General features: G+C 42.3%; 62 protein-coding genes and 1 riboswitch (1 of these 63 only partly in view). Of the genes, 48 read left to right on the top strand and 14 right to left on the bottom strand.

From position 1 onward, the window contains the following. The 3 genes in view from K5620_RS13130 to K5620_RS13120 are tightly spaced (at most 58 nt apart) and all read left to right on the top strand, a layout consistent with a single transcriptional unit that may run on beyond the window. Positions 1-543 carry the 3' portion of a FlgO family outer membrane protein gene (locus K5620_RS13130; protein WP_016402487.1) on the top strand. Its footprint begins 42 nt before the window's first position, so 543 of the gene's 585 nt are visible here — the last part of the coding sequence; the start codon falls outside the window, past its left edge; its stop codon occupies positions 541-543. Further along, positions 524-1000, top strand: coding sequence for an LPP20 family lipoprotein (locus tag K5620_RS13125; RefSeq protein ID WP_016402486.1), 477 nt, complete (start codon positions 524-526; stop codon positions 998-1000). Before K5620_RS13130 ends, K5620_RS13125 begins: the two co-directional genes overlap by 20 nt. Before the next feature lie 58 nt (positions 1001-1058). After that, entirely contained in the window at positions 1059-1805 is a 747-nt protein-coding gene (locus K5620_RS13120; RefSeq protein ID WP_016402485.1) for a FlgO family outer membrane protein, read from the top strand. Positions 1806-2005: 200 nt separating this feature from the next. Here K5620_RS13120 and flgN read toward each other — a convergent pair whose 3' ends face one another. The 3 genes from flgN to flgA all read right to left on the bottom strand — a co-directional run bounded on the left by flgN (position 2006) and on the right by flgA (position 3514). Next, entirely contained in the window at positions 2006-2425 is a 420-nt protein-coding gene (gene flgN / locus K5620_RS13115; protein ID WP_016402484.1) for a flagellar export chaperone FlgN, read from the bottom strand. Positions 2426-2432: 7 nt separating this feature from the next. Continuing rightward, positions 2433-2756 carry a flagellar biosynthesis anti-sigma factor FlgM gene (gene flgM / locus K5620_RS13110; RefSeq protein ID WP_016402483.1) on the bottom strand — a complete coding sequence of 108 codons (324 nt, stop codon included), beginning with the start codon at positions 2754-2756 and terminating at the stop codon, positions 2433-2435. A gap of 77 nt (positions 2757-2833) precedes the next feature. Then, positions 2834-3514: a flagellar basal body P-ring formation chaperone FlgA gene (gene flgA / locus K5620_RS13105; protein WP_016402482.1), complete on the bottom strand. Its 681-nt coding sequence runs from the start codon at positions 3512-3514 to the stop codon at positions 2834-2836. A gap of 168 nt (positions 3515-3682) precedes the next feature. On the opposite strand from flgA, the gene K5620_RS13100 reads away from it, so the two are divergent. The 21 genes from K5620_RS13100 to K5620_RS13000 all read left to right on the top strand — a co-directional run bounded on the left by K5620_RS13100 (position 3683) and on the right by K5620_RS13000 (position 24199). Continuing rightward, positions 3683-4594 (top strand): chemotaxis protein CheV, encoded by a 912-nt coding sequence (locus tag K5620_RS13100; protein WP_016402481.1) that lies wholly within the window; start codon positions 3683-3685, stop codon positions 4592-4594. Positions 4595-4606: 12 nt separating this feature from the next. Further along, the gene (locus K5620_RS13095; protein ID WP_016402480.1) at positions 4607-5431 is read left to right on the top strand and encodes a CheR family methyltransferase; all 825 of its coding nucleotides are present in this window, start codon (positions 4607-4609) and stop codon (positions 5429-5431) included. 183 nt (positions 5432-5614) lie between these two features. Then, positions 5615-6013: a flagellar basal body rod protein FlgB gene (gene flgB / locus K5620_RS13090; RefSeq protein ID WP_016402478.1), complete on the top strand. Its 399-nt coding sequence runs from the start codon at positions 5615-5617 to the stop codon at positions 6011-6013. After that, positions 6013-6432: a flagellar basal body rod protein FlgC gene (flgC, locus tag K5620_RS13085; RefSeq protein ID WP_016402477.1), complete on the top strand. Its 420-nt coding sequence runs from the start codon at positions 6013-6015 to the stop codon at positions 6430-6432. Before flgB ends, flgC begins: the two co-directional genes overlap by 1 nt. A 10-nt stretch (positions 6433-6442) precedes the next feature. After that, complete coding sequence (locus tag K5620_RS13080) at positions 6443-7114, top strand: flagellar hook assembly protein FlgD (RefSeq protein WP_016402476.1); 672 nt, start codon at positions 6443-6445, stop codon at positions 7112-7114. A 32-nt stretch (positions 7115-7146) separates the two neighbouring features. Continuing rightward, positions 7147-8484, top strand: coding sequence for a flagellar hook protein FlgE (gene flgE / locus K5620_RS13075; protein WP_016402475.1), 1338 nt, complete (start codon positions 7147-7149; stop codon positions 8482-8484). A gap of 154 nt (positions 8485-8638) precedes the next feature. Then, positions 8639-9385 carry a flagellar basal-body rod protein FlgF gene (gene flgF / locus K5620_RS13070; RefSeq protein WP_016402474.1) on the top strand — a complete coding sequence of 249 codons (747 nt, stop codon included), beginning with the start codon at positions 8639-8641 and terminating at the stop codon, positions 9383-9385. 16 nt (positions 9386-9401) lie between these two features. Then, entirely contained in the window at positions 9402-10190 is a 789-nt protein-coding gene (flgG, locus tag K5620_RS13065) for a flagellar basal-body rod protein FlgG (protein WP_016402473.1), read from the top strand. Between the two features lie 26 nt (positions 10191-10216). After that, a complete protein-coding gene (gene flgH / locus K5620_RS13060) occupies positions 10217-10891 on the top strand; it encodes a flagellar basal body L-ring protein FlgH (RefSeq protein ID WP_016402472.1) in 675 nt (224 codons plus the stop codon). Between the two features lie 24 nt (positions 10892-10915). Further along, positions 10916-12016, top strand: a complete 1101-nt coding sequence (locus K5620_RS13055; protein ID WP_016402471.1) for a flagellar basal body P-ring protein FlgI — start codon at positions 10916-10918, stop codon at positions 12014-12016. Position 12017: 1 nt separating this feature from the next. Continuing rightward, positions 12018-13028 carry a flagellar assembly peptidoglycan hydrolase FlgJ gene (gene flgJ / locus K5620_RS13050; protein WP_016402470.1) on the top strand — a complete coding sequence of 337 codons (1011 nt, stop codon included), beginning with the start codon at positions 12018-12020 and terminating at the stop codon, positions 13026-13028. A 7-nt stretch (positions 13029-13035) separates the two neighbouring features. Beyond that, positions 13036-15009: a flagellar hook-associated protein FlgK gene (gene flgK, locus K5620_RS13045; protein WP_016402469.1), complete on the top strand. Its 1974-nt coding sequence runs from the start codon at positions 13036-13038 to the stop codon at positions 15007-15009. Between the two features lie 6 nt (positions 15010-15015). Then, the gene (flgL, locus tag K5620_RS13040; RefSeq protein WP_016402468.1) at positions 15016-16227 is read left to right on the top strand and encodes a flagellar hook-associated protein FlgL; all 1212 of its coding nucleotides are present in this window, start codon (positions 15016-15018) and stop codon (positions 16225-16227) included. Between the two features lie 211 nt (positions 16228-16438). After that, complete coding sequence (locus K5620_RS13035; RefSeq protein ID WP_016402467.1) at positions 16439-17263, top strand: flagellin N-terminal helical domain-containing protein; 825 nt, start codon at positions 16439-16441, stop codon at positions 17261-17263. Positions 17264-17480: 217 nt separating this feature from the next. Next, positions 17481-17795, top strand: a complete 315-nt coding sequence (locus tag K5620_RS13030) for a hypothetical protein (protein ID WP_040307341.1) — start codon at positions 17481-17483, stop codon at positions 17793-17795. A gap of 24 nt (positions 17796-17819) precedes the next feature. Beyond that, on the top strand, positions 17820-18641 hold the full coding sequence (locus K5620_RS13025) for a flagellin N-terminal helical domain-containing protein (RefSeq protein WP_016402466.1): 822 nt from the start codon (positions 17820-17822) through the stop codon (positions 18639-18641). A 79-nt stretch (positions 18642-18720) separates the two neighbouring features. Beyond that, positions 18721-19143, top strand: a complete 423-nt coding sequence (locus K5620_RS13020) for a flagellar protein FlaG (protein ID WP_016402465.1) — start codon at positions 18721-18723, stop codon at positions 19141-19143. Positions 19144-19164: 21 nt separating this feature from the next. Next, entirely contained in the window at positions 19165-20562 is a 1398-nt protein-coding gene (gene fliD, locus K5620_RS13015) for a flagellar filament capping protein FliD (RefSeq protein WP_016402464.1), read from the top strand. A gap of 10 nt (positions 20563-20572) precedes the next feature. Beyond that, positions 20573-20986 (top strand): flagellar export chaperone FliS, encoded by a 414-nt coding sequence (fliS, locus tag K5620_RS13010; protein ID WP_016402463.1) that lies wholly within the window; start codon positions 20573-20575, stop codon positions 20984-20986. After that, positions 20987-21301 (top strand): hypothetical protein, encoded by a 315-nt coding sequence (locus K5620_RS13005; protein WP_016402462.1) that lies wholly within the window; start codon positions 20987-20989, stop codon positions 21299-21301. A 27-nt stretch (positions 21302-21328) separates the two neighbouring features. Then, positions 21329-24199: a motility associated factor glycosyltransferase family protein gene (locus K5620_RS13000; RefSeq protein WP_016402461.1), complete on the top strand. Its 2871-nt coding sequence runs from the start codon at positions 21329-21331 to the stop codon at positions 24197-24199. 43 nt (positions 24200-24242) lie between these two features. Here the strand turns inward: K5620_RS13000 and K5620_RS12995 are convergent, their stop codons facing one another. Next, entirely contained in the window at positions 24243-24644 is a 402-nt protein-coding gene (locus K5620_RS12995; protein WP_016402460.1) for a hypothetical protein, read from the bottom strand. A 158-nt stretch (positions 24645-24802) separates the two neighbouring features. Here K5620_RS12995 and pseI point away from each other — a divergent pair, with 158 nt between their 5' ends. The 6 genes from pseI to K5620_RS12965 all read left to right on the top strand — a co-directional run bounded on the left by pseI (position 24803) and on the right by K5620_RS12965 (position 29727). Further along, a complete protein-coding gene (gene pseI / locus K5620_RS12990) occupies positions 24803-25855 on the top strand; it encodes a pseudaminic acid synthase (protein ID WP_016402459.1) in 1053 nt (350 codons plus the stop codon). Then, the gene (locus tag K5620_RS12985) at positions 25856-26851 is read left to right on the top strand and encodes an N-acetylneuraminate cytidylyltransferase (protein ID WP_016402458.1); all 996 of its coding nucleotides are present in this window, start codon (positions 25856-25858) and stop codon (positions 26849-26851) included. A gap of 92 nt (positions 26852-26943) precedes the next feature. After that, on the top strand, positions 26944-27534 hold the full coding sequence (gene pseH, locus K5620_RS12980) for a UDP-4-amino-4,6-dideoxy-N-acetyl-beta-L-altrosamine N-acetyltransferase (RefSeq protein WP_040307350.1): 591 nt from the start codon (positions 26944-26946) through the stop codon (positions 27532-27534). A gap of 9 nt (positions 27535-27543) precedes the next feature. Then, the gene (locus K5620_RS12975; protein ID WP_016402456.1) at positions 27544-27795 is read left to right on the top strand and encodes an acyl carrier protein; all 252 of its coding nucleotides are present in this window, start codon (positions 27544-27546) and stop codon (positions 27793-27795) included. Next, positions 27795-29003 carry an AMP-binding protein gene (locus K5620_RS12970; protein ID WP_016402455.1) on the top strand — a complete coding sequence of 403 codons (1209 nt, stop codon included), beginning with the start codon at positions 27795-27797 and terminating at the stop codon, positions 29001-29003. The genes K5620_RS12975 and K5620_RS12970 overlap by 1 nt, the downstream gene beginning before the upstream one ends. Beyond that, positions 28996-29727: an SDR family NAD(P)-dependent oxidoreductase gene (locus K5620_RS12965; RefSeq protein WP_016402454.1), complete on the top strand. Its 732-nt coding sequence runs from the start codon at positions 28996-28998 to the stop codon at positions 29725-29727. Before K5620_RS12970 ends, K5620_RS12965 begins: the two co-directional genes overlap by 8 nt. A 50-nt stretch (positions 29728-29777) precedes the next feature. Here the strand turns inward: K5620_RS12965 and K5620_RS12960 are convergent, their stop codons facing one another. Beyond that, the gene (locus K5620_RS12960) at positions 29778-30965 is read right to left on the bottom strand and encodes a glycosyltransferase family protein (RefSeq protein WP_016402453.1); all 1188 of its coding nucleotides are present in this window, start codon (positions 30963-30965) and stop codon (positions 29778-29780) included. A gap of 130 nt (positions 30966-31095) precedes the next feature. Here K5620_RS12960 and K5620_RS12955 point away from each other — a divergent pair, with 130 nt between their 5' ends. Genes K5620_RS12955 through K5620_RS12935 form a run of 5 tightly spaced genes read left to right on the top strand, consistent with a single transcriptional unit; the run spans position 31096 to position 35245 of the window. Further along, on the top strand, positions 31096-31836 hold the full coding sequence (locus tag K5620_RS12955; RefSeq protein ID WP_016402452.1) for a WbqC family protein: 741 nt from the start codon (positions 31096-31098) through the stop codon (positions 31834-31836). After that, positions 31833-32774 (top strand): DegT/DnrJ/EryC1/StrS family aminotransferase, encoded by a 942-nt coding sequence (locus K5620_RS12950; RefSeq protein WP_016402451.1) that lies wholly within the window; start codon positions 31833-31835, stop codon positions 32772-32774. Before K5620_RS12955 ends, K5620_RS12950 begins: the two co-directional genes overlap by 4 nt. Further along, positions 32771-33736, top strand: coding sequence for a hypothetical protein (locus K5620_RS12945; protein WP_016402450.1), 966 nt, complete (start codon positions 32771-32773; stop codon positions 33734-33736). Before K5620_RS12950 ends, K5620_RS12945 begins: the two co-directional genes overlap by 4 nt. Position 33737: 1 nt before the next feature. Continuing rightward, positions 33738-34433, top strand: coding sequence for a class I SAM-dependent methyltransferase (locus K5620_RS12940; protein WP_016402449.1), 696 nt, complete (start codon positions 33738-33740; stop codon positions 34431-34433). Then, positions 34430-35245: a sulfotransferase gene (locus K5620_RS12935; RefSeq protein ID WP_016402448.1), complete on the top strand. Its 816-nt coding sequence runs from the start codon at positions 34430-34432 to the stop codon at positions 35243-35245. Before K5620_RS12940 ends, K5620_RS12935 begins: the two co-directional genes overlap by 4 nt. A gap of 85 nt (positions 35246-35330) precedes the next feature. Here K5620_RS12935 and K5620_RS12930 read toward each other — a convergent pair whose 3' ends face one another. From K5620_RS12930 to pseB, 4 genes are all read right to left on the bottom strand, one after another. Next, positions 35331-36446, bottom strand: a complete 1116-nt coding sequence (locus tag K5620_RS12930) for a DegT/DnrJ/EryC1/StrS family aminotransferase (protein ID WP_016402447.1) — start codon at positions 36444-36446, stop codon at positions 35331-35333. A 77-nt stretch (positions 36447-36523) separates the two neighbouring features. Continuing rightward, the gene (gene pseF, locus K5620_RS12925) at positions 36524-37216 is read right to left on the bottom strand and encodes a pseudaminic acid cytidylyltransferase (RefSeq protein ID WP_016402446.1); all 693 of its coding nucleotides are present in this window, start codon (positions 37214-37216) and stop codon (positions 36524-36526) included. Next, a complete protein-coding gene (pseC, locus tag K5620_RS12920; protein ID WP_016402445.1) occupies positions 37209-38366 on the bottom strand; it encodes a UDP-4-amino-4,6-dideoxy-N-acetyl-beta-L-altrosamine transaminase in 1158 nt (385 codons plus the stop codon). Before pseC ends, pseF begins: the two co-directional genes overlap by 8 nt. 2 nt (positions 38367-38368) lie before the next feature. Next, positions 38369-39355: a UDP-N-acetylglucosamine 4,6-dehydratase (inverting) gene (gene pseB / locus K5620_RS12915; RefSeq protein WP_016402444.1), complete on the bottom strand. Its 987-nt coding sequence runs from the start codon at positions 39353-39355 to the stop codon at positions 38369-38371. A 317-nt stretch (positions 39356-39672) separates the two neighbouring features. Here pseB and K5620_RS12910 point away from each other — a divergent pair, with 317 nt between their 5' ends. The 9 genes from K5620_RS12910 to pyrF all read left to right on the top strand — a co-directional run bounded on the left by K5620_RS12910 (position 39673) and on the right by pyrF (position 48965). Continuing rightward, positions 39673-41154, top strand: coding sequence for a sigma-54 dependent transcriptional regulator (locus tag K5620_RS12910; protein ID WP_016402443.1), 1482 nt, complete (start codon positions 39673-39675; stop codon positions 41152-41154). 105 nt (positions 41155-41259) lie between these two features. Beyond that, a complete protein-coding gene (locus K5620_RS12905) occupies positions 41260-42303 on the top strand; it encodes a sensor histidine kinase (protein ID WP_016402442.1) in 1044 nt (347 codons plus the stop codon). A 2-nt stretch (positions 42304-42305) separates the two neighbouring features. Beyond that, complete coding sequence (locus K5620_RS12900) at positions 42306-43637, top strand: sigma-54-dependent transcriptional regulator (RefSeq protein ID WP_016402441.1); 1332 nt, start codon at positions 42306-42308, stop codon at positions 43635-43637. A gap of 214 nt (positions 43638-43851) precedes the next feature. Further along, positions 43852-44532, top strand: coding sequence for a (d)CMP kinase (cmk, locus tag K5620_RS12895; RefSeq protein ID WP_016403458.1), 681 nt, complete (start codon positions 43852-43854; stop codon positions 44530-44532). Positions 44533-44636: 104 nt separating this feature from the next. Continuing rightward, entirely contained in the window at positions 44637-46310 is a 1674-nt protein-coding gene (rpsA, locus tag K5620_RS12890; protein WP_016403457.1) for a 30S ribosomal protein S1, read from the top strand. Positions 46311-46422: 112 nt separating this feature from the next. Continuing rightward, positions 46423-46707, top strand: coding sequence for an integration host factor subunit beta (locus K5620_RS12885; RefSeq protein WP_016403456.1), 285 nt, complete (start codon positions 46423-46425; stop codon positions 46705-46707). Positions 46708-46801: 94 nt separating this feature from the next. Next, a complete protein-coding gene (locus tag K5620_RS12880) occupies positions 46802-47092 on the top strand; it encodes a LapA family protein (RefSeq protein ID WP_016403455.1) in 291 nt (96 codons plus the stop codon). Then, entirely contained in the window at positions 47092-48261 is a 1170-nt protein-coding gene (gene lapB, locus K5620_RS12875) for a lipopolysaccharide assembly protein LapB (protein WP_016403454.1), read from the top strand. Before K5620_RS12880 ends, lapB begins: the two co-directional genes overlap by 1 nt. A 5-nt stretch (positions 48262-48266) precedes the next feature. Further along, positions 48267-48965 (top strand): orotidine-5'-phosphate decarboxylase, encoded by a 699-nt coding sequence (gene pyrF / locus K5620_RS12870; RefSeq protein WP_016403453.1) that lies wholly within the window; start codon positions 48267-48269, stop codon positions 48963-48965. Here pyrF and rrtA read toward each other — a convergent pair. Together rrtA and queC are read right to left on the bottom strand one after the other, a co-directional pair. Further along, on the bottom strand, positions 48954-49448 hold the full coding sequence (gene rrtA / locus K5620_RS12865; protein WP_016403452.1) for a rhombosortase: 495 nt from the start codon (positions 49446-49448) through the stop codon (positions 48954-48956). The two genes, pyrF and rrtA, sit on opposite strands and share 12 nt — an antisense overlap. 86 nt (positions 49449-49534) lie before the next feature. Then, a complete protein-coding gene (gene queC / locus K5620_RS12860; RefSeq protein WP_016403451.1) occupies positions 49535-50191 on the bottom strand; it encodes a 7-cyano-7-deazaguanine synthase QueC in 657 nt (218 codons plus the stop codon). 66 nt (positions 50192-50257) lie between these two features. On the opposite strand from queC, the gene queE reads away from it, so the two are divergent. Both queE and galE read left to right on the top strand, forming a co-directional pair. Further along, positions 50258-50935 carry a 7-carboxy-7-deazaguanine synthase QueE gene (gene queE, locus K5620_RS12855; RefSeq protein ID WP_016403450.1) on the top strand — a complete coding sequence of 226 codons (678 nt, stop codon included), beginning with the start codon at positions 50258-50260 and terminating at the stop codon, positions 50933-50935. A 47-nt stretch (positions 50936-50982) separates the two neighbouring features. Continuing rightward, a complete protein-coding gene (gene galE / locus K5620_RS12850) occupies positions 50983-51996 on the top strand; it encodes a UDP-glucose 4-epimerase GalE (RefSeq protein ID WP_016403449.1) in 1014 nt (337 codons plus the stop codon). A 53-nt stretch (positions 51997-52049) separates the two neighbouring features. On the opposite strand, the gene K5620_RS12845 is transcribed toward galE, so the two are convergent. Further along, positions 52050-52457, bottom strand: coding sequence for an H-NS family histone-like protein (locus K5620_RS12845; RefSeq protein WP_016403448.1), 408 nt, complete (start codon positions 52455-52457; stop codon positions 52050-52052). A gap of 176 nt (positions 52458-52633) precedes the next feature. Then, positions 52634-52804: riboswitch (Lysine riboswitch) on the top strand. Positions 52805-52861: 57 nt separating this feature from the next. Here K5620_RS12845 and K5620_RS12840 point away from each other — a divergent pair. Both K5620_RS12840 and K5620_RS12835 read left to right on the top strand, forming a co-directional pair. After that, entirely contained in the window at positions 52862-54442 is a 1581-nt protein-coding gene (locus tag K5620_RS12840) for a Na+/H+ antiporter NhaC family protein (protein ID WP_016403447.1), read from the top strand. A 19-nt stretch (positions 54443-54461) separates the two neighbouring features. Next, positions 54462-55046 carry a thymidine kinase gene (locus K5620_RS12835; RefSeq protein WP_016403446.1) on the top strand — a complete coding sequence of 195 codons (585 nt, stop codon included), beginning with the start codon at positions 54462-54464 and terminating at the stop codon, positions 55044-55046. Here the strand turns inward: K5620_RS12835 and K5620_RS12830 are convergent. Together K5620_RS12830 and K5620_RS12825 are read right to left on the bottom strand one after the other, a co-directional pair. After that, positions 55043-55435 carry a MerR family transcriptional regulator gene (locus K5620_RS12830; RefSeq protein WP_016403445.1) on the bottom strand — a complete coding sequence of 131 codons (393 nt, stop codon included), beginning with the start codon at positions 55433-55435 and terminating at the stop codon, positions 55043-55045. The two genes, K5620_RS12835 and K5620_RS12830, sit on opposite strands and share 4 nt — an antisense overlap. Before the next feature lie 95 nt (positions 55436-55530). Continuing rightward, positions 55531-56784 (bottom strand): outer membrane protein transport protein, encoded by a 1254-nt coding sequence (locus K5620_RS12825; protein WP_016403444.1) that lies wholly within the window; start codon positions 56782-56784, stop codon positions 55531-55533. Positions 56785-57065: the final 281 nt, after the last annotated feature.

The following is a 57065-nucleotide window of genomic DNA, read 5'->3' as shown; positions in this document are numbered from 1 at the left end:
GGATGCAATACCAGTTTACATCATGTTTCTAATTATCCTTATGTGGAGCCACGAGAGCAGCAAGATGCCGCTTTGTATGTGCATGTCGACAACCTGTCTCAACAGTTAACTGATGACGTGGATTTAACTGAGACTGACTCTGTGGCCATAAGCACGGTGGTGGATCTAGACAACTTGCAATCGAGCGATGGGTTTGGGCGGCAAGTGGCAGAGGCAATGTTTGCCGCTTTATCGCGTGAAGGCGTAAATATGGTAGAGCCGCGCCTTACTGGACGTTTGCAAATGGACCCAGGTTTCGGCGAATTTTCGTTATCGAGAGATGCAGATTTACTGAGTACTGAAATGGAAATTACCTACGTGGTGGTTGGCAGTTTTCAGCGAACCACTTCTGGTAGGCATGTGAATCTTCGTTTAGTTGAGCTATCTAGCCAAGCGGTTGTGTCGGCTGCTTATCAATTTATCCCCAATATGGCGGGGGCAACTTCACCGCGTGTGACTAGTGTAAATGGGAGCTTGCAGCGTCATGAACAATCTGTACTTTAGATCGTGGTTTATTAGTTTAGCGGTTTTGTTGTTGCTAGCTTGTACGCCAACAACCCAAGTTAAACAAGTTGAATGGACTTATGAGCCACCGGGTGACTTTACCGTGGTTAATGCTGTTGGCTATGCGCCTATTAGTCAGCAACGTGGCGCAGACATGAGCGCTAAACAATTACGCGCAATGAAAGCCTCTAAGTTAGATGCTTATAGAGAGCTTTCTGAGCAAGTGTATGGCCAACATATCGATAGCACCGCAACAGTCAGCGATATGGTGCTTGGTAACGAGCGTTTAGCCGCCTCGGTTGCCGGGGTAATTCGTGGTGCTAAGGTGATTAATGCCTACGCAGTTGACGATGTATATGTCACTGAGTTGCAACTTGATTTCCGAGAAGTGTACCGCGTTACTATGTCTATGGCGCCAACTCGCCATCTTGAGAGTCAAAAAACCGTTCATTTTTAGTAAAGATTTTACCTTTCTGGCCGATACTTAAAGCGTAATAGACGATTAAGGAAGCGACATGAAAGGTATATCTTTAGTAGCCTTGGCTACTTCAATGCTGGTGGGGTGCTCGAGTTCCCCATCAATGCAAAAAGTGGTGGTGTACGATGGCTCAAAGCATCACGCCGCACATACTCACAACGCTCACTATATGGAAGGTGTTGTAGATGAGAATGGGCAGTTGTTTTTAAGTGGAATGCAAAGCCGTTCGCTTAACCCTGCCAGCCCAGATATGAGTGACCCTGATGTTCAGCACTCACTTACAGATTATGTAAACCTAATGTCGCAACGCCTAGTCTCAAGCTCTCACTATGTGAATGCTGATACACCAATCGGGGTGGCTTCGTTTGTTCCTTTAGATAATCTTCGTACCACTGATTTATTTGGCATGCAGCTAGCCGAAAGCTTTGTTTACGAGATGCAGCAAAGTGGCTTTTCGGTGATTGATTATAAAACCACTGGTTTTATTCGCATTACCCCAGAAGGGGACTTTGTATATAGCCGCAACGTAAAAGAGTTGTCAAAGCGTTTACCCATTGAGTACTTACTTGTAGGCACTTTTAGTAAATCAAATAAAGGTATTTTGGTTAACGCGCGGATCGTTGGCGCCCAATCAAAAGTCGTAGTCGCTTCTGCTCAAGAGCTTATTCCCAATGAAGTGTATCAAAGCAAAGTACCTGCACCAGTTAAGCGAGACGGGGTAATGATTATCGAGTCGCGTAAGCAGGCCAGTAAAACTAAGATGCCGATGGGGGAGCGTGGTTAGTTAATTTCGTCTATTACTGTTATACGCAAAACCCTAGCCTTGGCTGGGGTTTTGTTGTTTTTGAATATGTAACTACCACAAGCAGTACTTTTCCAATTAACAACAGTAGAGCATTCAGACGTTCAAATTCAATTAACTAAGGTGAACAACTTAATGCCCAGTTAATTTGGGTTGTGTAGTTTCTGGAAGCGAGGGGTAACTTAGGCTTTAAAGCCTTTACCCATGCGTTGTGAACTGTGCTTTTTACCTAGTTTGTCATAGGTAGACGCATTTTGGTTTTGCAGTTGGTCAATTACGGCGCTTAGCTGTTTGACTTTTTCGTTGCTGGCTTTAATTATTTCGCCATTTAGCTGATTGCGTTCTTGGCATTGGGCCAGCAAACTTTTGATGGTATCTACTTGTTGAACAAATTGAGGATCTGAATTCAGCTGTTCTTTATTAGAAGACGCTGCTATCTCTTCATCGGCACTCGCTATTAGCGCCAATGCTTGTTCTTTTTGCTCAGCAACAGCATAAAGAGCAATAGTATCGTCTTGTTCAAGAGCAACTTTTTCTTGCTCCAAAAGAGAAAGCAGCAAGGTGAGTTGCTGCTCTTGAGTATTCAGTAGTGGGGCGATCATAGGCTAATTATCCAAGCGCTTTATTAAACTCACTTTCAAAGTCACCCATTTTCTGTGCAACTTTATTGGCATCTACTTGATAAGTACCATCGGCCACCGCTTGCTTGATTGATTCGAGCTTCGAGCTTCTGCTATCTGAATCACTGAGCAAATTCTGCTGAATACGGTTTAGTTGTTGTGCTTCGTTTGTAAGCATAACTGAATCCTGGGCTGCAGCAGAACCAGCGGTTGAACGTTGTTCAGCGCTTTCTTTTGTGCCTTTGTCAGCAACTCGATTTGAGTCTAGTTGACTAGGACGGTTTCCACCTAAGTTGTTAATATTTAAAGCCATAATGGCGCCCCACAGTTAATCAATTTTTCGTATTCAATAAAGCTATCGGCTTGCTTTGGTAAAACTTTAGAAAAAAATTAAAGTTTTACCTCAACTATTCCAATCGCTTTTACTCGGCCGGTGACCAGACGCTGAGACTGATTATTTCTAACCCGAATGGTATCACCGATAGTGCCACTAGACAAAGCGGTACCTTGGGTTGTTACATTCAGCCCACCAGCATTGGCGGAGATGGTAACAGCATCACCTTTGCAAATTATGCAAATATCGCGCCCAGTTATAATTTGGTCTTTACGCATTGCTCGTCTAAGTTTAGCACCAACTAAGAGCTCTAGCTCTGTGAAGTAACTGCCGCGTAAGCGATTCTCGGGTAAAAAATTAGTGGTAAGTTGTGCGTTAGTTAAGGCAGCCCCTTCCTGGATGGGGGAGGCTGCTACCACCACGGCAAGCAATACTTGTTTGCGTACTGGGATATAGAGGCGCCAGTTTGCGTGTTCATCACACGTAACTAATACGCTGGTGTTTCTCCGAACTTCACCATTAGCTAGACTGTAACGATAAGGCGTTGAACAGTCGGGGATCGCGATTCGCTCATCTAATTGATTAGCGGTTAGCTCAATTTTTTGACCATTGTCGTGAGTTATCTGCGAATAAACAAAATCTACTGCTGCTTTTTCAAGCTGCGAGTGCAGCTCACTAGTGTGAGCAGTAAGACTAAAACAAAATAATACGAGTGAAGCAGCAATTTTTATCAACATTTCCGATATGATACCGATAAAGCAAAGTAACAATTGGCTTTTTTGTCTATGCTTAACAAGTCGATGTTAAGCCTCTTGGTGTCAAAAAAACGACAATTAAGTTAGATTAAGCGATAGTATACAGGGGTTAAGCAAGGTTGATGCCCCTTTCTAAGGAGTGATAAGTATATGGCGGGTATTTTAGATTCGGTAAACCAGCGTACGCAGCTAGTAGGACAGAATCGCTTAGAGTTGTTGTTATTCAGGTTAAATGGGTCTCAGCGCTATGGCATTAATGTATTTAAAGTAAAAGAAGTCTTACAGTGTCCGCCACTTACCGCGCTGCCTAAACTAAATCCTGTTATCCGAGGTGTGGCACATATTCGTGGCCAAACTATTTCGGTCATTGATTTAAGTTCAGCCACTGGCGGGCGTCCAATAGAAGATGTGACCAAGTGTTTCATCATCATTTCAGAGTACAACCGTTCTGTGCAGGGCTTTTTAGTAGGCTCGGTCGAGCGTATTGTAAATATGAATTGGGAAGACATTTTGCCGCCGCCCAAAGGGGCAGGTAAGTTCAACTACCTGACAGCGGTAACAGAGGTTGAAAAAGAGTTAGTTTCTATTTTAGACGTTGAAAAGATTCTCGATGAAATTTCTCCGGTTGATACCACAGTAAGTAAAGAGATTGTTGAAGAAGCAGCCGCAAACGTTCAAATAGACAAAAAAGTATTGGTGGTTGACGATTCTTCGGTGGCGCGAAATCAAGTTAAGCGCGCGGTAACCTCCTTAGGGGTAGAAGCCTTACTTTGCCAAGATGGACGAGAAGCCCTCGAGCTGTTAACCACTATGGCTAAAGATGGTCCAATTACCGATCAAATTGCGCTGGTGATTTCAGATATTGAAATGCCAGAAATGGATGGTTACACATTAACGGCGGAAGTACGTTCTCATCCAGATTTAAAAGGTCTGCACATAATTTTACACACTTCCTTAAGTGGTGTATTCAACCAAGCTATGGTAAATAAAGTTGGCGCTAACGCCTTTATTGCTAAATTTAATCCAGATGAATTAGCTGCAGCTGTTCGTCAATCTTTATAGAGTGTGGATGCATTGAGAACCATAACAGATGATGTGTATAAACAGTTTTGTGGCTTTCTAGAGAAGCAGTGCGGAATTGTATTAGGTGACAACAAGCAATACTTGGTAAAGAGCCGTTTATCGCCATTAATGGCTCAGTACTCTGTAGCAAGCCTTACCGAACTAGTTCAAAAAGCCATGAGCCTACGTGAGCGCGATTTACGTGCGGCCGTGGTGGATGCTATGACCACTAATGAGACTCTGTGGTTTAGGGATACTTATCCATTTCAATTGCTCGGTGACAAACTCTTGCCGGAGTTCACAAAGTTATCTCGGCCAGTGAAGATTTGGTCAGCGGCAAGCTCCTCTGGCCAAGAGCCATACTCTATTATGATGACTTCACTGGAGTATCAGGCTAAACGCCCTGGAACCTTACCCATGGGGGTGCAGGTGGTGGGGACTGACATATCACCGTCAATGCTGGAGCATTGTAAGCGTGGTGAGTATGACACTTTAGCCTTGGCGCGCGGTTTATCGCCAGAGCGTAAACGTCAGTTTTTTGAAGCGACTACCGACGGCAGATTTCGAGTTAATGATAAAGTGCGTAAAAATGTTAGTTTTAGGCCGCTTAATCTCTTAGATAGTTACGCGTTAATGGGTAAATTCGATATCATTTTTTGTCGTAATGTTTTGATTTATTTTAACGCTGATGTGAAATCGAAGATCCTTAATCAGTTTGCTCAAGCATTAAACCCTAATGGATATTTAATGTTGGGTGCCTCTGAGTCTATTACCGGCCTGACCGATCGTTTTAATATGTTGCGTTGCCATCCCGGCATTGTTTATCAACTAAAATAAGCTAAACCCGAAGCGGCAGTAAATGGCAATAGTTGCCGCTTTACTTGCCGCTAGCATCACCCTGCCACTGTTATCTAGCATATCAATACAACTAAGTTCCTTAGTTAGCTGAACAAAAAGCGTCAAAAAAACTCTGGCACAGCTCTTGCTAAATATTCTTCGTGGAAGTGTAACGAGGTGTATATGGCAATAACATTTGATAAAGCATTAGGCGTTCATCAGCATACTGTAGGTGTAAGAGCCCGCCGTTCTGAAGTGATTGCAAGTAACATTGCTAATGCTGATACACCTAACTATAAAGCACGAGATATAGATTTTAATAAAGCATTTGCTGCCGCTAAAAGTAAGCAGAGTGGTGGAATGCACATTACTAATGAGCGCCACATCAGCGGCGGTAACAGCCAGTTTGCCGAACTAGGCTTTCAAGTGCCGGATCAACCAGACACCGGTGACGGTAATACCGTTGATGTACAAAAAGAGAAAGCCGCATTTATGCAGAATGGCTTGGAATATCAAGCAGGTATTAACTTTCTTTCAAGCAAATTTAGTGGCTTACGAAATGCAATTAAGGGAGGTCAATAATGAGCTTTTTTAATGTTTTTGATATTTCAGCTTCGGCCATGAAAGCGCAGTCGGTACGTTTAAATACCACTGCCAGTAACCTAGCCAATGCCGACAGTATTAGTTCAAGTATCGATCAAACGTATCGAGCAAGAAAACCAGTGTTTGAGGCTGAGTTAAATAAAGCATCTCAAGCACAAGTTGAATCTGCACAAGTTAAAGTAGCGGGCATAGTTGAATCAGATGCTCCGTTACGTAAAGAGTATTACCCAGAACACCCCATGGCTAATGAAGAAGGGTATATCTTCAAGCCAAACGTCAACGTTATTGAAGAAATGGCCGACATGATGAGTGCTTCTCGCTCCTATCAGGCCAATGTTCAAGTAACTGAAGCCGCTAAGCAAATGCTAAATAGCACGCTCAATCTGGGTAAAAGTTAAGGAGTAGCCAGTGTCTACTATTGATCCGTTACAAAATAATTATTGGCAACCAGAGTCGGTTGTTCCAGAGAGCAATAATAATCAGTCATTGGGGCAAGAAGACTTCTTCTCACTGCTTACTACTCAGTTGCAGTATCAAGACCCCAGTAAACCCGTGGATAACGCCGAGATGATTGCGCAAATGGCGAGCTTTCAGACTTCCGAGGGGATTGCTGAGCTTGGTACTAAGTTTGACACCATGAACTCGATCATGAATTCATCGGCTGCCTTGCAGGCGTCAACTTTAGTGGGCCAGAAAGTGTTAGTCCCGTTAGATTACGGACATAACGGTGGTACTGGTTTTGATGGTGTAGCGGTAACTGGTGCGGCAACAACCAATGTAAAAGTTTCGGTCGAGAACGCGGCGGGTGAAGTCGTCAAAGTTATCGATTTAGGTGAGGGAAGTGGCAACATGCCATTCTCTTGGGACGGCACCGATTCCAATGGGAATCCAATGCCAGAAGGTAAGTACAACATTAAAGTTAATGGTGTTCAAGGCGGTAAAGAGATCAGTTTACCCACCGCAACATATGCAAGCGTAGGTAGCGTGAGCTTAGCAGGTGGCACATCTGGCGTAGTCGTCAATTTAGAAGGCTTAGGCGGCATTGCAATGAGCGATGTTCTTGAAGTAGCCAAGGCCTAACAAAGAATAGTAAAACGATAGGAGATTGAGAGATGTCATTTAATATCGCTCTAAGCGGCATCAATGCCTCGCAAAAGGATCTTGACGTAACGGCGAACAATATTGCTAACGTCAACACCATTGGTTTTAAAGAGTCGCGTGCTGAGTTTGCCGATGTGTATGCAACATCGATTTTCTCAAATGCTCGTACCGCAGTTGGTAATGGTGTTAAAACTGTAGATGTAGCTCAGCAATTCCACCAAGGTAGTCTTAACTTTACCCAGAATGCCTTAGATATGGCGATCAGTGGCGAAGGCTTTTTTGTTACCGCATCAGACTTAACCACTCAAACACGAGAGTTTACTCGTGCGGGTGCGTTTAAGTTAAACGCTGATAACTTTATTGTTAACTCGCAAGGTCAATACCTACAAGGTTATACCGTGAACAACAGCGGCACGCCTTCAGCGGTGAGTATGGCTGCAACCAGCGCAATTCAAATTAGTGCTGAAGTAGGTAACCCTACCATGACAAGCCAAGTTGATATGAGCTTTAACTTGCCGTCGAGCGGTACTACTCACGATATAGGCGATTTCGACCCAACCGACAGCAATACCTACACTTCTGCCACTTCGGTGACGGTGTATGATTCGCAGGGTGGCTCGCATGTCGCTGAGACCTTCTTTATTAAAGATGACACTACGGCTAACACATGGCACAAGTTGATATACATTGACGGTATGCCAGTAGATGTTGCAGGTGGTACAGCTAATACCCCTAACGCGGGTAACCCTAATCCAAATATCCCTGCATCAGCGACTTTAACTTTTGATAATACCGGTGCATTAGCATCTACAGCGCCACTTATTATTGAGACTGTAGCGCTTGGTACTGCTCCACCAAACGGCCCAGGTGGTGTATGGGATCCGGTAACGGGTTCTGTAGATCCAACGCAAACCATTACTTTTAACCTAAATGGCCCAACTCAGTACAACTCAGCCTTTGAAGTATCTAGTTTGTCGCAAGATGGTTCTACCGTTGGTAAATTGACAGGTATTGATATTGGCCCAGATGGTTTGGTTGTTGCCTCTTACAGTAATGGTCAAACAACCAATATTGCTAAAGTATCGGTTGCTAAATTTGCCAATAACCAAGGTTTAGCGCAAATCGGTGATACCTCATGGCAGCAAACCCAGTTAAGTGGTGAAGCGATTGCCGGTGAAGGTAACTCGGGGACTTTCGGTAAAATCAACTCTGCTTCTTTAGAACAAGCTAACGTTAACTTAACCGAGCAGTTGGTTAATTTGATTAGTGCTCAGCGTAACTTCCAGGCTAACTCTCGTGCCTTAGAAGTTAACTCAACGCTACAGCAAACTATTATTCAGATACGTTAATAGCCAATTAGCATTTGAGCAAAAAGGCAGCCTTGGCTGCCTTTTTATTTTATTGATTTAATTGGCTTTTCTATTCTCGCTTATCATTTTTTATCTTCTGGCATTCTAATTGCTTTGTTTCCTTTGAGTCAGCTAATTGACGTAGGAAATAGACATGGACCAACTACTTTATATATCGATGACCGGTGCAAAACAAAACATGCACTCGCTCGCGGTACGTGGTAACAACCTTGCAAATGCAAATACCACAGGCTTTAAAGCCGATTTAGAGAATGCACGCTCTATGCAGGCTTTCGGCCCGGGCATGCCATCTCGGGTATTTGCTATGACCGAGCGCCCAACTCAAAACTTTACCGATGGCCTGTTAAAAACCACTGGTAGGGATCTAGATGTGGCGATTAAAGGTGAAGGTTGGATTTCGGTCCAAGACAAGGATGGTAATGAAGCGTTGTCTCGAAATGGTAACTTTACCATTTCAGCCGCTGGTGTTTTACAAACCATGCAAGGGCAGCCCGTATTAGGTAATCAAGACGCGCCAATTATTATTCCCCTACCTGTTGAAAAGCTAGAAATTAACGAAGATGGCACCATTGAGATTCGGCCAGAAGGCGCACCTGCCGATGCCTTGGAAGAAGTTAACCGTATTAAGCTAAGCAATCCTTTTGCTGGCGAGTTAACTAAAGGCGATGACGGTTTATTTCGTGCCACTAATGGTCAACCTTATCAGCCCGATGCCACCGTTGAGTTGGTTAAGGGAGCGCTGGAGGGAAGTAACGTGAACCCAGTGCAAGAAATGACACATATGATCAGCATGCAACGTCAATTTGAAATGCAAATAAAAATGATGAAAACCGCTGAAGAAAACGAAAAAGCAACCAATAACTTGTTGCGATTAAGCTAGGTATAAGGAGCGTATTATGCATCCCGCATTATGGATTAGTAAAACTGGCTTAGATGCCCAACAAACCAACGTATCGGTTATTTCAAACAATTTAGCCAATGCCAGTACTGTCGGTTATAAAAAAAGTCGCGCAGTATTTGAAGACTTGCTTTACCAAACGATTAACCAACCGGGTGGCCGTTCGTCTCAGAACACGACAATGCCATCGGGCTTAATGATTGGTGCCGGTGCTAAAGTTATCGCCACTCAAAAAAACCATGACCAAGGTAATGTGCAAACTACCGATAACGCTTTTGATTTAATGATTGATGGGCGTGGTTTCTTCGAAATTTTGATGCCCGACGGTACAACAGCTTACACCCGTAATGGCCAATTTGGTCTTAACGATGAAGGCACTATTGTTACACCTGGATCTGGTTATCCCTTACAGCCAGAAATTCAAGTACCTGAAGATGCACAAAGCTTTACAGTAGGTGAAGACGGCGAGGTAAGTGTTCGCTTACCTGGACAAACCGACAGTCAAGTTATTGGCCAAATTACCATTACTGACTTTGTTAATCCTTCTGGATTAGAGCCTCGTGGCCAAAACTTGTATTTAGAAACCGGCGCTAGTGGTGCTCCTCAAAATGGTATTGCATCGGAGAATGGTTTAGGCGCTATCCGCCAAGGTTCTTTAGAAACTTCAAACGTGAATGTGACCGAGGAGCTGGTTAACTTAATTGAGGCGCAACGGGTTTACGAGATGAATTCAAAGGTAATTTCAACCGTAGACCAAATGTTGACCTTCGCAACGCAACAACTGTAATCAAAGTTTAGAGAGAGGGATTGCTCATGAATAAACTAATGGTAGTAGCAACCTGTATGGCAATGGCTGGCTGTGCCAGCGTAAATACCGCCGTAGTGCCCGATGATCCTGAGTTTGCGCCGGTATATCCAGAAGACGTGGCCGTAGAAGCAAGAATTACTGGTTCACTATTCACCGAAAATGGCGCCAATAATCTGTATTCAGATAAAAAAGCCCATCGGATTGGTGACATTATTGTGGTGACCTTAGCTGAGCGTACTCAGGCCAGCAAATCAGCCAGTAACGAGTTAGCTAAAGACAAGAACTTAAATCTAAACCAAATCACAGTACCTGGTGGTGTAGCTACAATTAATGGTAATCCAATAGAACTTGGTTTGAGCCAAAGTAGCGATTTTACAGGTGAAGCCGATGCTGCTCAAAGTAACAGCTTAAATGGCAATATTTCGGTTAATGTTGTTCAAGTATTGGCCAACGGCAATCTAATCATTAGCGGCGAAAAATGGCTAATGTTGAATAACGGTAATGAGTATATTCGCTTAACGGGCATTATACGCCCTGAAGACGTAGCACCAGATAACTCTATTACATCGTTACGCATTGCCAATGCACGCATTCAATATGGTGGTACCGGCGATTTTGCTAATACCACTAATCAGGGATGGTTATCTAAATTCTTTAATGGTCCTGTTTGGCCATTCTAAGCCCTGAGTTTTAGGAGTAATCTTATGTTTAAACGAAGCATTGTAATTTTGAGCTTGGGTTTATGCTTAGTTGCAAATTCGGTAAATGCCGCACGTGTTAAAGACGTAGCAAACATTGCCGGTGTGCGTTCTAACCAATTAACCGGTTATGGCTTAGTGGTAGGCCTGCCTGGCACAGGTGAAAAAAATAGTGATTTTGCCAAGCAGTCTTTTGCAACAATGTTACGTAACTTTGGGATTACGGTTCCTCCAGGAACTAACCTAAAAATTAAGAACGTTGCGCCTGTAGCTGTACATGCCGAATTACCCGCTTTTGTTAAGCCCGGCCAAACTATCGATATTACCGTGTCTGCCATTGGTGAAGCGAAAAGTTTACGTGGCGGAAGTTTAATTCAAACCTTTCTAAAAGGTGCCGACGGTGAAGTATATGCCTTGGCTCAGGGGAGTTTAATTGTAGGTGGTTTCGGCGCAGAGGGAGCTGATGGCTCTAAGGTGATTTCTAATACACCTACTGTTGGCCGCATTCCAAACGGCGCAATTGTAGAGCGCTCGGTTCCTTCGCCGTTTATGAGCGGCGATACGATCACCTTTAACCTTAAGCGTTCCGACTTCACTACTGCAAAACGTTTAGCTGATACCATTAATGGCTTAGTAGGCCCCAATACTGCTACGCCAATGGACGCAGCTTCTGTACAAGTATTCGCTCCACGTGACCCCGGACAGCGCGTTGCCTACTTATCTACTTTAGAAAACTTGACCTTTGAACCTGCCTCAGAGTCAGCCAAAATTATTGTTAACTCGCGCACTGGTACCATTGTAATAGGTAAAGACGTTCGCTTGTTACCTGCTGCGATTACTCACGGTGGTTTAACCGTTAAAATTGCAGAAACCCCGTTAATTTCTCAGCCTAATGCATTCTCCAATGGAGAGACGGTAGAAACTACCGTGAGCACAATTGAAGCAACGGAAGAAGACTCAAGAATGTTCAACTTTGATCCCGGCGCATCGCTTGACGACTTAGTGCGTGCTGTTAATCGTGTAGGGGTTGCTCCTGGTGACTTGGTCTCTATTTTAGAAGCGCTAAAACAAGCTGGTGCTATTCAAGGCGAGTTGTTGGTGATTTAACATGGCAATGGACGCAGTCAAACAATCAGCAAACTACCACGACTTAGCCAGTTTAGATGAGCTAAGAAGTGCTGCTCAAAAAGATCCGAACAAGGCACTAAAGCAAGTTGCCAGTCAGTTTGAGTCATTGTTTATGCAGATGTTGATGAAACAGATGCGTAAGAGTAATGAATTGTTTGAAAGTGATACGCCATTAAATAATCGCCACACGCAAACTTACCGAGACATGCATGATAACCAAATGGCGTTGGAATTATCTTCTTCTGGCGCTTTAGGACTTGCCGATTTAATAGTGGCCCAGCTCGACCCCGCTGCAGCCAATGTTACGCCAGCATCTGTATTGCGTGGTGGCCAAAATATTGATCTTCAACAGCGTTCTTTAAATGCCTCAGATACAACTGGCAAGAATATTGCTCAATCGACTAGTGTAACGGCCGCAAGTAGCAAAACTTTAGAAAAAGATAATGCCAGCGCAGCCGTTAGTGGAAAAGCTGAGGAAGCAGCGGCAATAAGTCGGCAAAGTTTTGCCTCTCCTGGAGAGTTTATTCAAGCAATCTTGCCCGTAGCCAAAAAGTTGGCCGCTGACAAAGGCATTGAACCGATGGCAATTGTTGCACAGGCTGCGCTTGAGTCGGGTTGGGGTAAAAAGGTTATCGCAAATAGTGACGGTTCAAGTAGCCACAACCTATTTGGGATAAAAGCAGATAATCGCTGGCAGGGAGATAAGGCAGTAGTGAACACTTTAGAGTATAGAAATGGTCAAGCCAATCAAGAGCGAGCTGCCTTTCGCTCATATGACTCATTTGAAGACAGTGTTAAAGACTACTTATCGTTTGTAGAAGGGCCGCGTTACCAACAAGCTTTAGCCAACGGAATGGACGCAAAACAGTACGCTAAAGAATTACAAGCTGCTGGTTATGCTACCGATCCTCAATATGCCAATAAGATTGGCCAGATTTTAGACGGCAAACATTTTGCGGAATTTAGTCAACAAGCGGTTGAAGGGGAGTAATTAAGCTATGGCAATGAACGACCTACTTACTATTGGTTCTTCTGGGGTTGCCGCGCATCAACGTTTATTGATGACCACAGGTAACAACATTGCCAATGTTAATACGCCTGGTTACAGCTTACAGCGCACCTTTTACACCGCCGATACCTTAGGCGGCGTTCGCGAAGGTTATACTGAGCGAGTGTTAAACGGATTTGCGCAAGCACAAATGTTTCGTGATACCTCTACCTACGCTAACCGTAATGCCTACCTTGAGTCGGTCAGCCATATTGATGCGATCCTCAGTGATGACTCACTATCCTTAAGTAGCAAGTTTGACGATACTTTTACTCAGCTGCACGCAACAACTGATAATCCCACTGCACTTTCGACTCGAGAGCTAGCATTGTCTCAATTCCATGCTTTGACTGACCGCTACCGCACCCTAAACGAGCAGTACCAAGTCCAAGAGAAAAATATCAGCCAAGATATTGTTGAAAAGGCTGATGAAGCCAATGCACTGATTACCAACATAGCTGAGATTAACAAAGAAATTGTGGCGGCTGGCGGAAGCCCACTGGATGGCAATAATGCAATCTTGTCTGATAAACGAGATCAAGCGATTAAAGAATTAGCTGAATTGATAGATATCAATACCATTGTTCAAGATGATGGTTCAACTCTGGTATTTATGCGCTCAGGCCAAGCCTTAGTATTGCAAGATGACCATACTCAGCTTTCTATTGTTGATGGCGATCCAGATAGCACTCAGAAAGAGATGACGTTGAGCCTGGCAGGCTCTACACGTATCATTGGTCGAGAGGATATTGGCGGTACCATTGGTGGTTTGATGGAATACCGTAAAACCACTTTAGATACTAGTCGTAACCAGTTAGGTCAGTTATCGATAGCAATGACAGATGCGTTTAATACTCAAAATAGACTGGGTATGGACTTAAATGGCGATATTGGTGGAGACATTTTCACTTTGCCAACTTTTAATGGTAAGGAGTTTTCTACCAATACTACAGCTGGCACCATAAGCGGAAGTTTTATTGCTGGCAGTGGTAGCGAAGTTACTCCTTATGATTACCGAGTTACCTTTACTTCAGCGACAACCTTTGAAGTTCAGCGCTATGATGGTGACCAACCCATTGAGGCGGCGATTGCTGGGACTATCCCACCAACCAACTTTCAACTTGATGGCATGGATTGGGATTTTTCTTCAGGCCCCTTTGCCGCAGGTGATCGACACCTTATTCAACCGGTGCGAGATGCTGCTGCTTCAATGACAGTGAGTATGAGCCAACCAGAGAAACTTGCTTTGGCCTCGCCAATACGTGTTGAGCGGGAGCTTAATAACCGTGGAAATGCAACGGTTTCTATTGATTCTATTTATGACACAGACCCTACAACGTCAGATTTTACCTCACCTGGTGGATATGACGTAAATGGCCCCGCCGAAGTGCGCATCAATGCCGTGGGCGATTACGAAATTTATGACGGTTTGGGCGTATTAATGGCCACCGCTCCTGCTGCCAGTGCTGGCCAACAGCTGTTTTCAAACGCAGTGCCTGCATTAACGCCAGGCTACGAAATAAACATAGATGGTGACGTACAAGAAGGTGATGTATTCACCATGGGTTACAATACCGATGGTTTTAATGATAACTACAATGCGTTGCGTCTCGTTGATTTGCAGCAGCAAGACTTGGTACGTAAAAGTTTAGCCACCAGTGGCGACAACAAAATGACGATGAACGATGCTTATGCCAGCGTGGTAAGTTTTGTTGGTGGCAAGACTAGTGAGGCGAGGGTGGCGGCATCGGCAGCTAACTCCTTACTAGAACAAAGTACCCAACGGCACAATTCAATTTCTGGCGTCAATTTGGATGAAGAAGCATCTAATTTGATTCGATTCCAACAGGCTTATGCAGCTTCAGCGCAAGTAATTAGTGCCGCGCAAGAAACCTTTCAAACTCTATTAAGCTCAGTGAGGTAATAAATTATGCGAGTTTCCAGTATTAACTTGTATCAAAACTCACTAAACGGTGTGCTCAACTCTCAGCAACAAGTTGAGAAGATGAACCAACATCTTATCACTAATAAGAAGTTGCTAACCGCTGCTGACGGTCCTTCAGACATGAGTAAAACCATGTTTTTGACCACGGAAATAACCTTAACAGAGCAGCATTTAAAGAATGGCACCTTGTTGGAAAACGCGCTTAACTTCGAAGAGTCAACCTTGGACGGGATGATCAATGCGATGCAGCGAGCAAGAGTATTGGGGGTTCAATCTGGTGATGGTATTAATGGCGACACTGAACGAGCTTCGCTCGCACAGGAGTTACGTCAGATTCAAAACCAAATGCTGGATTTTATGAACAGTCAAAACGCTGATGGTAGTTACGTATTTTCGGGCTTTCAAACTCAGAAAAAGCCTTATGTGTTTGATGGCACAAATTATAACTACCAAGGCGATGCGGGCGTAAATGAATTAAAAGTATCTTCTTCAGTATATATTCAAAGTAATGATACCGGGCAAGAAGTATTTGATAATGTATTTAAACGGTTTGTGACAAACGATTTAACTGCGAATATATCAACAACAATAAATGATCAAAAGGCTTATGATAGTTTCCATAAGCTAAATTATGACCCGATAACGCCAGCTAATAATACTTATCAAGTTCAAACAACGGCGGGTGCACCCGATACTTATGAAGTATTAGATAATACTGGTACCTCTTTAGTTCCTCCTGTTACGGGGAATTACACTCCTGGTGAAGCAATTAACTTTAATGGGATTGATATTACAGTTACTGGTGCTGCGCCATCAAACGAACAGTTTGAGTTAGCCCCTCCAGAAAAAGATAATGTACTTAATATGCTGAGCGATTTTATTATCGCGCTAGAAGATACTTCACTGCCTCAAGGAGACTACGTCGAAGCTCAAAGTGATTTCCTGGTGGGCCTTGATAACGCTTTAGAAAGCGTAAACTTAACCTTGGGCTCTATTGGTGCGAGGGGAAACTCTTTAGAATCTGTAAGGAATGCATCTTCGTCTATGGACATCATCAACCAGCAATCAAGGGCCTCCATTAGCGAAGTTGACTTTGCTGAAGCGGTAAGTAACCTGCAAAAAGCAGAGCTTGCTTTAAACACCTCCTACTCCTCTTATAGCCGCATTAGCCAATTATCTTTATTTAATTACCTATAACACTAAAGTTTATTTCATTGCTGCCGTTATAAAGGTTGCTTCAATATTGAAGCAACCTTTTTCATTTGATGCTTTTGTAGCTGAAAATAAAATTTAAATAATTGCTAAAGAATATTGAAGCGCTGCCGTTATATAGGGTAAGTCAGAAACATAAAATAACTGACAACTAATACAACCTATAAATGGTTAAGATATAGATAGGAGAAATATCATGGCTTTATACGTAAATACTAATGTGTCGTCTATTAACGCTCAACGCCAACTTACGCAGTCTGGCTGGTCATTAGACACTTCATTCCAACGTTTATCATCTGGTTTGCGTATTAATAGTGCAAAGGATGATGCCGCTGGTCTTCAAATTTCAAACCGTATGACTTCGCAAATTCAAGGTCTGGATCGTGCAGTAATGAATGCTCAAGATGGTATTTCATTAGCGCAAACAGCTGAAGGTGCGATGGACGAAATAACTAACTCTTTACAGCGCATCCGTGTATTAGCCATCCAATCACAAGATGGTATTAACAACTCAGATGACCGTATCGCATTGCAGCAAGAGGTTTCTCAACTTAAAGCTGAAATGAGCCGAATTGCTACAACCACTCAATTTGGTGGCGTGAATGTACTTGATGGTACTTTCTCGGCGAGTTTCTTGGTTGGTGCAAATGCCGGTCAAAACATCAGTGTAAATATCTCTCGTACTGGAGGGTGGGGTACATCTGGTTTAGGTTTAGGTGCATTGTCGGTATCTACAGTTGGTGGCGCAAGTGCAGCTATGACAGCTATTGACTCTGCAATTAAGCAAATTGACGGTAAGCGTGCGGAGCTTGGTGCTGTTCAAAACCGATTCCAATCAACCATTCGTAACTTGTCTAACATTTCTGAAAATGTAACTGCGGCACGCTCTCGAATTAAAGATACTGATTTTGCAAAAGAGACTGCTGAACTAACACGTAACCAGATTATTCAGCAAACCTCGACAACTATCTTGGCTCAAGCAAACCAACGTCCTCAGGCTGCACTATCTCTACTTGGATAATAAAAAAAGAAAGGACGGTGGGGGTTCAATCCACCGTCCTCAGACTGCAGTAGCGCTATTAGTACTCTTAGGAGGCTCAATTCCATACCAATAATAAGTAGCGCTTTAGTTTCGCTCTCAATCTCCTATCGTTTCGAGCGATACGGTCAAGTGATGCATACTCACTTGGCCTTTTTTTCGCAGCGGTTCAGGCTGCGAATGTAATAAAGCAATGTGCGTGCCAATAATTGGTGGCAATAATTTGGCGTTTATTTATTACTCAATCAACGTAAATATACCGTTTTTTAACAGAGTTCAGAAGTTTTTTCTGGCGCTTAAGGCCAGTGTTTACAAGGCTTGCCGTAAAAGCGGCAAAAAAATTCCGCTTTTTTCCTCTTTTTTTCTAAAGCTTTTTCCTCCATTGCCGCTAACAAATATGAAGTTATTAAAACTTTGGTCCATTTCAAAGTTGTCTTGGTTTACGGTTCATAGACCAGGGGTTCAACAACTAACAAATGGTTTTGGTCGTCCTGACATAGTTCAATCAGGATGAACAATTTCTTAGGAGGCTCAAAATATGGCATTAGTTGTCAACACCAATGTGTCGTCATTGAACGCACAACGCCAGCTATCAAGCTCAGGCAACGCACTAGATACTGCGTATCAACGCTTAAGTTCTGGTTTCAGAATTAACAGCGCAAAAGATGATGCTGCAGGTCTACAAATCTCAAACCGTATGACATCGCAAATTCAGGGTCTAGACCGTGCTGTGATGAATGCTCAAGATGGTATCTCAGTGGCACAAACTGCTGAAGGTGCAATGGACGAGTTAACTAACATGATGCAGCGTATGCGTGTGTTAGCGGTTCAATCTCAAGATGGTATTAACAACTCTAGTGACCGCGCTGCACTACAAGCTGAGGTTTCACAACTTAAGCTTGAAATGAGCCGTGTTGCTACCACAACTCAGTTTGGTGGAGTTAACCTTCTTGACGGCGGTTATTCAGCTGCGTTCCTAGTAGGTGCAAACGCTGGCCAAAATATTAGCGTTAATATCTCTCGTTCAGGTGGTTGGGGCGCATCAGGCCTAGGCTTGGCTTCACTATCAGTATCTACTGTTGGTGGTGCTAGTGCTGCTATGGCTGCTTTAGATTCGGCCATTAAACTGGTTGACTCTGAACGAGCTTCATTAGGTGCGGTTCAAAACCGTTTCCAATCTACGATTCGTAACTTGTCTAACATTTCAGAGAATATCTCTGGTGCTCGCTCTCGAATTAAAGATACTGACTTTGCTAAAGAAACTGCTGACTTAACTAAAGCTCAGATTCTTCAACAGACTAGTACTTCGATTCTTGCTCAAGCAAACCAACGCCCACAGGCTGCGTTAGCTCTAGTTTAATCGTTAATAATAGTGAAGAAATACGCAGCCACACTTATACTGTATAGGTGTGGCTTGCTTTGTTTAAGGAGTCTGGAATATGGATAGTAATGTTAGTTCAATATCCACCTCAACGGTTACAACTAACCTTCAGAAGAGTCAGGAGCAAAACTTAAGTGCTGCTGACAAGATGGAAGTGGCACAGTTATCGCTTCAAAAAGAGCAAGAAAAGGCCAAAGCTCAACAACAAGCTGAGAAAGAGAAGCGTCAAGACGAAGACAAATCTCAAGTTGAAGATGTTGTAGCCTCGCTTAACCAGTTGCTTGAAGTGCAAGATAGAGATGTAAAGTTTGTTGTAGACGAAAGAGATGGTCAATTTTTTACTTCAGTACTCAATAGAAGTACTGATGAGTTAATTCGCGAAATTCCTACAGAGGAGTATCGCCAATTGGAAGAACGATTAAGAAAATTTCAAGATGCGATTGGTCAAACTACAGGCTTGTTTGTTGATCAGTTGGTCTAAATTATTTGTAGGTAAAGACTCATGACTGGAATAACAGCAGCAGGTATTGGTAGTGGTTTAGATTTAGAAGCATTAATTGAAGTGTCAATTAATGCTGAGCGTGCTGGTAAAGATGCTCGCTTTGAAAAGACTAAAACTACACTAGAGGTCACTTTGTCTGCTGTGGGTAGTATTAAGTCTACTCTTAGTGAATTCCGTAAGATTCTTGAAAAAGCCCAAAACCAGGATACCTTTTTTCCTCGCACAGCCACCACTAATGAAAGTGAAGGTAATGAGTCTTTTTCTGTTGACCTAGCCACTAGCGCCACAAATGGTAATTACGCCATTGAGGTTCAAGAGCTTGCTAAAGGTTCATCTTTAACATCAATTGATGCCACTGCTAATGGTGGAACACCACTATATACCTCTGAAGATGATGTTGTAGCAACTACCGACGGACAATTAACTTTTTCCACTGCTAGTGGAGAGTCGATGGTTCTTGACGTTGCTGCGGGCACAACACTTAAACAGTTACGTGAACAAATTAATGATCACGAAGATAACTTTGGTGTCTCTGCAAACCTAATTGATACCGGTTCGGAAATCCGCTTGTCGATGACCTCAGATGAAACTGGTGATGGAAATACTCTACTGGTTACAAATACTGGAGCGAATGCCGAGTTAGATAATTTTACCAATGCTGGTGGCAAGATGGACGTTACTGATGCGTCTTCGGCTAGGATCACTATCGATGGTATTGAAGCGACTAGTTCGACGAATACCTTTGAAAATGTTATTTCTGGTGTTTCTATAAACGTCAATAAAGTGACATCATCCGCCGTCGCTCTTGATATTCAACCCAGCGAAGAAGAATCAGTTGCAAATGTTAGAGCATTTATCGACGCCTACAATAATGTAATCAAAGAAATTGATAAGCATACTAAAGCAACCGGTGTTTCTGAGGGCGATGATAACAGTAACCGCAAAGAATTGAGCGGTGACCCGATGTTTAGGACCTTACGCTACAGCCTAGGTGGCCTTTCTACTAATGGTTACGATGACGCTGCTCCAGGAATGCGAACTCTTTATGGTATTGGTATAGAAATGGATGAAGATGGCCTGTTAACGCTTGATGAAACAGAGTTTAAGAAAGCTATTAACTCTAATCTAGATGGTGTTGGCGAGCTTTTTGCAATGGATGGTGGTGTGGCTGACAGCTTTTTGTCTACGGTGAAAAGCTATGAGCAGTCTGGTGGTGTATTAGCTACCCGTGAAGATTCAGTTAAAAGTCAAAAGAAAGACTTAGAGCGTCAAATGTTGGATTTTGAAGAGAGGATGGCTTCTTATGAGTCTACGTTACGTTCGAAATATACCGCTTTTGATGTGACAATGGGTAGTCTTAATAGCCAAATGCAATACGTTTTAGGCCAATTAGGTTAACGGAAAAAGTATGTATCAAAAAGGCATTAATCAGTATCGTCAGGTGGGTGTAAAAGACCAAGTTGCGACCGCTGATCCTCATCGAATTACTCAGATTTTGATGCAAACAGCATTAGAAAACCTTGCTGTTGCAAAAGGCTGCATTGAGCGCGCTGATTATCAAAATAAAGGCAAGCCATTAGCAAAAGCAACCTCTATCTTAACCTCGTTAAAAAACACGCTGGATTTTGAGCGTGGCGGTGACATAGCTGGAAACTTAAATGACCTCTATGAGTTCATGCTCACTAGGTTGTCTGAAGCATCTATAGCGAATGACGCTGCAATCGTTGAAGAAGTGATCGAACTTATGCTGCCAATTAAATCTGCATGGGATCAAATCCCCGAGGCTGATAAACAGCAAGCTTATCAGATGCGCGGCGAGTAGATGGCTGAAGCGTTAAACTTTACTAAGAGTTTACTTCAAGCTGAACACTTGTTAACAACCATTCAAGGTGAGCTCTTAAAAGAGGCATCTGCTGTCTCTGTGCTGGAAGCTTTGCTATCTCAGCACGAGACTCTTCTGAAAGACCTTTGCTCTGGTGCCGATTCTTTATCAAACTCTCAAACTGAAGATCTCAAAAAACATTTGCAGATAATGCAAGCTGTTGTAACGGAGTGTGAAAAAGGTAAAGATGATGTCTCGCTTAAGCTTGGTGCCATTAAGCGAAGTGAAAAAATTAAAAAGGCCTATGGTATATAGCTAGCTTATTCTTTTTTAGGGAACAAAATGCTAAGAAATATTGATTTTCAAATTAGTGGCGATGATGAAATTCAACAAAAAATAGAAGCCACTGTAACACCAGTCATCAAACGAAAGTTTCAAATTAATCTTAATGCATTAGCGCAATACTCTCCTGAGTTAGCTGAGAAGTTACACCGTCACCCTCCGGCTCAATATTCACCTTTTATTACTCGAAAGAAGCACCTTAATATTGTAAACGTAACTAAAGGTCGCGCTCTTTATGATATTTCTCCTACGATTCAAGTTAACCAGCAATTAGCTGATTTTCAACATAGAGGTTTGTTGGTCGATACAAAGAATCAGTTTGCTGAAATAGAGAGGCGAGATGTTTTTGGCACTATTGAAAACATATACCCCGGTATAAAGACTCAGTATTGTGGAGTTAATGAACAGTCTGATTGTTTGGTCATATTGGGCTGTGGTTTAGGTTTGCATATCGATCGATTGTTGCAAATGAAGGCTTGGAGGCGAGTACTGTTAATCGAGCCCGAATGGGATCTCTTAGCCGACTCCTTATACAGTGCCAATTGGTTGAGAGTTGTTAATTACTTACAAAATCAAGACTGTAAATTGACCTTAATAACAGGGGAAACCGATCAACAGATGTTGCAATCTTTGCAGCAGTGGCAAGAAGAAACAGACCAGTCTAAGTTTTTCTTATTTAAGCACTACAATTACGCTCCTTTTAATGCACTAGAGTTTGGTTTTGCAACACGCAGTTTAAGCTTCTCGAATATTGATAAAATTCGTTGGCCAAATGAAGATGAAGATAGAGGCTTTGAGTGCTGCTTTGAACTTAATCGCTATCTTGGTTGCGATAAATCTGAGCAAGAAATCGACCAGCTGTCTGAAGAGCTAAACTCTCGCAGAGAACGTAACTTGCTTGCCTTCGCTGAGAGAATGCCTGACATCTACTCGCAGTGCTTAACTTATCAACAACAGCGTTGGATTCCCTTTGTAATGCCTAGCGGTGAAGTAAATCTACTGGATACAGACTATGGGGTTTGTTTGTTTAACAATAGCCCCAAAGATGAAAGCCAGCTTTACTTTGACTACTATAGTTCTAACCCTAAGTTAGAGACCTTAGATGCGCGTAAGAGTCTTCGAAAGCCGAGCCCATATATTCATTACAAACGTTCAGATGAACTTAAAGAGTTAGTATCTGCTTTACCACAGGAGTCTAGAACTCAGTTACCCAAGCGTTTGCCTTCTTTCATTATGTACGGCTGCGGGGCAGGGTACCAAATAGAATCTATCATGCTTGGCCATGACGTCGATTATTTCATTTTGTACGAGCCCAATATTGATTACTTTACAGCTTCTTTAATGTTGACCGATTGGAGCGCGATATTAGAAAAAGTTGAAGACAATGAGCAAAACATCTATCTAAATATTGGTGATGATGGCAGTAACATGTTCAACGATTTACATACCCGGCTTCAGCAGCAAGGTATAAATATACTGTCATATACTTTTTTCTATGTGAGCTACTTCCATCGTGTTATGGACGAAGCAATCCGCAGTACCCGAGAGCAATTTAGGGTATTAATGAACATTGGTGAGTACTTTGATCATGCAATGTTTAATATTTCACATACTAACGAAGCATTTAAAAGAAACTGCTATCACTTGAAAAAGCATAAAGGCACTAAGGTGGCAACTGCTCTATCAAATACGCCAGTTTTTATCGTAGGTAATGGACCATCGCTGGATGACAATATTGAGCACTTAAAACAACATCAAGATCATGCAATTATTATTTCTTGTGGTACTTGTTTAAAGACTCTTTACAAGTTGGGTATCAAACCTGATTTTCACGCAGAAGTTGAACAAACAAGAGCAACGGTTGAGTGGATTGAGCAGGTAAATGATCCCGAGTGGGTTAAAGGTATTGACTTGCTTAGTGTTAACGGCGTTCACCCCGACGTTGTTTCAATGTTTAATCAAGCATTTATATGTTTTAAGCGTGGTGAAGCTGCCACCCTGATGTATCAAGATACGATTCAAGGGACTAATGATTTAGAGGATATTCTTTATTCTTATCCTACAGTGTCAAATAGTGCCCTAGCTTACGCCTTAAAGCTTGGCTTTAAGCAAATTTTCATGTTTGGAATTGACTTAGGCTTCAAGGATCCTAGCCAGCATCATAGTAAGCACTCCGCTTACTTTCATGAAAAATCAGGGAAAGAGTTGTACAATTACGCAAAGCATGGAACCGGAATAAGGGCTAAAGGCAACTTTCAAGAATGGGTTAGCACTAAATACGAGTTTCGCTTTGCGCGCGAGGTGATGGAAGAAACCATTGCTGAGTACGCTGATGTGGATGTATTTAATTGTAGTGATGGTGCACATATAGGTGGTACACAAGCGTTATTAAGTGAAAACATTATTCTGAGCGAAAGCATTGATAAAATTGCGTTGAAAACCTTGCTAAAGCAACACGCATACACTTCTGAAACCAATACTTGGTATCAACTATTCTCTGAACAATACCAACAGCAAGAGTTTGTCGATAATTGTGAGCATTTTCTTGGTACTCTAGATGCGCCAACGGAGAGTTGGCAAGATATTCTAAATTTGCTGAACACCCAATTTAGATTTGTACAGCAAAGCTCTGCAAATAAACATTCGCTGTTTTTTGCATTGATGCGAGGAAGCGCTTCATTTTGTTTAACCTATCTTACTCGTTTGGCTTTCTCATCTGAAGATGAAGAGCTTTGTATCGAGCGCTTTAAAGAAGGGAAAGAGATTTGGCGTAAATACATTGAAGATGCGAGAGATTATTATGTCGAGAGCTTTGATTCTTGGGATGTGACTACTCAAAAGGCAACTTGGGAGCGACAAGCGAAAGGTTAAGTGAATAATCCGCCTTGTAAAGGCGGATTATTCAACTTCTGTTCTATTGAACGCTCGTTTGTTCAGCTATTTTCTCAAAATATTCATTTATTGAGTGTTCTTCGGTTCCTACCAGCGAATGGTATATTTTGCTGGGGAAAGCAAAAGTCTTATCGCCATCTACTACAAAAGTTTGCGGTGGCTCATCTTCGGTCTCTTCTTCATAAAGCCAATGCCCATTGTAAGATTGTATGTATACTTCGCCCAGATAAGAACCGAGTAAAAAGGAGTAGGTGAATAGCGCTTTATCATCTAGAGCTTGAATGCTTAACTGAGCAATTATTTTGTCGATATCAGCGATGCTGTTTAAGCTAAAGTCGAGCTCAATCTGATATTCTTCTTTTGCAAAAAGCACGGCATCTTTAGCTGAGTTCTGCATCAACTCGGTAAACTCTTTTGCGTCCATTAGGTGTGTCCTCTTAATTTCTTTATTTAACCTTAACCGAAGCTTAGTGAATTAAAAAGCAAGAATGACGCCACTGTCGAAATGTGTCAAAAAAGTAATGTTTTTGGGTGTGGTTCTTGCTAGTGTCTTAGCAAAGTAACCTTCGTAAGATTTTAACAATGCAAGTAATTAGGATTGCTGGTAAAACCATATCCAGTGAAGATAAGCCTTTTATCATTGCCGAACTTTCGGGTAATCATCAGCAAGATTTTGCAATTGCCAAGGAAATGATTAAACAAGCAGCAGAGGCTGGGGTAGATGCGATAAAATTGCAAAGTTATACCGCTGATAGTATGACTTTAGACACAGATAAAGAAGGTTTCGTTATTAACGAAGGTAGCAATTTATGGCAAGGCCGAAATTTACATTCGTTATACGCAGAGGCTGCTACTCCGTATGAATGGCACGAAGCCCTATTTTCTTATGCAAATTCACTAGGGCTGATTGCTTTTAGTTCCCCTTTTGATAAAGACGCAGTAGATATGTTGGAAGATCTTAATGTGCCTTGTTACAAAATCGCATCTTTTGAGAACAACGATTTACCTTTGATTGAGTGTATAGCGAAAACTGGCAAACCGATTATTCTGTCGACAGGCATGGCTAGCTTAGCGGAGATAGATGAAGCAATGCGTACTATTCGTGCACAGGGCAATCAACAAATTATCTTACTTAAGTGCACTAGTACTTATCCGGCATCGGCTCAAAATACTAACTTAGCCACCATTCCGCACATGCAGCAAAGCTTCGATTGTTTGGTAGGGCTGTCTGATCATACCTTAGGTATAGGAGTGAGTGTTGCCAGTATGGTCATGGGAGCTTGTGTTATTGAAAAACACTTCGTACTTGACCGTAATGCAGGAGGGGTTGATGCCGCCTTTTCACTAGAGCCTGGCGAGCTGAAGAGCTTAGTTACAGAATGTAATAGTGCCAAGCTGGCCTTAGGTGAGGTACGTTACGGTGGAACCGCAGCGGAAGAACAATCGAAGATGTACCGCCGCTCGATATATGTCAGCTGTGATATCAAAGCCGGTGATATATTAACGTCGCAAAACCTAAAGATTGTTAGACCTGGTTTAGGGATGCCACCTAAATACTGGGAAGTGGTGCAGGGGCGCAAAGCCATAAAAGATTTAGATAAAGGTACTCCGCTTAGCTGGGAGTTATTTTCCTAAATGGAATTGTGGATTAGGCTTGATGCCAACCCATCTATTGGCTTTGGTCATTTGGTAAGAATGTCTGCCTTGGCTAGTGCTGCCACAGCAAGAGGCTGGAAAGTGAAGCTGTTCACCACTAGCCGTATAACCATTAACTTACCAACAAGCGTAGAGCTCAACTATGTCGATAGTGAACAGCAACTGCTTAATCAATCGTTAATAAATAAGCCAGAGTGGTTGTTTATCGACGGCTACCATTTTACACAACAACAATGTGAGATATTTAATCGTGTTGCAGATCAGCTTGCTCATATTGATGATTTACAACAAGCCTATCAACTAGATAGTCAGCTGTTGGTTAGTCCTAACGGAGAAGCTTTTAAAGCGTTTTATTGTGAAACCTTCCCACGCGCAGAGTTACTTCTAGGTTTGCCCTACGTTTTACTTCGTTCAGAATTTGAACAAGGCTTTTTAAACTATTCCGAGCGAAAAATTGCGTTAGTTAGTTTTGGTGGGGCAGACGTAGCCAACCTAAGTTGGGATGCCGTTGAAGCGCTCATCAGTGCAGGCTTTACCGATATTCACTTAGTTGTGACCGATGCGATGAATATCAATCTTAATAACACCAATCTTGCTAAGGTTACGCTACATCGCAACCTTAGCGCCAAAGAAATGGCGAATTTAATGGGGAGAGCTAAGATTGCTATGGGAGCCGCTGGCTCAACTATGTTTGAACTCGCTAGCCAAGGCGTACCTTCAGTATTTGCGATTGTGGCCGATAACCAAGTTACAGCCGCCTGCGAGCTTGAAGCTTCTGGCTGGTGTCTTGCCTTTGATATTCGCGTGGGCTCAGCAAAGCAACAACTTAGTGATAAGCTCGATTGTTTGTTGGCTAGTGATTTATCACAAATGCATAATTTTGCAAAACAAACTGTGGATGTATACGGCCCTAAGCGAATTATCACTGCGATGGAAAGGATCAGTCGAAGCAATCGTGATATTAGGCAAGTTTAGCGGCAAAAGGTGATTCAGATTTTGTGTGGCTGTTCCTATATGGCCAACAAAAAAAGTATTATACAAACAACCGTAATCATGGAACCCTTTTTTTGAGCAAGCATTATCCCCGTTCTACATTTAGTCCTATAGAATCTAGCCAATTGGAGTTGGTACTTGGCTGGCGCAATCAAGATCGCGTTCGTAATATGATGAGAAATAGTGAGCTTATCTCATTTGAAAATCATCAAGCTTGGTTTGCCGGTTTATCTGAAAAGAAAAACTGCGACTATTTTATTTTTTATCAAGATAATCGACCTATTGGGGTGCTTAATTTTGATATCGCCGGGCCCGGATTACTTGAGTGGGGCTGTTATCTTGGTGAAACAGATGTTTGGCCTGGCTCTGGTTTGTTGTTAGAGGTAGCTGCCCTAGACTACAGCGCCAACTACCAGAAACAATTTGTAGACCAGTTGAAAGCTGAAGTATTGTCGACCAATCTCTCAGTGTTAAAACTCCGAAAAGTATTTGAGTACCAGCTTAACGCTAGCACTAATATAGAGGGTATCAAAACCGAGAGTAGCTGCTTGCTTCATGATTTTAGGTATCCGGTTTCAAGGTGGCAGGCGCAGCGTGAGAGAGTGTTAGCTAAATTGCCAAAACAGATTACCGAAGCTGCAAAGTATATTAGTTTTACTTTATAAGGAATAATTTTGAATTTAGAACAACGTATTCGCGGGTGTTTCGAGAGTGCAGCTCAACTTTGTGGCTGTACCTTAATTGAAAATATTGATAATCAAACTGTGTTATTAGAAAGCGGTTTAGATTCATTGGGTTTTGCATTGTTAGTTGCTCAATTAGAAGAAGAGCTAGGTCTTGACCCATTTAGTGAAATGGAAATGGCGGTTTACCCTCGCACTTTTGGTGAATTTCTATCTATTTATCAGCAAAGCGCCAATAAATAATGTACAAAAACCTTGAACAAGTAGTGACTGAATTTGCTGATCGCATCGCTCTTGGTTTTGATGGAAATGTCAGTTTTCGTAGCTTAATTAACGCGGCGCAGGAATTAAGAAGAGTTCGCCCTGCACGCGATAAAACTGTGGTTAGTTTTGAGAATATTCACCAGTTTGTCACCGAGTTGCTGGCTTTTGATGGTCACGTTGCACATCTGCTGCTGTTACCAGATGGGGTAAATGCTGAGGAAGCGTTACGCAGGATTGATGCAGATAAGCAAAGCGATAACTCGCAGGAAACTAAGTGGTGGTTTGCCAGCTCTGGCACAACTGGGATACCGAGCTGGAATGCACATACTTTGCAACAGTTAAGTAGGGCAGTTGTTACCGGAGAGGTGCAAAATGACCTATGTTGGGGGCTACTTTATCAAGCGACTCGATTTGCTGGTATTCAAGTTGTGTTGCAGAGCCTGTTAAGCGGTGCAAAACTGGTTGATGCCGTTAATGCAAATCCGCAAACATCGTTAGACATTATGCTTACTAACGGTGTGGATGCCATTTCTGCAACTCCATCAATTTATCGGCGCTTTATGATGGCTGAAGGTATTGATTCCTTACATCCAAAGTTTGTTAGCCTTGGCGGGGAAATTGCGGAACAAAGTTTGTTAGACCAAATAACGGGTCTATTCCCCAAAGCCAAAGTCTCTCATATTTTTGCAGCTTCTGAGTTGGGGGTGGGTTTTGCGGTTTCTGACGGACAAGCTGGGTTTCCTCTAACTTGGCTTAATAACGCTAAGCGATTTCCAATGTTAAGCATTGATAGTGATGATTGTTTATTGCTAAAAGTTAACGCCGAACACGAGTATGTTAATACCGGTGATAAAGTGGCTGTCAAAGAGGGTAGAGTCTATTTTCAAGGGCGCAGCAGCGGCTTGATAAATGTTGGTGGTAACAAAGTTTATCCCGAATATATCGAAGACGTATTACATCAAAGCCCTCTGGTGCTTCATGCAAGGGTTTACCCCAAGTCAAATCCAATTATGGGGCAATTGGTTGCTGCAGATATTGTGTGCACAGAGAAAGATCCCAAACTAGCTCAACAGCACATACTTGAACACTGTAATCGGAGCTTACAACGCTATCAAATACCGATGTTTTTCAGGTGGCTAGACAGCATTGATATAGCATTGACAGGTAAAGTAAAACGAAATGAATAATAGTAAATTAGTAGTGGTAAGTGGCGCTAGTCAAGGCCTTGGTTTGGCTATTTGTGAGTCTTTACTGAAGCAAGGCTACAAGGTGCTTGGCTTATCACGTAAACATAGTGATGGGTTCATCGAGCTAGCTAATCTCTACTCTCAACAGCTAGACTGGCTACAGTGCGATTTAGCTGACTTAGCGAATATCCCACAATTATGCCGGGATATCGTTAAACAATTTGGCCGCCCTTACGCTCTTGTTAACAATGCCGCTGTTGGCCATGACGGTATATTGGCGACAATGCACGATAGCGAAATTGACCAAGTAATGCGCCTTAACGTTCAGTCACCAATATTGATGACCAAATACTTGACCAGGCCAATGCTGTTAAATCAGGAGGGAAGGATTATTAATATTTCGTCTATTATAGCCAATACTGGGTTTAATGGACTTAGTGTTTATGCCGCTTCTAAAGCTGCCTTGCAAGGCTTTACTGGTTCACTGGCTAGAGAGTTAGGCAAAGCGAATATAACCGTCAATAGCGTTGCACCAGGCTTTCTAGAAACCCAGATGACAGAAAAACTAGAAGGGGACAAGCTAGATAAAATACGTCGTCGAACTCCATTGAAAAGCCTCGCTAGCCCACAGCAAGCTGCTTCTGCAGTGTGTTATTTATTGAGTTCGGAGGCCAGTGCAATTACTGGCACTACCATTACTGTTGATGCTGGTAGCACCGCCTAGCAAACAGCGAGTGTTGGTGTCACGAAATCTGTTACCCATAACTGTTGGGTTTACAGTTTGTCTTCATAAATGATGATAGTGATGTTTGGGCTAAGTTTTTTAGCAATAGATTTCATTTTTAATCGAGACGCGAAAGACAAAATAACAAAATTATCTTCTCCTTGCTGTATAGCTTGGCTTGGAGTAATGAGCGGGTAACCACGGTGTGTTTGTTGCGTTTCTGCCCACGAATCCATAATGCATCGGATATTAAAGCTATAATTGGTGGCCTCTTGCAGAAATAAGTCCGTCATTATATCTGTGCCCCAAAGGCAGATGTCCTTAATGCCTTTATGATTGAGCTGTTCAATAATGTTGGTGATAACCATTGGGTTTAAATCTCGATGGTCTGGGCGAAAAAAGCTTGCAACTTTATTGTCGATAATCGCTGTAGAATTTAGTTTAGCAGGGAGTACAAAGTTCTCGGTTTTGTCCCAAAGCTTAACTTCATACTTGTCGTTGATGCTGCTATGCACTCCTGAACCATCGTTACCGGTATTTTGAACCAATGAACGTTTAGGATGCACACTGTACATATTTTTAACGAATTGTAGATAGCAGGCTCGGGTATCAACGCCGTCAAGGTGGCCTAAAGCTTCCGCTCGAAAACGATTAAACAGATCTTCACCAAATTGCTCATTTAAGCGCTTTGTCTGTTCTTTTGAATTTTTAATTTTCTCAAAATCATCTAAGCTAATGGCTTTTATTTGTTCATACTTTCCACTCCAGAAACCGACTCCCCAGCCAGAAAAACGTTTAAGCAGTAGAGCGTCAACATGGTGGCTATCAGTATCTAGTTCTGGAATATACCCACTTACACTTAATATATCAGGTGAGTCTTGATAGAGATCCAGTGTTTGATTCATGAATGTAATAAAGCCTGGCGCAGTGAAGATATCATCCTCTATAAAAATAACCCTACCGTATTGCTTTAATAGTTGGGCTATTCCTTGTCGATTGTTTTGTACTCTACCGTTGGTTTTTCGTTCAATAATGGTGACTGATTTAAAGCCTTTGATAGTTGTAAGGTAAGAACGAACTTTTGCAATTGCTTCTTCATCGCCAGGCTTCGCTGCATCCGAAAAAATATATAAAGGAGTGTCGACTGCATGATTGTTGTTTTGCAGTGCTTGAATAGTTGCTTTTAGATGGTTTAAGCGACTATACGTTGAGACCATGATAGGAGCTAAATTTTTCATTTATCACTCTTTATATTTTTGCATGCTAGGATTTATAAAATTTAGTGTAACTAGCTTAAAATGATGGTTCAATTATTGCTGTGTTTTTTCTTTATATTTAATTTTTGTGTCTCTTAAAAAGGAGCTTTTGATGAAAATTGGGATCATGCAACCCTATTTTCTTCCTTATCTTGGTTACTTTCAGTTAATGGCTCATGTGGATATATGGGTGATTTTCGATCAAGTTCAATTTATTGATAAAGGGTGGGTAAACCGAAATCGTATTTTACATCCAGATGAGAGTAAGCAGTGGCAGTTTATTACTGTTCCGCTGAGTAAACGTGGTCAATTTGATTATATTAATACTTTATCTATACATAATGACGCAAAATGGAAAAAACAGATTAGAGGCAAATTTGATTACTGGCGTAAAAAAGCGCCATATTTCAAGGCTTCTATGGAGCTATTAGACGAGTGCCTGGCATTGGAAACAGATTCTCTAGGCGACTTACTTGCTCACAGCCTTGCAACAACCAATCAATATCTTGGAATATCAACCCCTTTAGTGGTGCAATCTAAAGAAAATATGCCAATTGATAGTGTAGAGCATGCGGGGCAATGGGCTTTGGAAATTGCAAAGCATTATGGCGCAGATGAGTATATTAACCCTTGTGGCGGTGCTGTTATTTTCAAGCAACAGGAGTTTGATGAACACAATATTCAGTTGAAATTTCTGCGGCCGGAACTCAAAGCTTATAGCCAAAGGAGAAATCAATTTGTTCCTGGCTTGTCCATCATCGATGTACTGATGTGGAATTCAATTGAAGAGGTTCAAAGAATGCTGAGTGATGATTTTAGAATCTGCTCGCAAAATGAGGTATTAAGTGAATGATTTCAGTGCAAACTAACCCGTCTAAACAGGTGTCGAATAACACCAGACTGGCATTCACCAATTCAGCCAGAACAGCATGGGGGCGTATTTTAGCTGAGGTGTGTAGGACAAATAAAAATGTGTTGCTACCTGCTTACATCGGGATAACTGACAGAGAAGGTTCCGGCATTTTTGACCCGATTGAGTCTTTAGACTTGGCTTATGATTTTTACTCTCTAAATCAACGGCTAGAAATTGATTATTGCAGTTTAGAGTTACAAATGAAATCAGGTAAGTTTAGAGTAATGTTACTCGTACATTATTTTGGTATTGAGCAATCAAATACTAAGCGTGTAAAACAGCTGTGTGATACTTACAGCATTATTTTAATTGAAGATTGTGCCCATGTGGCGGGATTGATTGATACCAATGTGACTCTCGGTGGATATGGTGACTACGCATTTTACAGTCTGCACAAATCATTAGCTGTTCCCACCGGTGGGATGCTACGGTGTAACAATTCAGAATTGCCTTTACCAGCAATCCCTAGTGCCGAAATGTGTGAACCTGTAGTTGTGTCAGAGCTGCTATTTACAGATATGGAAAAAGTAAGGTCAACACGAAAAAAACACTATCAGCGTTATTTAGAACAATTGAAAGGGGTTGAAGGTTTAACTGTAATGTACGAACAAATCGAGAACATTACTCCGCACTCATTTCCACTCGTTATTCACGGTGGTTTACGGGAGAAACTTTACTTTTCGTTATTCGATCTAAATGTACCCACAATAGCGCTTTATTACAGGTTGATTTCAAACATTGACCCGGATGTATACGCGGACTCTTATAGCGTTTCTCGGAGTATTCTTAACTTACCTTTACATCAAGATCTTGACGATGAACAGATTGATTACATTTGTACTAGTGTGAAACAGAAACTAAGGGAGTTGCGTGTATGAAGAATATTGGCGGCTTCTTTGAGTTAGAAATAGCCAACAAAGGGTATTTGCAGGATTCTTCATTTTACGCTCTGTCGACCGGCCGAGCCTGTTTAATGGTTTTACTAAAAGCAATCAACCCTAAGTTAGTGTACGTTCCGTTTTATACCTGCGATGCCACCCTGGAACCCTTTAGGCTGCTGGGAATAAATATCAGATACTATGAGTTAAATGGTGACCTGACACCTAAGGTTCAGCCAGATTTATTAGACGGCGAGTACTTTTTATGGACCAACTACTTCGGACTTAAGAGTGATATATCTAAAAGAATAATCAACACCTACGGACAGGAGAAAGTCATTCTAGACGATACTCATAATTTTTTCGGGTTTGAAAATTTAGGCTGCTGGTCGTTTACTTCGGTTCGTAAATATTTTGGGGTAGGAGACGGGGCTTTGTTGTATGCGCCTAAACCGATAGACGTATCTGTTTATCCGCAATTTGAATCATCGACTCAACATTGTGCGTTGCGTTTGGCTGGCCATCAACAAGAAGCATTCGCAGCTTATCAAACATATGAAGCGAGTTTAGATTGCAGTATAGGCCGTATGTCTAGCGAGACAGAAAAACTAATGCAGAATGTCGATTTGTTTTGGGCGATGAAACAAAGGTTAAAGAATTTTTCCATTTTGCATAAAGGATTGGAACGCTACAATACTTTGGCTATTGAATCATCCTCGTCTCCTTATTGTTATCCTTTATTACCTCAAAATGGCATTGAGCTATCTTTGCTTCATGAAAACGGAATTTTTGTTCCTAGGCTATGGGCTGATGTATTGAAGAGAAAAGAGCGTGGATTTTTGTTAGAAAAAGAATGGTCACAGCATCTAATTGCTTTGCCTATTGATCATCGCTATAGCGTTGAGGATATGCAATCTATGGTGGATGTATTGTCTGCAATTCTCGATCAAGTGGAGAACTAGTGTGTCTTCGGAAAAATGGACAGCGTTCTGGAAAGAACACGGGCAAGTATCAAAATCATCGTCGATGCAAGAGCAGGTTTTGAGAACTTACAACAAGCAAGCAGTATCTGAGACGGTGTGGAGCAACACTCTGCAATACATCACTGATCATTTAGAACTTCAAAGAGATGATGTCGTACTTGACTTGTGCTGTGGAAATGGGCTTATTTCTCAATATATAGCCCCTGAGTGTTCTAAGGTTGTTAGTGTCGATGTTACCCCTGAGTTTGTGGACAGTTTGTCTAAGCTGGACTTACCTAATGTGGAAACTGTATGCGCTAACGTGTCGCAGTTGGAGTTCCCGAAGGGAAGCTTTTCAATCATCATTATCTATGCAGGAATACAATATTTCTCGCTAGCTGAAGTGGTTAGTTTGTTTAAAAAGTTTGCGTATTGGCTTAAGCCAGGTGGCCGTTTGTTTATTGGGGATATCCCTGATATCTCCAAAACATGGAATTTTTATAACTCTCCTGAACGTGAAGCTTTTTATTTTGAAAGTTGTGAAAATAATAATGATGTTGTGGGGACATGGTTTGATAAGCAATGGTTGCTAAAGCTAAGTGAATACGCGGGCTTTAGTCATACATTTGCCATTGAACAGCCCATGGAACAGATATATTCGCATTTTAGGTTTGATTTTAAAGCGACTAAAAAATGACAGTAGATAAAGTAGTTTATATTGCCGGAGTGGCACGAAGTGGTACTAGTTGGCTTGGGCAGGTATTTAATAGTTCACCAGAGGTTACTTTTAGGTTTCAGCCTCTTTTTGCTTATGAGTTTAAAAATGTAATAAATGAAGATTCAAATGCTGAAGAGTTTGAGCTGTTATTTGAAAATATGTTTGCAAATGACTCTTCTTTTCTTACACAAATAGATAAAGTGGCGTCAGGTAGATACCCTCAGTTCGAAAAATCTGATTCGTCTTCTGTTTTGGTGTTTAAAGAAAATCGATATCAAACGGTGATTGAACCGATGCTAAGAAAGGTGCCTTATGTGCATGGTGTTGGTTTGGTGAGACACCCTTGTGCAGTATTAAGTTCTTGGATGAAAAATGAAAAGGAGTTTCCTAAGGGAGCTGAGATTTTAAAGGAGTGGCGTTTTGGCAATTGTAAAAATCAAGGAAGTGAAGATTTTTTTGGGTATTACAAATGGAAAGAAGTCACTAATATGTATTTAGATTTGGCAGACAAGTACCCAACAAGGTTTCTAGTGCAGCACTATGAAGACCTGTTAGATGATACCTGCGCGAAAATGAAAAATTTGTTTAAATTTGTAGGGTTAAATTGGCATGAGAGTACAGAGCAGTTTGTTGTGTCCAGCGGAGAAAGTCATTCTGATGACTATTATTCGGTATACAAAAACCAACAAGTATTAGCTAGCCAGCCTTGGCGAGAAGAGCTAGACGAGTTCATCATAGATGAGGTTTATGCTGATCTTAAAGGAACAAGGCTAGAGCGTTTTCTTTATTAGGCTTGCCTTTATTCCAACCTTCGCTGGAAAGATGATTTGGTTTGCCGGCTAGCGCTTAACGCTTAGCGTTGGTTTACCATTGTGCTTATAAGGCTAAAGAACTAACGCTAGGTGAGGCGAGAGCCGCTTTAAGTATCAGTGCTATTTCATGGGTATCTGCGACCGACATGTTCCCGTGTAAGGGTAAGCAATACGCTTGGTTTGATATTGCTCTGGCTTTGGGGACAGAACTTGGCTCACAGCCTGGTTGCAGCGGGTGAAAATAGCGGCGACCAAAAATATTTTGCTCTTGCAACGCTTTATCAATGCTAAGCAGCGTCGCTTCATCGGAAAATTGAATGGGTAAATAGGCATAATTGGGTGACTTTATCAGCCTTATTTTTCCTGATGCCTCAACGTCCGCTAATTGTTGTTTGTACTCTTCCGTCAAGTGTTTTCTGATTTCAATTTGTTTATTAATCGTTTCTAAATTGGCTAATCCAAATGCTGCCTCAAATTCGTTCATTTTTGCATTTGTACCATTTTCGCTTGGAAGTCCTACTCTAAATCCAAAGTTAATTAGTGATTTAGCTTTTTTGTAATCATCTTCACTTTTAAGAATTAGCGCACCGCCTTCGATAGTATTGAATATTTTAGTGGCATGAAAGCTCAGTGCGGTGGCATCTCCGCTCGTTAGAGCTAGCCTTTGGTGCAAACTAGGCGGGGAGAAACTCTGCGCGCCATCGAAAATAAGTTTTAGCTTGTGTGTTTTTGCTAACGATTCAAATTCTTGGTTATGTGCAGTTCTTCCATATACATTAACCGGGAGTATGGCTTGAGTTCTTTTAGTTATTTTCTTTGCTACTGCTTTAGGTGAAAGGCAGAGGCTTTTTTTATCAATATCTGCAAAAATGGGTTCCGCTCCTACCCATTTGATTGCTTGGCCGGTTGCAGCGAAGGTGAATGGAGTAGTGATGACTTCTTGGTCGATATCATACAACTTAAGCGCCAGTTGAAGAGCAGAAGTTCCATTTGCGGTTAGAACTAAATAAGGTACATCTAAAAAATCTGTTAGTTCTTTTTCTAAGCGTTGAACAAGTTGCCCATTATTTGTAATCCACTTTGCATCATATATCTGGTCAATGTAGTGGTCGAGCAGCTTGCGGTCGGGTAAGCAGGGACATTGAACAAGAAGCGGCTCGTTTCTGTTTCGTATCGTCATTCTTGATCCCTACTCGTTAGATTGTCTATTTATCGGTCTGCCAGCAAAAAACTTTAGTTGGTATACAGCGCCAAACTTTAAGGCTTGTGTAAATAATTAAACAAAAACTGTGCCATTTCCCAATCTTCTGGCTCATCGATATCTTGAGTTAGCATTCTTGGAAGAATGACTGGAAATGATGTGTTGGAAAACATTCCAGCATCTTCGTCAAGTGCTTGCCGGGTCCACCAATAAAACTGTCCTGCATCATGATAAGCCGGCTCCAAATCCTGAGAACGCTGTCCCATTAAATTTGGTTGAAAAGGGCTTACTCCTTCACTTTCCAATTTGATCGCACGTTGAATCGGAAAGGCAAAGCTTGATGCGGAAAAGCTGGTTTTGCACTTTGGCTTATCTAAGTTCTTTGCTGCTTGCTGTAATCCATCAGCGTTCACAAATGGGGCTGTGGCATATAAACAGCAAATGCTTGTGTATCGGGACCTATCAGGGTCAACGACATTCACTGCGTGTTTAACCACCGCAGTTGTACCAGCATGATCGTTAGCTAATTCTGCTGGGCGAACAAAAGGGGTACTAGCACCATATTGATTTGCAATTTCAATGACTTCCGCATTATCACTTGAAACGATGATATCATCAAATAATTGACTATTAAGAGCTGCTTCAATAGACCAAGCGATCATTGGCTTACCACAAAAATCCCGGATGTTTTTTTTGGGGATACGTTTGCTTCCCCCCCTTGCTGGGATTACACACAAGCTTTTACTCATTAATAATCTCCAACAAGGAATTAATCACGCGTTGTTGCTGTTGATGGCTTAAGTCGGGATACACCGGCAGAGATAAGGCACTCTTAAAGTATTGTTCAGCTCCAGCAAATTTTTCTATCTCTGCATTACTTATACGATGATAGGGCTGGCGATAAATAGGGATATAATGCAACTGACAATGAATGTTTATGTCAGCTAACTGTCGATACACAGTATCTCGTTGGTTGTTTGGAATGAGTAACACAACGAGGTGGTGAGCACTTTCCCCCTCCTTATTTTGCTCAAGGAGGCTTAAGTTATGGGCACTAAATGCTTCTTGGTAGATATTGAATATTTGTTGTCTGCGTTCGATAAAAGTATCGAGTTTAGCCAATTGACTTAAACCCAGAGCAGCTTGTAAGTCAGATAATCGGTAGTTGTAGCCTAAACTTTGTTGCTCATAATACCACTGTGGTTGTCCAGACACTGTTAGCTCTTGTGGATCTTTGGTAATGCCGTGGGATGCAAGCTGTTTTAGGCGATTAGCCAAATTTGCATCATTAGCGGTAATCATCCCACCTTCAGCGCTGGTTATGCTTTTTACTGGGTGAAAGCTAAATACGCAGCAGTCACTATATTTACCACTTCCTATTTTAGCTCCTTGATAACTGGCACCAAGAGCATGGCAGGAATCTTCTATCAGTTTAATACCTAAGGGGTTGCAGAGCTTATATATAGCTTGCATGTCGCAACTGTTCCCAGCTAAATGAACAACAACGATAGCTTTGGGAAGAGTGTTGGTTTTATGCGACTGATGTAGCTTAGCGGCTAAAGCCTTGAGTGAGATATTGCCAGTGTTAGGGTCAATATCAATAAAGCGAATACTTGCACCGCAATAAAGCGCACAGTTGGCTGATGCCACGAAACTAATAGCAGATGTCCAGACGGTATCACCTTGCCCAATGCCTAAGGCTAAGCAAGCCAAATGTAGGGCTGCGGTTCCATTGCTGCAGGCAATGGCATGCGTACTACCTACGTAGTTTGCTAAGGCTTGTTCAAATTGAGCAACTTGAGGTCCTTGGGTGAGAAACGCTGAATTGAGTGTATCGACTACCGCTTTAACATCATCTTGGTCAATTTGCTGCTTACCGTAATGAATTGGACTGCTCATGCTTATCGAAGCTCTTTAATTTGCTCGATTGTAAGATAATGAGGGTTAGATAAAGAGTTGTACTCCATTCCTAACTCAACCTTTTTACCGCCTTCACCTAATGCATTTTTTTGAAAATCATTAGTGCGGCTACTGAAGGAGATAGACGGTGCAATGACGTAGTGATCGTCAAACTCAAAGGTATGGTATGAGTCATCCGCTGGACACATCACTTCGTGAAGTTTTTCCCCTGGCCTAATGCCGATGATATGTGTAGCCAAGTGTGGCGCCATTGCTTTTGCTAGGTCTACGATTTTAACTGAGGGTATCTTAGGGACATAAATCTCGCCACCATGCATGCGATTAAAGTTGTCTACTACAAACTGTACGCCTTGTTCTAGTGTAATCCAAAAGCGTGTCATATCCTGATGAGTAATTGGTAAAGACTCAGCACCTTCATCTATTAGTCGTTGAAAGAAAGGAACCACGCTGCCACGCGAACCAACGACGTTGCCGTAACGAACAACCGCAAAACTGGTATCTTGGTCTCCAGCTATATTATTTGCCGCAACAAATAACTTATCGGATGCAAGTTTAGTGGCACCGTATAGGTTGATGGGGTTGGCTGCTTTATCTGTAGAAAGAGCAATGACTTTTTTTACATTGTTGTATAGTGCCGCATCGATGACATTTTCGGCACCATTGATGTTTGTTTTAATACACTCCATTGGATTGTATTCAGCAGCTGGAACTTGCTTTAGAGCTGCAGCGTGAACAACAAAATCTACGCCACGCATTGCCATGGTAATGCGTTGTTTATCTCTTACATCACCAATGAAATAGCGCATACAGGGTTGATTAAACTCTTGCTGCATTTCATATTGTTTTAGTTCATCGCGGGAATAAATAATAACGCGTTTGGGTTGGTACTCTTTTAAAAGTAACTTAACAAACTTTTTGCCAAATGAACCGGTACCACCCGTAATCAATATTTGTTTGTTATTAAACATCCGCTATTCCCGTTTCCACTAATTGTTGTTAGATACTTTAATCTATATTGCTCTATGCAAAGCTTATACCTAGAAGCCTATCCAAATTAATCTATTAAACAAGAGACCCCGTGACTGTTTGTTCAAATCTTCTACGCAATCCACAAATTACCGAGTGAGTGGGGCTGTACTTGTCACATAATACTGAACAAGTGTCATATTTTTGTCGCTTTTACGGCTTATACCTTGCGTATTTTTGACGCCTGTTTACAATCATTTAATAGGGTAACTAGCCATAAGTTTGTCGCAAGGTAGCTTATTTTTTGCAGGGGATAGGGATGCAAGCATCCAATAGCGTTTTAGTTTGTGAAAGTGACCAAGAGAGAGCTAAGCAACTAGAAACGGTACTTGGTTTTATTGGCCAACAATTTAACGTATGCAATACCGACGAGCTAAGTGCTTTGGCGAGTAACGCAGATAAAGTTGTACTAATCAGTAAACAGTTAGAGGATGTGCAAAGCATTATTGCTAAACATCCTCATTGTCCATTTTTAACAGTAGGTGAGGGCAGCATTGTTGAGGTGTTACCTAACCTTATTGGCCATTTAGATCTGCCTTTTAATTATGAGCAGCTTACTCAGTTGCTACATCACTGTGACGCATACTTAACTCATCTACCTGGTAAAGCAAGCCCTGCTAAAAGTGAGCGCCTACGCCAGAACTTGATTGGTAAAGGTATCGCTATTCAAGAAGTACGTCACTTGATAGAACAGGTGGCAACTAAAGAGGCTAATGTACTTATTCTCGGTGAATCGGGTACGGGTAAAGAAGTGGTAGCTAAAGCTATTCACGACCATTCAGTGCGCAGCGAAGGGCCATTTGTGCCAATTAACTGTGGTGCTATTCCTCCCGATTTACTCGAAAGTGAATTGTTTGGCCATGAAAAAGGCGCATTTACAGGCGCTTTTGCTATGCGCAAAGGCCGCTTTGAATTGGCCGAAGGTGGCACGCTGTTCTTAGACGAAATTGGTGACATGCCAATGCCTATGCAGGTTAAATTACTACGTGTGCTGCAAGAGCGTCAGTTTGAGAGAGTGGGTGGAAGTAAAGCGATTACCGCAAATGTGCGAGTGGTAGCGGCAACGCACCGCCAGCTAGAGCGGATGATTGAGCAAGAGAAGTTTCGAGAAGATTTGTACTATCGCTTGAACGTATTCCCCATTGAAATGCCTTCGTTGCGAGAGCGCCAAGATGATATTCCTCTGCTGCTTCAAGAGTTGGTAAATCGTCATGAAGACGAACATTCGGCAGTGGTTAGGTTTACCCAACGCGCAGTTGAGTCCTTAATGCAGCATCAATGGCCAGGTAACGTACGTGAGTTATCCAATTTGGTCGAACGTCTACTAATTTTGCATCCTGACCAAATTGTCGACGTAAACGATTTGCCGCCGAAGTATCGTCATATTGATGCCGAAACCTTTGAGCCTAATTACAGCCCTGAGCTGGCTGAACGCGATGCGCTGTTAGCTATTTTTAGTGATGAAGATGCCTCGGTATTTTCTGATCCAAGCCCCGAAGCGCTATTTCCTGATGGGGAGCAAGATCAAGAGCTCGATGAAGAAGGCTGGGGAACGGTACAGCAGCTCCCAGATGAAGGTGTTAACTTAAAAGAGTTATTGGCAGACCTTGAGGTAGATTTAATTCGCCAAGCGCTTGAGCAACAAGATGGTGTGGTTGCTAGAGCGGCAGAACAACTGGGGATGCGGCGAACAACCTTGGTTGAAAAAATGCGTAAGTACGGTTTGAACAAAGATAGCTAAACACATTAATCTTATATTAAGGCTCTGAATTCAGAGCCTTTTTTATATGGCACGAATATTGATTGATAAGCACTGTTAACGGTTTTATGACGCGGAGCTTATTTCATGCCCTCAGTGCAACTTCAACAACAGCCAACCAGCTTATCTGAGCATAACTTGTCGCAGATTTTCGACGTTATGCCATCGGGCTTAGTATTGCTTGATAACAAAGGTTTTGTCTCTAGGGCAAATCCGGTGGCTAAGCAATTGCTGGGAGATGATATAGAGCAACAACGTTGGTTAGAGGCGGTACCAAGACTGTTCTCGCCAAAGGCCGATGATGGACACGAACTCTCATTGGTTGATGGCAGGCGGGTAAAACTAAGTCTCTCGCCTTTACAAGATACTCAAGGTCAGCTTATTGTGTTGACCGATATGACACATACCCGCCAACTACAAGCCAATGTTGCAAAGTTGCAGCGTATGTCTGCGTTAGGAAATATGGTGGCCTCACTAGCCCATCAAATTAGAACACCACTTTCCGCTGCCATGCTGTATGGATCGAATTTATCGAATAAAACCTTGTCGGATAATGCCCGCGATAACTTTCAGAATAAAATGATGGACCGCCTTAATGACTTAGAAACACAAGTGAACGATATGCTGTTGTTTGCAAAAAGTGGCGAAAGGATGGTGGTCAATCAGGTCAGTGCTCAGCAAATCATAGAACAATTGCAAGCTGCTACTGAGGCTTGCGTGCGTCAACATCAGGTTAAATTGTCCTGCGTAGTAAGTACACCACATGCAGAAGTTCTAGTGAATGCTAATGCCTTGGTGTCTGCTTTATCTAATTTGGTCGAAAACGCCGCGCAGTTAAGTGCTAAGGGAAGTGAACTAAAAGTACACATTAGTTGTTCTGGTGAGGAGCTTTTCATTAGCGTCGAAGACCACGCTGGTGGGATAGATGAAGCGAATAAACATAAGATTTTTGAACCTTTTTATACCACTAAGCAAAACGGAACAGGTTTAGGCTTAGCGGTAGTGAACTCTGTCGTGAAGGCGCATCACGGAAGCATTGAGCTTGAATCAAATTCAAAAGGCTCATGTTTTACAGTGCGTTTACCACTTCCTGAGGCACACCATCATGATCTTGCTGTAGGAGGGCAATAACCATGAGTCAATCTACAATCCTTATTGTTGAAGATGATGCCGGTCTGCGAGAAGCATTGGTAGATACCTTGCAATTAGCGGGATATCACTGTGAACAAGCGGATAGTGCAGAGTCTGCACTTATTGCCTTAGCGGAAGAACCCGTTGATCTAGTGGTGAGTGACGTGCAAATGAGTGGCATGGATGGTTTAAGTCTACTTAAAAATATCAAACAAAAATGGCCTCAAACGCCAGTTTTGTTAATGACCGCTTACGCCAAAATTGACGATGCCGTTTCGGCAATGCGCGATGGTGCCATTGACTACCTATCAAAACCTTTTTCACCAGAAGTATTATTAAACCAGGTTGGCCGCTATGCACCTTCTATTAAGGTAGAAAAACGCGAGCCTGTTTATGGTGATGCTTCTACCGAAGCGTTATTAAAGTTGAGCCAGAAAGTTGCAGCGTCTGAGGCGTCGGTATTGATTAGCGGGCCAAGTGGTGCAGGTAAAGAGGTATTGTCACGCTATATTCACGACTGTTCACCACGTAAAGAACATGAGTTTGTTGCTATAAACTGTGCTGCTATCCCGGAAAATATGCTCGAAGCAACATTGTTTGGTTATGAGAAAGGTGCCTTTACTGGTGCCATTAAAGCTTGTCCTGGTAAGTTTGAGCAGGCGCAAGGCGGAACTATTTTGCTAGACGAAATCAGTGAAATGGATCTTGGCTTACAAGCTAAGCTACTGCGAGTGTTACAAGAGCGGGAAGTTGAGCGCTTGGGCAGCCGCAAAATGATAAAACTAGATGTTCGCGTGATTGCTACCAGCAACCGAGATATGCGAGAAATTGTTAGGCTAGGTCAGTTTAGAGAAGATTTATATTACCGACTAAATGTATTTCCACTAAATTGGCTACCATTAGAGCAACGTAAAGGAGATGTATTGCCTTTAGCGACGCATTTGCTCAATCGCCATAGTGCACAAAACTATGAGCTGAGCTTAAGTGCGCAGCATAAATTACTCAATCATTCCTGGCCGGGTAATGTGCGCGAGCTAGACAATGTTATGCAAAGGGCGCTAATTCTAGCTAACGGTAACGTGATTGATAGTGACTGCTTAGTCATAGAAAATCAGTTAGAGCCATTACAGGTTGAACCCGTGGTTGAGTCATCACTAGTAAATGAACCTTTAGGTAACGAGTTACGCCAGCAAGAACAACAAATCATTTTAGATACGCTTAAAGCGTGTCATGGTAAGCGTAAGGATGTCGCGGAAAAGTTGGGTATTAGTCCTAGAACACTCCGCTATAAGTTGGCGCGCATCAAAGATTCTGGTGTAGAGCTTCCCGCCTAAAAAATAGCAGACACTATTAACAAAAAGCAGTATATCCAGATGATATACTGCTTTTTGTTTAAAAGTGGGATAAGCGTTCGGTTTATTTTGTTTTTTGTTAATAAATTAGTGAGGCTTCTTGCCGGCTTTTCACGTATAATGCCGCCGAATTTTTTAGTTCTTATCTATCCCCCGATAAGAACTCGCATTTTGCTTTGGACATTATGGAGGACTCATGACTCAAAACGTTCCAGTGGTGACAATTGACGGGCCTAGTGGTTCTGGTAAGGGCACTTTATGCCAAAAGCTAGCTCAGCATTATCAATGGCAACTTCTGGATAGCGGAGCCATTTATCGAGTCTTGGCTTTAGCTGCTTTGCATCATGAAGTAGCTTTAGGCAATGAAGAAGCGTTAAGTCTTTTAGCTGCTCACCTTGATGTGCGATTTGAAGCTAAAGAAGGCAATACTTTAGTCATTTTGGAAGGGGAAGATGTATCCCTGGAAATTCGTAAAGAAACAGCTGGCAATGCCGCCTCAAAAGTTGCTGCATTTCCGCGAGTGCGCGAAGCTTTATTAAGACGCCAGCGCGCATTTCGAGAAGAGCCTGGCTTGATTGCCGATGGGCGAGATATGGGAACGGTAGTTTTTGTTGACGCTCCGGCGAAGATCTTTTTAGATGCAAGCGCAGCAGAACGGGCGCAGCGACGCTATAATCAGTTGCAAGAAAAAGGCTTTAGTGTTAGTTTTGACCACCTTTTGAGCGAAATTGAAGAGCGTGACCACCGCGATAGAAATCGTAGTGTAGCGCCTTTAGTTCCTGCTCAAGATGCGTTAGTTATTGATTCTACATCACTTTCTATTGAGGAAGTGGTGAAAATGTCGATAGAGTATATCGACAGTAAATTAACCCAGTAATCTCTGGGATTTGGCGCACCTATACCAAGGATGAATTAGGTGTTTATTATTAACCCCATTTAGCCGGATTGCTAAGTGGACGTTCTTATATGTGTAATTAAATAATGACTGAATCTTTTGCTCAACTCTTTGAAGAGTCACTTCAAGACCTAGAATTCCGTTCTGGTTCGATTGTTAAAGGTACTGTAGTAGGTATCGAAAACGGTATGGTTCTAGTAGACGCTGGCCTTAAGTCAGAATCTGCTATCCCTGCAGAACAGTTCAAAAACTCTGCTGGCGAACTAGAAATTGAAGTAGGCGCGCAAGTAGACGTAGCGTTAGACGCTGTAGAAGATGGTTTCGGTGAAACTGTTCTTTCTCGCGAAAAAGCGAAACGTCACGAAGCGTGGATCCAACTTGAAAGTGCTTACGAAGAGCAAGCAACGGTTGTTGGTATCATTAACGGTAAAGTTAAAGGTGGCTTTACAGTTGAAGTTAACACCATCCGTGCATTCTTGCCTGGTTCACTAGTTGACGTTCGCCCTGTGCGCGATACTGCTCACCTAGAAGGTAAAGAGCTTGAATTTAAAGTTATCAAACTAGATCAAAAACGTAACAACGTAGTTGTTTCTCGTCGTGCTGTTATCGAAACTGAAAACAGTGTTGAACGTGATCAACTTCTTGAGAACCTACAAGAAGGTCAAGAAGTTAAAGGTATCGTTAAGAACCTTACTGACTACGGTGCATTCGTTGATCTTGGCGGTGTTGACGGTCTTCTACACATCACTGACATGGCTTGGAAACGCGTTAAGCACCCAAGCGAAATTGTTAATGTTGGCGACGAAATCAACGTTAAAGTACTTAAGTTTGACCGTGAGCGCACTCGTGTATCTCTAGGTCTTAAGCAGCTGGGTGAAGATCCATGGGTAGCAATTGCTAACCGTTACCCAGAAGGTGCACGTCTTGAAGGTCGCGTAACTAACCTAACTGACTACGGTTGTTTTGTTGAAATCGAAGACGGTGTTGAAGGTCTAGTTCACGTTTCTGAAATGGATTGGACTAACAAAAACATCCACCCATCTAAAGTTGTTAACGTGGGTGACCTTGTTGAAGTTATGGTATTGGATATCGACGAAGAACGTCGTCGTATCTCACTTGGTTTGAAACAGTGTAAAGTTAACCCATGGGAGCTATTCGCTAGCACTCATGATAAGAACGACAAAGTTTCAGGTAAGATCAAGTCTATCACTGACTTCGGTATCTTCATCGGCCTAGACGGCGGTATTGACGGTCTTGTTCACCTATCTGACATCTCTTGGGATGCTCAAGGTGAAGAAGCGGTTCGCGACTTTAAGAAAGGCGACGAAATCGAAGCTGTTGTACTACAAGTTGACGCAGAACGTGAGCGCATTAGCCTAGGTGTTAAACAGCTTGCTGAAGATCCGTTCAACAACTACCTAGCTGACCTTAAGAAAGGTGCTTTAGTTAACGGTACTGTTACTGAAGTTGATGCTAAAGGTGCAACTGTTGAACTAGCAAGTGGCGTTGAAGGTTACTTACGTGCTGGCGATGTTAGCCGTGACCGTGTTGAAGATGCATCACTTGTTCTTTCTGTTGGCGACCAACTTGAAGCTAAGTTCGTTGGTGTTGACCGTAAGAACCGTGTAATCAGCCTTTCTATCCGTGCTAAAGATGAAGCGGACGAGAAAGAAGCAATGGCTACTCTGAACAAGAAAGAAGACGCTCAGATTGGTAACGCTATGGCTGATGCATTCAAATCTGCACTTAAAGGCGAATAATCTTTAAATCTTTTTTTAGATTTATGTGATTGAATATTGGGGGGGACTTGTTCCCCCCCATTTCTTTATCTACACTGGTATTAGTTCCCTTTATCAATGGCTTGGAGAATCCATGACTAAATCTGATTTGATTGAAATACTCGCTAGTAAACATATTCAATTTACCAGTAAAGAAATTGAGTCGGCAATTAAAGAAATTCTTGAGCAAATGACCTGTTCATTACAGGAAGGCGATAGAATTGAAATTCGTGGTTTTGGTAGTTTTTCACTGCACTTCCGTGCACCCCGAGTGGGCCGAAATCCTAAAACAGGTGAAAAGGTAGAGTTGTCTGGGAAGCATGTTCCCCACTTTAAACCTGGTAAAGAGTTGCGAGAGCGCGTAAACGCTGGCCTATAGTATTGTTTCTTTTACAATTAGGTGATCTTGGCTGGTTAAATTAACGTGATTGCTGCATAATTTCCCTAGCTTTTGTTTGGCTCTGGGAGGTTATGTGAAAGCAATTTTCTCAACGCTGTTATTAGTTGTACTGTTCGTTACTGCACTTGCTGTGGGCGCGCAAAATGATGAAGTAGTAAGTGTCAATTACCTTATTGCCGAATCGGATATGCGCTTGTCATGGCTTATGGCTGGTTTGTTCATAGCCGGCTTTATTACTTGTCTTTTATTTTTGTTGGCTTTTTATACTCGTATTCGTTTAGAAAGCGCTGGCTTGAAGCGTCGATTGGCTAAGCAGCAAAAACAACTAAATAAGTTGCAAGACGAGACGGTCAAGGATAGTTAATGCTAGGCTTGTTGTTTTTGTTGTTACCAGTAGCTGCCGCTTATGGATGGTATATGGGGCAGCGCAGCGTTAGGCAAAATCAGCAACAGCAAGCAAATCACGTATCTAAGCAATACGTAGAAGGCTTAAACCTCCTTTTATCTAATCAATCTGATAAAGCAGTAGACCTGTTTGTAGAACTGCTACAAGTAGATTCAGAAACCATTGATACCCATCTTGCACTCGGTAATTTATTTAGACAGCGTGGTGAAGTTGACCGAGCTATTCGAATTCACCAAAACTTGATTGCCCGCGAAGGCATCGACATCGACCAAAAGAACCTAGCTCTACAACAATTAGCAAAAGATTATTTAGCCGCAGGCTTATTTGATAGAGCAGAAGCTTTGCTCATTGAATTGCAAGAAGAGCCAGATTACCGCCAGTTAGCCTTAAAACAATTACTCAGTATCTATCAACAAACTCGAGAATGGCCACAAGCGATTGGTGTGGCTAAAAAAATAGACCCTAAAGAACTGAGTGATGTTAATCGTCAAATTGCGCATTTTTATTGCGAGCAAGCGCAAGAGTTAGAAACTGCCGGGAAGCTTTCAAAGAGCCAAGCGCTACTAAAAAAAGCGCTTAGCGCAGACAAGAAGTGTGTTCGAGCTAGTTTGCATTTAGCTCAAATTCAAAATGCAGAAGGCGATTATAAAGCAGCACTTAAAAATTTAAATAAGATCCCAGAGCAAGATATCGACTTTGCCTCCGATGCTTTATCTCTATACAAAACCTGTAGTGATAATTTGGCAAAGCCCGAGTACTATCAGCAGTTTTTAGAGTACTGCTTATCAATAAAAAGTATTGCCAGCGTAGTGGTAGAGCTTTCGATTATTTATCGGGAGGCGCACGGCGCTGAGCAAGCTCAGGATTTGTTGGTAGTTGAGCTGAAACGCAACCCTACCATGAAAGGATTTCATCACTTAATGGGCCTTCATCTAGCTTCTGCTGAAGAAGGTCAAGCTAAACAAAGCCTGCAAGTTTTGCGTGGCTTAGTTACCCAACAATTAAAGATTAAACCTCACTATCAGTGTCGACGCTGTGGCTTTTCATCTCATTCAATATATTGGCATTGTCCATCATGTAAGAGTTGGGGCACAGTTAAACCAATAGTGGGATTAGACGGAGAGTAGAAACAATGCAAGACCCAAAGGTATTAGTTGCCCTCGATTATGCAGATATCGATCAATGTATGGCATTTGTAGAGCAATTAGAGCCGGGCTCATGCCGTCTTAAAGTGGGTAAAGAAATGTTCACTTTGTTCGGTCCTCAGTTGGTAAAAGAGCTTCATAATAAAGGTTTTGAAGTGTTCTTAGACCTAAAATTTCATGATATTCCTAACACAGTGGCTAAAGCAGTAGCCGCAGCTGCGGAGTTAGGTGTATGGATGGTCAACGTGCACGCCAGTGGCGGCCGTAGAATGATGGAAGCGGCAAAAGCTGCGTTAGAACCTTATGGTGATAAACGACCTAAGTTGATCGCAGTAACTGTGTTAACCAGCATGGACCAATCTGACTTATTAGAACTGGGTATTGAGCTTAGCCCAATGCAGCAAGTAGAGCGTTTGGCGACACTCACTAAGCAATCTGGCTTGGATGGAGTGGTGTGCTCAGCTCATGAAGCCAAAATGCTAAAATCGCTACTTGGTGAAGAATTTTCTCTGGTAACCCCGGGAATTCGACCTACAGGCAGTGCGCAAGGCGACCAACGAAGGATTATGACACCGGTTGAAGCAGTTACTGCAGGCTCTGACTATTTGGTTATAGGCCGGCCGATTACTCAAGCCGACTCACCTGCAGAGGTACTAACCACTATTAACGCAGAGCTAAGTGCTTAGCTTATAGCTTCGCCATAACGGCCACCAAAGCAGCAAAGCAAAGCTAATCCCAAGTACCGCAAATAATAGATGGGCATCGATGGCAACATCAATGCCTATCAAATCCGTTACCCACGGGTCACCGCCATATAATTGCTCCATGAGCAGTTTCGCACTTAAGCCTGTCAATATGATGGCACCGACGCGTTTCTTGTCGGTGAACAAATCAGCCATTGCCGCGTAGGCTATTAAGCCATGGATTACGCCCGAGAGTCCTACATACTCATCATATTTTGCAAACCATAATAGCCCGCCGCCTAGTAAACATAAGCTAATGCTAATCAACATGAAGTGCTGATTAGATAATCGGTCATCAAAAACAAAATACACCAGCACCAAGGTTGCAATATTCATTAGCCAATGAATAAGGTTATTGTGGCTTAAGTTACCCGACACAATGCGCCAATACTCTCCCTGACTAATTAGCTGTTTGTTCCAACTCATTAGTTCGGTATGCGCGAGAAAAAGCCACGAGCAGCTTATTACAATAAGCAGGAACCAAAATCGGCTCACAAAATACTTTAGCATGTTTATTCGTAGTTTAGAGGGTCTGTAACAGCGTTTAGCTTAAAGGCTTCTAGACGTTCTTGGCAGGCTCCACATTTGCCGCAGGCTTGCTCGCGTCCGTTATAACAGGTCCATGTTTTAGCGTAATCTAAACCCATGGCTAAGCCATCGCTTAATATGTCTATTTTCGATTGCTCTAGATAGGGACTAATTACTTCTACGGCCTCGTAGTTAGCTATTAGGCTTACGTCATTCATCTTCTTCACAAACTCTGGGCGACAATCGGGGTAGATTGCATGGTCGCCAGAATGCGCGCCATAGAATACTTTCTTAGCACCTATAGACACGGCGTAGCCGATAGCCAGAGATAGCAAAATCATATTACGGTTTGGTACAACCGTTGATTTCATCGATTCTTCTTGGTAATCACCTTCCGGAATATCAATGTCAGAAGTGAGTGAGGAGCCTGCAAGCAATTGATTGATAGCAGTGATATCTACGATTTTATGTTCGATACCAAGCTCTTCAGTTACCTTTTGAGCATATTCCAGTTCTTTAACATGGCGCTGACCGTAGTTGAAGCTAAGAGCATAAGGTTGTAGGCCCAATTGCAAGGTTTTATGGAGAACAGTGAACGAGTCCATTCCACCTGAATAAATCACTACCGCTTTTTCTTTCATTATTTGCTCTTTAAAATATGTTTTAATACTGCCTTAGATTTTCGCTTATTATGATCTGGGATACAAATGGCATCTCTTGCTTTACCTGTTAATGAAGTGTTTGAAACCATCCAAGGGGAGGGTTTTCATACTGGAGTTCCCTCAATATTTGTTCGTTTACAGGGCTGTGATGTTGGTTGTTCTTGGTGCGATACTAAACATACCTGGCAAGTTTTAGAATCTGACCGCGTGCAACCCGAGCTAATTATTGGCGCCAGCGGAGACACTGCTCGTTGGGCAATGCTCACCCCTAATCAACTTCTAGAACAGTTTAAAACTCGCTATCAGGCGAAACATATTGTTATTACCGGTGGTGAGCCATGTATCTACGATTTACATGAACTTACCAATGTCTTAATTACAGCAGGTTATTCAGTGCAAATTGAAACCAGTGGCACCTATCCAGTAAAGGCCGCAGCCAAAGCGTGGGTAACGGTTTCTCCAAAGGTTGATATGAAAGGCGGTAAGGTGGTTATTGAACAAGCCTTACACCGAGCGAACGAAATTAAACACCCGGTAGCCCGTGAGCGAGACTTAACTAATTTAAAAACTTTATTAACTGGTATGACTAGTAACTTAGATGTATTGGTGTGTTTGCAACCCATTAGTCAACAGCAAAGAGCTACCGAGTTATGTATTCAAGCTTGTATTGAAAATAATTGGCGCTTGTCTTTACAAACGCATAAGTTTATTGGAATTGAATAGCAGCTCCGATAGAGCTAGCCAAATATATTATCTTATAAAGGATTATTATGACTATTTTAGTTACGGGTGGAGCAGGTTATATAGGTAGCCACACAGTGGTTGAATTATTAAACCAAGGCGAAGAAGTGGTTATTGTAGATAACCTTTGTAATTCTCATGCTGCATCAATCGAAAGAATTGAGACAATTTGCCAAAAACGCCCTACATTTTATCAGGTAGATATTCGGGATAAGTCAGAGTTAAACACGGTATTTTCTAAGCATAAGTTTAAATCTGTTATTCATTTTGCGGGTTTAAAAGCAGTTGGCGAATCGACAACTATTCCTCTACATTATTATCAAAATAATGTCTCTGGAACTTTAACCTTATGTGAAGTAATGGCTGAACATAAGGTTAAAAACTTAGTCTTTAGCTCTTCTGCGACCGTATATGGTGACCCGCACACAGTCCCTATTTTGGAGAACTTTCCTACCGGTGCTACCAATCCTTATGGGCGCTCTAAGTTAATTGTAGAAGAGATGTTGACTGATCTATATAAATCTGATGATAGCTGGAATATAGCTTTATTGCGTTATTTCAACCCTGTTGGGGCGCATAAGTCAGGCTTAATTGGTGAAGATCCAAACGGTATTCCAAATAATCTAGTACCTTACATTACCCAGGTAGCTGTAGGGCGCTTAGCTCAATTAAGTGTATTTGGCGATGACTACGATACCACAGATGGTACGGGAGTTCGTGACTACATTCACGTAGTGGATCTGGCGAAAGGCCACTTAAAAGCGCTAAACAAACTTGATGCTAAGGCTGGGTTGGTTACTTACAACCTAGGAACTGGTCAAGGTTACAGTGTACTAGAAATGGTTGCAGCGTTTGAAAAGGTATCCGGACAATCAATTGCTTATAAAATAGCACCTCGTCGCCCAGGTGATATTGCAGCATGTTATTCAGATCCTAGCTTAGCTAAACAGGAGTTATCTTGGCAGGCTGAATTAAGTTTGGATGATATGGCCGAAGACTCTTGGCGCTGGCAACAAGGCAATCCAAATGGTTTTTCCTCTTAATATTGCTGGAATAAAAAAGGAGCCTTAAGGCTCCTTTTTAATTTAGATGATAACTAGATAAGAAAATCTTCTTTAGTTTTGCCTTCATTTTTAATTGCACGTTGGATCGGAGAAGGTGTTCTTCCTTGGCCTGTCCAGGTTTTTTCTTCGCCATTTTCATCAACAAACTTGTATTTAGCTGGCAGTGGTTGACGTTTTTTTCGTTCTTTTACTGGCGCGTCACCAATCATCGATAGTAATTCACTTGGGTCGATACCATCTTGTTCGAGTAATGCTTTATATTTCTCTAGCTTCTCGCGTTTTTCTTGCTGTTGTTTCTCTTCTTCAGCTTGTTGTGCGAAGCGTTCATCTAAAATGACTTTAAGTTTATTGTAGCTATCTTCTAATTGCTCAATTGATAATTCTTTTGTAGCAGCTTTAAGACTTCTTGCGTTTAAAAATACCTTAACGAAATCGCTCATGTTAATCCTATCTATTTATTAGTATTGGTTAATCTATTACAAAATATTAATTACTAAATAAAACTTGTCAATAAACTAAACTTAAATAAACAGTATTAGTTGCTACTTTTAGTTTTAGTTGCCCAATGGTTTTGGTTGAATGTGCCGTATTGTTGGGTATAATACAGCGCTTAACGCTATATTGTAGAGGAGCGCTGGTCAAAAGTAGTGCAGAGTGGGGTGATTCCAATGATTCTGTATGAAAGGGGCCCGCGCCGAAGTAACTAGCATTATCAAGGCTAATTACTGGTGTCGGATTTAATAGATACGACACTGTCATAGTCCAACTATGGAGAGCTACAGAGTGAAAGCCTATCGGCTTCTAGTCACTCAATTTGCTCTCTGAATTTAAAAACAGAGAAAACATGCAAACCATTTCTTATACCGATTCATTTTTATCTATTCTTCCACCGGTGATTGCGCTGTTGGTTGCCTTAGCAACTAGACGCGTAATTATTGCACTTAGCTGCGGCATCATCACGGGTGCTTTGTTACTCAGTAACTTTTCTTTTGTAGATTCTGGCATTTATTTGTCACAGCTTGCAGCAGGCTTAGCGTGGGATGACGGTGCGCCAAACTGGTGGAATCTGCAAATTATTATCTTCCTCCTGCTGCTAGGCGCCATGACTAGCTTAATGACTGCTACTGGCGCAACCACAGCCTTTGCAGAATGGGCTAAAAAACGGATTAAGACCAAGCGTCATGCTACTGTTACCACTGCCTTGTTAAGCTTTGTGGTGTTTGTCGATGACTATTTCCACAGTTTAGCGGTGGGTAGCGTTGCGCGTCCGCTTACTGACCAAGTAGGGGTATCGCGCGCCAAGCTCGCTTACTTGCTTGACTCAACGGCTGCGCCAATGTGTGTACTGATGCCATTATCGAGTTGGGGGGCTTATATTATTGCCTTAGTAGGTGGTTTGTTGGTTACTCACAATATCACTGACATCACACCGCTGGCTGCGTTTGCCACCATGATCCCACTAAACTTTTATGCCGTGTTTGCCTTGTTAATGGCCTTAGTGGTTGCTTATCTCAATATTAATATTGGTCCAATGAAGCAGCATGAGAGAAACGCTGAGAAGGGGCAATTGTTTGATGAGAACAAGGGTATACCCGCAGGTAGTGTGAACCATGACTTTGAAGCCGATAACGGCTCACCGCTTGGTTTAGTATTACCTATCGCTATTTTAACCTTGGTGACATTTGCTAGCTTTGTGGTTACAGGCGCTACGGCATTGGAAGAAGGACAAGCCTTTAGCCTGTTAGCCGCATTAGAGAATACCGATGTCACCCTGTCTTTGGTCACTGGTGGCGTAGTGGGCTTATTGGTGAGCGTGGGGTTTGCGTTTAAGCAACAGCTTAGCTTGTCTCAACTTGCTCATGCCATTTGGGTGGGTATTAAGGCTATGAGCCCAGCCATTCTTATTCTGGTGTTTGCTTGGTCTATTAGTGGCGTAATCGGCGATATGGAAACCGGCAAGTATCTAGCCTCTAAATTAGATGGCGCGATTAGCCCAGCTATTTTGCCAGTGTTAGTATTTGTATTAGCGGGTTTAATGGCCTTTTCTACTGGTACTAGTTGGGGCACGTTTGGCATTATGTTGCCAATTGCTGCCGATATGTCAGTAGCCAGTGATGTGAGCTTAATACTGCCTATGTTGTCTGCAGTATTAGCGGGTGCGGTATTTGGCGATCATTGTTCGCCTATCTCCGATACCACTATTTTGTCATCTACCGGCGCAGCTTGTCACCACATTGACCACGTAGCCACGCAGCTCCCTTACGCTTTGTTAGTCGCCAAAATAAGCATTAGCTGTTACTTGGTAATGGGAATGACCGGAAGTGTGATCGCTTCACTTGCTGTTGGTTTGTTATTATTTGCCATTACAATCGCAACTTTGTACCATCGCCAGCAAAATTCAGCTTTGGCACTAAACAGTAAATAAACAAGGAACTGCGCTGTAAATGGCTTCACTACATTTTAAATATGCCGCTATGAATTCGGGAAAATCAACCCAACTTATTCAAGCTCATTTTAATTATCAAGAGCGCGGTATGAATCCTTTGGCGCTGATCCCTGCAATGGATACCCGCGACGGTGTGGGTACCATTAAAGCTCGAGTAGGTTTGTCCTTAGAGGCTGAAACCTTTTGTGCAGAGCAGGACTTGTTTGAATTGGTAAGCACTAAAAATCAGCAAAACAAGCAAGATGTCGTTATTGTGGATGAAGGGCAGTTTTTGCGTAAAGACCAAGTGTATCAACTGGCTAGAGTAGTTGACGACTTGCACATACCAGTAATGGTTTATGGTTTAAAAACAGACTTTATGGGGGAACTATTTGAAGGTGCTTACCATTTACTGTGTTTAGCCGATAAGCTCGAAGAGCTTAAAACCATTTGCTGGTGTGGCAATAAAGGCCACTTTAATGCTCGTATTGACCAACATGGTCAGGTAGTGAGTGAAGGGCAGCAAATTGAAATTGGTGGCAACGAGCGTTATGTTTCGCTATGCCGTAAGCACTTTATTCAAGGTAATGCAGGCGAGCATTAATCTTTAGTTAGCTTATTAAGAGCGTCGTTACAGCGGCGCTCTGCTGATTTTAACTCCATTAACACCACTTGAATATCTTCTAACTGCTGCAATAAACTCAACTTTCTTAGTTTAATACTGTCAATTAATCCTGTTACCTCTTTGCTACTACTTAGTTTGGCATCATATAAATCGAACAGCTCTTTTATCTCTTTTAAAGAAAAGCCTAATCGTTTGCCGCGTAAAATGAGTTTGAGTCGAAGTTTGTCGTGTTTGGAATAAAGCCGCTTAGTGCCATCGCGAACAGGCTGCAATAGGCCTTGGTCTTCGTAGAAGCGAATGCTGCGAGTGCTTATGGTAAATTCTTGGGCTAGTTCGCTAATTGAATAGGGGGTAGGGGTATTTACCATGGCTGCCCTCAGTACGTGTGGTTGAATAACTGAAGCGTGGGTGAAACTTAAGCTTAGGTCAAGCAACCGGCGTGTTGCCGGTTGCTCTTCAAGACTTAAAAGCTGTGGTTGTATTGAATAGCGGCAATGTAAGCATCGCCTTTTGATACAAACTCAACCCCTTCTTCGTTAAACGCTCCTTCTTTACCTTGAATGTAGGTAAAGCCGGTATCGATACTGCCTTTCTCACTCAAATGGTAGGTAAAGCCAATGCCGTAGTTGTAGCGGTCGTTGTCGGGAATACTGATGGTTTTATGGGTGCGAGATGGACTTTGGTCAAAGGCCATACCAGCACGCAATTCCCAAGCAGGGTTAAGGTACCAAGTTCCACCAAAAGATACGCGGTAGGAGTTACTAAACTGCTCTTGTTTGTTTAGTACGCTGCCAATGCCTTCTGAGGTGGCGTCAATTTCTTGAAAGGTACTCCAGCCAGTCCAAACATAGCTGTAGTGAACGGCAAAAGCATCATTTAAGCGGTTGTAACCAGATACTTCAAAAATGTCTGGAAGATTTAGAGTTAGCTCGCCACCAATGGTTTGTCCGCCGGTTCCGTAAGGGTTATCACTTAGCCCTTCAGGAATGTCTGAGTGGTAGTCACCTTTAAACTTAAGGTCCACTTTTGAGCGGTAGCTAATACCGAAGCGGTGATCTTCATTTACTTCCCACATACCGCCGATGTTCCAACCAAAACCCCAGCCGTCACCTTCTAAAGAGGCAGCTGTGCCGCTTGGTGGAAATGGACCGCCAGTACCAAAGTTACGTACTAGCTTAGCGGTACCGTAAACGGCGTTTACACCGGCACCAATACTAAATTGGTCATTGATGCGGTACGACACGTTTGGATTTAGGTTTAAGGTAATTAACTCTGTTTGACCAGCAAGGGCTCCAGCAGCGTAATCTTCTGGATAATCTGTAGATAAACCAAAGTTTGAGAACATGCCTACACCCCAGGCCCACTTGTCATTAAGCGGTTGGATGAAATAGCCAGCCGGTACTGCTGCACCAGGCACTACATCGTTATTGGTTAAGGCTTGGTCTATTGAATCTACGCCTGTGTTACCTCTAACGTAAACGTCAGGCGCGATATAACTTAAAGCACCCGATACCGCAATGGTGTCGAACATCGACATTGCAGCAGGGTTGCGTGCCATAACGGCAGCGTTGTCGGCAATAGCAGCTTCACCCGCAAACGAGCGGCCTAGCCCCGAAGCAGAGTGTTCCACTAGTTGAAAACCGGCTGCGTTTACATGGGCGGCAGTAAATGTAGCTGACGCGGCAAGAAGCGCGAGTGGTAATTTCCTTATTTTCATCGTTCCCTCTCTAATTACGGGGTTAAACGTTTAGTTATGTATGGGTCTTAGTAAGAGCGCTGACCTCTGACCAGATTAAGAGTAAATAAAATAATTGTTAAGCGTTTGTTATTGCTTTGTGTCAAAAGTTGGAGCTGCTGCACAAAAGTTAAACACTTGTTTAATCTTGGTGAGCTAAGAAATATAAATGATTGTTTCGAAACATCAAGCGGGATTGTTGAGCTTTATTGCTAGTTCACAAACAAAAAAATCAACTCCCATTGATAAGACAATAGGAGTTG

The organism is Agarivorans albus (assembly GCF_019670105.1).
GTDB classification, from domain to species: domain Bacteria; phylum Pseudomonadota; class Gammaproteobacteria; order Enterobacterales; family Celerinatantimonadaceae; genus Agarivorans; species Agarivorans albus.
The sequence above is the reverse complement of the archived record's forward strand: the minus strand, read 5'-3'. Positions and strand labels throughout refer to the sequence as shown.

Bases quoted from the DNA above. Each gene is read 5' to 3' on its own strand.
- flgK (WP_016402469.1), top strand. From the start codon at position 13,036: ATGGCAATGAACGACCTACTTACTATTGGTTCTTCTGGGGTTGCCGCG.
- K5620_RS12835 (WP_016403446.1), top strand. From the start codon at position 54,462: ATGGCTTCACTACATTTTAAATATGCCGCTATGAATTCGGGAAAATCA.
- K5620_RS12930 (WP_016402447.1), bottom strand. From the start codon at position 36,446: ATGACGATACGAAACAGAAACGAGCCGCTTCTTGTTCAATGTCCCTGC.
- flgA (WP_016402482.1), bottom strand. From the start codon at position 3,514: ATGTTGATAAAAATTGCTGCTTCACTCGTATTATTTTGTTTTAGTCTT.
- K5620_RS13020 (WP_016402465.1), top strand. From the start codon at position 18,721: ATGGATAGTAATGTTAGTTCAATATCCACCTCAACGGTTACAACTAAC.
- K5620_RS12965 (WP_016402454.1), top strand. From the start codon at position 28,996: ATGAATAATAGTAAATTAGTAGTGGTAAGTGGCGCTAGTCAAGGCCTT.
- K5620_RS12955 (WP_016402452.1), top strand. From the start codon at position 31,096: ATGAAAATTGGGATCATGCAACCCTATTTTCTTCCTTATCTTGGTTAC.
- flgL (WP_016402468.1), top strand. From the start codon at position 15,016: ATGCGAGTTTCCAGTATTAACTTGTATCAAAACTCACTAAACGGTGTG.
- flgF (WP_016402474.1), top strand. From the start codon at position 8,639: ATGGACCAACTACTTTATATATCGATGACCGGTGCAAAACAAAACATG.
- pseC (WP_016402445.1), bottom strand. From the start codon at position 38,366: ATGAGCAGTCCAATTCATTACGGTAAGCAGCAAATTGACCAAGATGAT.
- cmk (WP_016403458.1), top strand. From the start codon at position 43,852: ATGACTCAAAACGTTCCAGTGGTGACAATTGACGGGCCTAGTGGTTCT.
- fliD (WP_016402464.1), top strand. From the start codon at position 19,165: ATGACTGGAATAACAGCAGCAGGTATTGGTAGTGGTTTAGATTTAGAA.
- K5620_RS12825 (WP_016403444.1), bottom strand. From the start codon at position 56,784: ATGAAAATAAGGAAATTACCACTCGCGCTTCTTGCCGCGTCAGCTACA.
- K5620_RS12830 (WP_016403445.1), bottom strand. From the start codon at position 55,435: ATGGTAAATACCCCTACCCCCTATTCAATTAGCGAACTAGCCCAAGAA.
- K5620_RS12885 (WP_016403456.1), top strand. From the start codon at position 46,423: ATGACTAAATCTGATTTGATTGAAATACTCGCTAGTAAACATATTCAA.
- flgB (WP_016402478.1), top strand. From the start codon at position 5,615: ATGGCAATAACATTTGATAAAGCATTAGGCGTTCATCAGCATACTGTA.
- flgJ (WP_016402470.1), top strand. From the start codon at position 12,018: ATGGCAATGGACGCAGTCAAACAATCAGCAAACTACCACGACTTAGCC.
- K5620_RS13100 (WP_016402481.1), top strand. From the start codon at position 3,683: ATGGCGGGTATTTTAGATTCGGTAAACCAGCGTACGCAGCTAGTAGGA.
- pseB (WP_016402444.1), bottom strand. From the start codon at position 39,355: ATGTTTAATAACAAACAAATATTGATTACGGGTGGTACCGGTTCATTT.
- lapB (WP_016403454.1), top strand. From the start codon at position 47,092: ATGCTAGGCTTGTTGTTTTTGTTGTTACCAGTAGCTGCCGCTTATGGA.
- flgM (WP_016402483.1), bottom strand. From the start codon at position 2,756: ATGGCTTTAAATATTAACAACTTAGGTGGAAACCGTCCTAGTCAACTA.
- K5620_RS12935 (WP_016402448.1), top strand. From the start codon at position 34,430: ATGACAGTAGATAAAGTAGTTTATATTGCCGGAGTGGCACGAAGTGGT.
- K5620_RS12995 (WP_016402460.1), bottom strand. From the start codon at position 24,644: ATGGACGCAAAAGAGTTTACCGAGTTGATGCAGAACTCAGCTAAAGAT.
- K5620_RS13005 (WP_016402462.1), top strand. From the start codon at position 20,987: ATGGCTGAAGCGTTAAACTTTACTAAGAGTTTACTTCAAGCTGAACAC.
- K5620_RS13025 (WP_016402466.1), top strand. From the start codon at position 17,820: ATGGCATTAGTTGTCAACACCAATGTGTCGTCATTGAACGCACAACGC.
- flgH (WP_016402472.1), top strand. From the start codon at position 10,217: ATGAATAAACTAATGGTAGTAGCAACCTGTATGGCAATGGCTGGCTGT.
- pseF (WP_016402446.1), bottom strand. From the start codon at position 37,216: ATGAGTAAAAGCTTGTGTGTAATCCCAGCAAGGGGGGGAAGCAAACGT.
- K5620_RS12900 (WP_016402441.1), top strand. From the start codon at position 42,306: ATGAGTCAATCTACAATCCTTATTGTTGAAGATGATGCCGGTCTGCGA.
- K5620_RS12985 (WP_016402458.1), top strand. From the start codon at position 25,856: ATGGAATTGTGGATTAGGCTTGATGCCAACCCATCTATTGGCTTTGGT.
- flgC (WP_016402477.1), top strand. From the start codon at position 6,013: ATGAGCTTTTTTAATGTTTTTGATATTTCAGCTTCGGCCATGAAAGCG.
- K5620_RS12840 (WP_016403447.1), top strand. From the start codon at position 52,862: ATGCAAACCATTTCTTATACCGATTCATTTTTATCTATTCTTCCACCG.
- K5620_RS13055 (WP_016402471.1), top strand. From the start codon at position 10,916: ATGTTTAAACGAAGCATTGTAATTTTGAGCTTGGGTTTATGCTTAGTT.
- K5620_RS12960 (WP_016402453.1), bottom strand. From the start codon at position 30,965: ATGAAAAATTTAGCTCCTATCATGGTCTCAACGTATAGTCGCTTAAAC.
- queC (WP_016403451.1), bottom strand. From the start codon at position 50,191: ATGAAAGAAAAAGCGGTAGTGATTTATTCAGGTGGAATGGACTCGTTC.
- K5620_RS12950 (WP_016402451.1), top strand. From the start codon at position 31,833: ATGATTTCAGTGCAAACTAACCCGTCTAAACAGGTGTCGAATAACACC.
- K5620_RS13125 (WP_016402486.1), top strand. From the start codon at position 524: ATGAACAATCTGTACTTTAGATCGTGGTTTATTAGTTTAGCGGTTTTG.
- pyrF (WP_016403453.1), top strand. From the start codon at position 48,267: ATGCAAGACCCAAAGGTATTAGTTGCCCTCGATTATGCAGATATCGAT.
- queE (WP_016403450.1), top strand. From the start codon at position 50,258: ATGGCATCTCTTGCTTTACCTGTTAATGAAGTGTTTGAAACCATCCAA.
- flgE (WP_016402475.1), top strand. From the start codon at position 7,147: ATGTCATTTAATATCGCTCTAAGCGGCATCAATGCCTCGCAAAAGGAT.
- rpsA (WP_016403457.1), top strand. From the start codon at position 44,637: ATGACTGAATCTTTTGCTCAACTCTTTGAAGAGTCACTTCAAGACCTA.
- K5620_RS12970 (WP_016402455.1), top strand. From the start codon at position 27,795: ATGTACAAAAACCTTGAACAAGTAGTGACTGAATTTGCTGATCGCATC.
- fliS (WP_016402463.1), top strand. From the start codon at position 20,573: ATGTATCAAAAAGGCATTAATCAGTATCGTCAGGTGGGTGTAAAAGAC.
- flgG (WP_016402473.1), top strand. From the start codon at position 9,402: ATGCATCCCGCATTATGGATTAGTAAAACTGGCTTAGATGCCCAACAA.
- K5620_RS13000 (WP_016402461.1), top strand. From the start codon at position 21,329: ATGCTAAGAAATATTGATTTTCAAATTAGTGGCGATGATGAAATTCAA.
- K5620_RS12910 (WP_016402443.1), top strand. From the start codon at position 39,673: ATGCAAGCATCCAATAGCGTTTTAGTTTGTGAAAGTGACCAAGAGAGA.
- K5620_RS12905 (WP_016402442.1), top strand. From the start codon at position 41,260: ATGCCCTCAGTGCAACTTCAACAACAGCCAACCAGCTTATCTGAGCAT.
- K5620_RS13035 (WP_016402467.1), top strand. From the start codon at position 16,439: ATGGCTTTATACGTAAATACTAATGTGTCGTCTATTAACGCTCAACGC.
- pseI (WP_016402459.1), top strand. From the start codon at position 24,803: ATGCAAGTAATTAGGATTGCTGGTAAAACCATATCCAGTGAAGATAAG.
- galE (WP_016403449.1), top strand. From the start codon at position 50,983: ATGACTATTTTAGTTACGGGTGGAGCAGGTTATATAGGTAGCCACACA.
- K5620_RS12845 (WP_016403448.1), bottom strand. From the start codon at position 52,457: ATGAGCGATTTCGTTAAGGTATTTTTAAACGCAAGAAGTCTTAAAGCT.
- K5620_RS13120 (WP_016402485.1), top strand. From the start codon at position 1,059: ATGAAAGGTATATCTTTAGTAGCCTTGGCTACTTCAATGCTGGTGGGG.
- rrtA (WP_016403452.1), bottom strand. From the start codon at position 49,448: ATGAGTTGGAACAAACAGCTAATTAGTCAGGGAGAGTATTGGCGCATT.
- K5620_RS12945 (WP_016402450.1), top strand. From the start codon at position 32,771: ATGAAGAATATTGGCGGCTTCTTTGAGTTAGAAATAGCCAACAAAGGG.
- flgN (WP_016402484.1), bottom strand. From the start codon at position 2,425: ATGATCGCCCCACTACTGAATACTCAAGAGCAGCAACTCACCTTGCTG.